Annotated in this window: 55 protein-coding genes, 1 pseudogene and 1 riboswitch (1 of these 57 only partly in view); of the genes and pseudogenes, 20 read left to right on the top strand and 36 right to left on the bottom strand. The window is 61.2% G+C overall.

Translation table 11 applies throughout. The annotated features are described in order from the left end of the window. On the top strand, positions 1-1030 hold the end of the coding sequence (locus BSU04_RS17405) for a hydantoinase B/oxoprolinase family protein (RefSeq protein ID WP_089161775.1). The gene continues 2612 nt to the left of window position 1, outside the view; only the last 1030 of its 3642 coding nucleotides appear in the window; its start codon lies off the left edge, out of view; it ends in the stop codon at positions 1028-1030. Between the two features lie 59 nt (positions 1031-1089). On the opposite strand, the gene BSU04_RS17400 is transcribed toward BSU04_RS17405, so the two are convergent. After that, positions 1090-3021 (bottom strand): potassium transporter Kup, encoded by a 1932-nt coding sequence (locus BSU04_RS17400; protein ID WP_089161774.1) that lies wholly within the window; start codon positions 3019-3021, stop codon positions 1090-1092. A gap of 431 nt (positions 3022-3452) precedes the next feature. Further along, complete coding sequence (locus BSU04_RS49160; protein ID WP_089161773.1) at positions 3453-3803, bottom strand: hypothetical protein; 351 nt, start codon at positions 3801-3803, stop codon at positions 3453-3455. A 31-nt stretch (positions 3804-3834) separates the two neighbouring features. Here BSU04_RS49160 and BSU04_RS17390 point away from each other — a divergent pair, with 31 nt between their 5' ends. From BSU04_RS17390 to BSU04_RS17380, 3 genes are all read left to right on the top strand, one after another. Beyond that, a complete protein-coding gene (locus tag BSU04_RS17390) occupies positions 3835-5214 on the top strand; it encodes a S10 family peptidase (RefSeq protein WP_089161772.1) in 1380 nt (459 codons plus the stop codon). Positions 5215-5441: 227 nt separating this feature from the next. Next, positions 5442-6602, top strand: a complete 1161-nt coding sequence (locus BSU04_RS17385; protein WP_089161771.1) for a DUF1521 domain-containing protein — start codon at positions 5442-5444, stop codon at positions 6600-6602. A gap of 472 nt (positions 6603-7074) precedes the next feature. Next, the gene (locus BSU04_RS17380; protein ID WP_144021262.1) at positions 7075-8562 is read left to right on the top strand and encodes a hypothetical protein; all 1488 of its coding nucleotides are present in this window, start codon (positions 7075-7077) and stop codon (positions 8560-8562) included. Between the two features lie 75 nt (positions 8563-8637). Here BSU04_RS17380 and BSU04_RS17375 read toward each other — a convergent pair whose 3' ends face one another. From BSU04_RS17375 to sctC, 17 genes are read right to left on the bottom strand one after another with little or no spacing between them, the layout of a single operon-like run. Continuing rightward, positions 8638-9090 carry a hypothetical protein gene (locus BSU04_RS17375; RefSeq protein ID WP_256982919.1) on the bottom strand — a complete coding sequence of 151 codons (453 nt, stop codon included), beginning with the start codon at positions 9088-9090 and terminating at the stop codon, positions 8638-8640. Continuing rightward, complete coding sequence (locus BSU04_RS17370; RefSeq protein ID WP_089161768.1) at positions 9066-10406, bottom strand: FliI/YscN family ATPase; 1341 nt, start codon at positions 10404-10406, stop codon at positions 9066-9068. The genes BSU04_RS17375 and BSU04_RS17370 overlap by 25 nt, the downstream gene beginning before the upstream one ends. Then, positions 10403-12481, bottom strand: coding sequence for a flagellar biosynthesis protein FlhA (locus BSU04_RS17365; protein ID WP_089161767.1), 2079 nt, complete (start codon positions 12479-12481; stop codon positions 10403-10405). The genes BSU04_RS17370 and BSU04_RS17365 overlap by 4 nt, the downstream gene beginning before the upstream one ends. 1 nt (position 12482) lies before the next feature. Further along, entirely contained in the window at positions 12483-13223 is a 741-nt protein-coding gene (locus BSU04_RS17360; RefSeq protein ID WP_089161766.1) for an EscU/YscU/HrcU family type III secretion system export apparatus switch protein, read from the bottom strand. Further along, positions 13220-13942 (bottom strand): EscT/YscT/HrcT family type III secretion system export apparatus protein, encoded by a 723-nt coding sequence (locus tag BSU04_RS17355; RefSeq protein ID WP_089161765.1) that lies wholly within the window; start codon positions 13940-13942, stop codon positions 13220-13222. Before BSU04_RS17355 ends, BSU04_RS17360 begins: the two co-directional genes overlap by 4 nt. A gap of 2 nt (positions 13943-13944) precedes the next feature. Then, positions 13945-14220, bottom strand: coding sequence for a type III secretion system export apparatus subunit SctS (gene sctS / locus BSU04_RS17350; protein ID WP_089161764.1), 276 nt, complete (start codon positions 14218-14220; stop codon positions 13945-13947). After that, entirely contained in the window at positions 14217-14861 is a 645-nt protein-coding gene (gene sctR, locus BSU04_RS17345; RefSeq protein ID WP_089161763.1) for a type III secretion system export apparatus subunit SctR, read from the bottom strand. The genes sctS and sctR overlap by 4 nt, the downstream gene beginning before the upstream one ends. After that, on the bottom strand, positions 14858-15829 hold the full coding sequence (locus tag BSU04_RS17340) for a FliM/FliN family flagellar motor switch protein (protein WP_089161762.1): 972 nt from the start codon (positions 15827-15829) through the stop codon (positions 14858-14860). Before BSU04_RS17340 ends, sctR begins: the two co-directional genes overlap by 4 nt. Further along, on the bottom strand, positions 15826-16605 hold the full coding sequence (locus BSU04_RS17335) for a flagellar biosynthesis protein (RefSeq protein ID WP_089161761.1): 780 nt from the start codon (positions 16603-16605) through the stop codon (positions 15826-15828). Before BSU04_RS17335 ends, BSU04_RS17340 begins: the two co-directional genes overlap by 4 nt. Then, positions 16599-17174 carry a hypothetical protein gene (locus BSU04_RS17330; protein ID WP_089161760.1) on the bottom strand — a complete coding sequence of 192 codons (576 nt, stop codon included), beginning with the start codon at positions 17172-17174 and terminating at the stop codon, positions 16599-16601. Before BSU04_RS17330 ends, BSU04_RS17335 begins: the two co-directional genes overlap by 7 nt. Then, positions 17171-18088: a type III secretion system inner membrane ring lipoprotein SctJ gene (gene sctJ, locus BSU04_RS17325; protein WP_089161759.1), complete on the bottom strand. Its 918-nt coding sequence runs from the start codon at positions 18086-18088 to the stop codon at positions 17171-17173. The genes BSU04_RS17330 and sctJ overlap by 4 nt, the downstream gene beginning before the upstream one ends. Next, complete coding sequence (locus BSU04_RS17320) at positions 18088-18411, bottom strand: acyl carrier protein (RefSeq protein WP_089161758.1); 324 nt, start codon at positions 18409-18411, stop codon at positions 18088-18090. The genes sctJ and BSU04_RS17320 overlap by 1 nt, the downstream gene beginning before the upstream one ends. A 1-nt stretch (position 18412) precedes the next feature. After that, positions 18413-18871, bottom strand: a complete 459-nt coding sequence (locus tag BSU04_RS17315) for a tetratricopeptide repeat protein (RefSeq protein WP_089161757.1) — start codon at positions 18869-18871, stop codon at positions 18413-18415. A gap of 54 nt (positions 18872-18925) precedes the next feature. Then, positions 18926-19255, bottom strand: coding sequence for a hypothetical protein (locus BSU04_RS17310; RefSeq protein ID WP_089161756.1), 330 nt, complete (start codon positions 19253-19255; stop codon positions 18926-18928). Between the two features lie 17 nt (positions 19256-19272). Beyond that, complete coding sequence (locus tag BSU04_RS17305; RefSeq protein ID WP_256982913.1) at positions 19273-19530, bottom strand: hypothetical protein; 258 nt, start codon at positions 19528-19530, stop codon at positions 19273-19275. Next, on the bottom strand, positions 19508-20605 hold the full coding sequence (locus BSU04_RS17300; protein WP_089161754.1) for an FHA domain-containing protein: 1098 nt from the start codon (positions 20603-20605) through the stop codon (positions 19508-19510). The genes BSU04_RS17305 and BSU04_RS17300 overlap by 23 nt, the downstream gene beginning before the upstream one ends. After that, the gene (gene sctC / locus BSU04_RS17295; protein WP_089161753.1) at positions 20595-22673 is read right to left on the bottom strand and encodes a type III secretion system outer membrane ring subunit SctC; all 2079 of its coding nucleotides are present in this window, start codon (positions 22671-22673) and stop codon (positions 20595-20597) included. The genes BSU04_RS17300 and sctC overlap by 11 nt, the downstream gene beginning before the upstream one ends. A gap of 435 nt (positions 22674-23108) precedes the next feature. Here sctC and BSU04_RS17290 point away from each other — a divergent pair, with 435 nt between their 5' ends. The 3 genes from BSU04_RS17290 (at position 23109) to BSU04_RS17280 (ending at position 24635) form a co-directional block, all read left to right on the top strand. Then, positions 23109-23429: a ribbon-helix-helix domain-containing protein gene (locus BSU04_RS17290; protein ID WP_089161752.1), complete on the top strand. Its 321-nt coding sequence runs from the start codon at positions 23109-23111 to the stop codon at positions 23427-23429. Between the two features lie 136 nt (positions 23430-23565). Continuing rightward, a complete protein-coding gene (locus BSU04_RS45495; protein ID WP_144021261.1) occupies positions 23566-23922 on the top strand; it encodes a hypothetical protein in 357 nt (118 codons plus the stop codon). 101 nt (positions 23923-24023) lie between these two features. Beyond that, on the top strand, positions 24024-24635 hold the full coding sequence (locus BSU04_RS17280; protein ID WP_144021260.1) for a hypothetical protein: 612 nt from the start codon (positions 24024-24026) through the stop codon (positions 24633-24635). A gap of 218 nt (positions 24636-24853) precedes the next feature. On the opposite strand, the gene BSU04_RS17275 is transcribed toward BSU04_RS17280, so the two are convergent. The 3 genes from BSU04_RS17275 to BSU04_RS17265 all read right to left on the bottom strand — a co-directional run bounded on the left by BSU04_RS17275 (position 24854) and on the right by BSU04_RS17265 (position 28611). Then, on the bottom strand, positions 24854-25306 hold the full coding sequence (locus BSU04_RS17275) for an ester cyclase (protein ID WP_089161749.1): 453 nt from the start codon (positions 25304-25306) through the stop codon (positions 24854-24856). 305 nt (positions 25307-25611) lie between these two features. Further along, a complete protein-coding gene (locus tag BSU04_RS17270; RefSeq protein WP_089161983.1) occupies positions 25612-26439 on the bottom strand; it encodes a DMT family transporter in 828 nt (275 codons plus the stop codon). Between the two features lie 83 nt (positions 26440-26522). Next, a riboswitch (TPP riboswitch) is annotated at positions 26523-26626 on the bottom strand. An 86-nt stretch (positions 26627-26712) separates the two neighbouring features. Then, positions 26713-28611, bottom strand: a complete 1899-nt coding sequence (locus tag BSU04_RS17265; protein WP_089161748.1) for a potassium transporter Kup — start codon at positions 28609-28611, stop codon at positions 26713-26715. 310 nt (positions 28612-28921) lie between these two features. On the opposite strand from BSU04_RS17265, the gene BSU04_RS17260 reads away from it, so the two are divergent. Continuing rightward, positions 28922-29548: a ParB-like protein gene (locus BSU04_RS17260; protein WP_089161747.1), complete on the top strand. Its 627-nt coding sequence runs from the start codon at positions 28922-28924 to the stop codon at positions 29546-29548. 177 nt (positions 29549-29725) lie between these two features. Here the strand turns inward: BSU04_RS17260 and rpoD are convergent, their stop codons facing one another. Then, positions 29726-31618, bottom strand: a complete 1893-nt coding sequence (gene rpoD / locus BSU04_RS17255) for an RNA polymerase sigma factor RpoD (protein ID WP_089161982.1) — start codon at positions 31616-31618, stop codon at positions 29726-29728. 751 nt (positions 31619-32369) lie between these two features. On the opposite strand from rpoD, the gene BSU04_RS17250 reads away from it, so the two are divergent. The 5 genes from BSU04_RS17250 to dapA all read left to right on the top strand — a co-directional run bounded on the left by BSU04_RS17250 (position 32370) and on the right by dapA (position 38911). Continuing rightward, positions 32370-33797, top strand: coding sequence for an FAD-binding oxidoreductase (locus BSU04_RS17250; protein WP_089161981.1), 1428 nt, complete (start codon positions 32370-32372; stop codon positions 33795-33797). Positions 33798-33908: 111 nt separating this feature from the next. Further along, complete coding sequence (locus BSU04_RS17245) at positions 33909-35015, top strand: ABC transporter substrate-binding protein (RefSeq protein WP_089161746.1); 1107 nt, start codon at positions 33909-33911, stop codon at positions 35013-35015. Positions 35016-35069: 54 nt separating this feature from the next. After that, positions 35070-36167: an ABC transporter ATP-binding protein gene (locus BSU04_RS17240; protein WP_089161745.1), complete on the top strand. Its 1098-nt coding sequence runs from the start codon at positions 35070-35072 to the stop codon at positions 36165-36167. Positions 36168-36263: 96 nt separating this feature from the next. Continuing rightward, on the top strand, positions 36264-37979 hold the full coding sequence (locus BSU04_RS17235) for an ABC transporter permease subunit (RefSeq protein ID WP_089161744.1): 1716 nt from the start codon (positions 36264-36266) through the stop codon (positions 37977-37979). 26 nt (positions 37980-38005) lie between these two features. Then, positions 38006-38911, top strand: coding sequence for a 4-hydroxy-tetrahydrodipicolinate synthase (dapA, locus tag BSU04_RS17230; protein ID WP_089161743.1), 906 nt, complete (start codon positions 38006-38008; stop codon positions 38909-38911). Positions 38912-38926: 15 nt separating this feature from the next. On the opposite strand, the gene BSU04_RS17225 is transcribed toward dapA, so the two are convergent. After that, complete coding sequence (locus BSU04_RS17225) at positions 38927-39754, bottom strand: IclR family transcriptional regulator (RefSeq protein WP_089161742.1); 828 nt, start codon at positions 39752-39754, stop codon at positions 38927-38929. Positions 39755-39851: 97 nt separating this feature from the next. Between BSU04_RS17225 and BSU04_RS17220 the strand changes: the two genes are divergently transcribed. Then, on the top strand, positions 39852-41012 hold the full coding sequence (locus tag BSU04_RS17220) for an alpha-hydroxy acid oxidase (protein ID WP_089161741.1): 1161 nt from the start codon (positions 39852-39854) through the stop codon (positions 41010-41012). Between the two features lie 113 nt (positions 41013-41125). Next, positions 41126-41467, top strand: coding sequence for a zinc ribbon domain-containing protein YjdM (locus tag BSU04_RS17215; RefSeq protein WP_089161740.1), 342 nt, complete (start codon positions 41126-41128; stop codon positions 41465-41467). A gap of 75 nt (positions 41468-41542) precedes the next feature. Here BSU04_RS17215 and BSU04_RS17210 read toward each other — a convergent pair whose 3' ends face one another. Beyond that, a complete protein-coding gene (locus BSU04_RS17210) occupies positions 41543-42196 on the bottom strand; it encodes a YukJ family protein (protein ID WP_089161739.1) in 654 nt (217 codons plus the stop codon). Positions 42197-42210: 14 nt separating this feature from the next. After that, the gene (locus BSU04_RS17205; protein WP_089161738.1) at positions 42211-42417 is read right to left on the bottom strand and encodes a hypothetical protein; all 207 of its coding nucleotides are present in this window, start codon (positions 42415-42417) and stop codon (positions 42211-42213) included. A gap of 225 nt (positions 42418-42642) precedes the next feature. On the opposite strand from BSU04_RS17205, the gene BSU04_RS17200 reads away from it, so the two are divergent. Beyond that, entirely contained in the window at positions 42643-42954 is a 312-nt protein-coding gene (locus tag BSU04_RS17200) for a hypothetical protein (protein ID WP_089161737.1), read from the top strand. A 103-nt stretch (positions 42955-43057) separates the two neighbouring features. On the opposite strand, the gene BSU04_RS17195 is transcribed toward BSU04_RS17200, so the two are convergent. The 5 genes from BSU04_RS17195 to BSU04_RS17175 form a co-directional block, all read right to left on the bottom strand. After that, the gene (locus BSU04_RS17195; RefSeq protein WP_179258350.1) at positions 43058-43456 is read right to left on the bottom strand and encodes a 4'-phosphopantetheinyl transferase family protein; all 399 of its coding nucleotides are present in this window, start codon (positions 43454-43456) and stop codon (positions 43058-43060) included. Positions 43457-43463: 7 nt separating this feature from the next. Further along, positions 43464-45107, bottom strand: a complete 1644-nt coding sequence (locus BSU04_RS17190; RefSeq protein WP_089161736.1) for a long-chain-fatty-acid--CoA ligase — start codon at positions 45105-45107, stop codon at positions 43464-43466. Between the two features lie 42 nt (positions 45108-45149). Next, a complete protein-coding gene (locus BSU04_RS17185) occupies positions 45150-46967 on the bottom strand; it encodes an alkyl sulfatase dimerization domain-containing protein (protein WP_089161735.1) in 1818 nt (605 codons plus the stop codon). Between the two features lie 69 nt (positions 46968-47036). Then, a complete protein-coding gene (locus tag BSU04_RS17180; RefSeq protein WP_089161734.1) occupies positions 47037-47720 on the bottom strand; it encodes a TetR/AcrR family transcriptional regulator in 684 nt (227 codons plus the stop codon). 129 nt (positions 47721-47849) lie between these two features. Then, a complete protein-coding gene (locus BSU04_RS17175) occupies positions 47850-48785 on the bottom strand; it encodes a LysR family transcriptional regulator (protein ID WP_089161733.1) in 936 nt (311 codons plus the stop codon). Between the two features lie 256 nt (positions 48786-49041). Here BSU04_RS17175 and BSU04_RS17170 point away from each other — a divergent pair, with 256 nt between their 5' ends. Continuing rightward, positions 49042-50364 (top strand): MFS transporter, encoded by a 1323-nt coding sequence (locus tag BSU04_RS17170; protein ID WP_179258349.1) that lies wholly within the window; start codon positions 49042-49044, stop codon positions 50362-50364. Positions 50365-50471: 107 nt separating this feature from the next. On the opposite strand, the gene BSU04_RS17165 is transcribed toward BSU04_RS17170, so the two are convergent. Beyond that, a complete protein-coding gene (locus BSU04_RS17165; RefSeq protein WP_089161731.1) occupies positions 50472-51587 on the bottom strand; it encodes a porin in 1116 nt (371 codons plus the stop codon). A gap of 420 nt (positions 51588-52007) precedes the next feature. On the opposite strand from BSU04_RS17165, the gene BSU04_RS17160 reads away from it, so the two are divergent. After that, complete coding sequence (locus tag BSU04_RS17160; RefSeq protein WP_089161730.1) at positions 52008-52538, top strand: hypothetical protein; 531 nt, start codon at positions 52008-52010, stop codon at positions 52536-52538. A gap of 324 nt (positions 52539-52862) precedes the next feature. Here BSU04_RS17160 and BSU04_RS17155 read toward each other — a convergent pair whose 3' ends face one another. After that, positions 52863-53282: a winged helix-turn-helix transcriptional regulator gene (locus tag BSU04_RS17155; protein WP_089161729.1), complete on the bottom strand. Its 420-nt coding sequence runs from the start codon at positions 53280-53282 to the stop codon at positions 52863-52865. 437 nt (positions 53283-53719) lie between these two features. On the opposite strand from BSU04_RS17155, the gene BSU04_RS17150 reads away from it, so the two are divergent. Further along, positions 53720-54592 (top strand): NmrA family NAD(P)-binding protein, encoded by an 873-nt coding sequence (locus tag BSU04_RS17150; protein WP_089161728.1) that lies wholly within the window; start codon positions 53720-53722, stop codon positions 54590-54592. A gap of 37 nt (positions 54593-54629) precedes the next feature. Next, on the top strand, positions 54630-55043 hold the full coding sequence (locus BSU04_RS17145) for a DoxX family protein (protein WP_256982907.1): 414 nt from the start codon (positions 54630-54632) through the stop codon (positions 55041-55043). Between the two features lie 91 nt (positions 55044-55134). Here BSU04_RS17145 and BSU04_RS49155 read toward each other — a convergent pair. The 3 genes and pseudogenes from BSU04_RS49155 to BSU04_RS17135 form a co-directional block, all read right to left on the bottom strand. Further along, a pseudogene (locus BSU04_RS49155) lies at positions 55135-55333 on the bottom strand (hypothetical protein); the annotation flags it as partial. Positions 55334-55456: 123 nt separating this feature from the next. Further along, complete coding sequence (locus BSU04_RS17140) at positions 55457-55771, bottom strand: DUF4148 domain-containing protein (protein WP_089161727.1); 315 nt, start codon at positions 55769-55771, stop codon at positions 55457-55459. Positions 55772-56319: 548 nt separating this feature from the next. Further along, a partial coding sequence (locus BSU04_RS17135) for a transposase domain-containing protein (protein WP_144021259.1) occupies positions 56320-56562 on the bottom strand: 243 nt, incomplete at its 5' end.

The following is a 56562-nucleotide window of genomic DNA, read 5'->3' as shown; positions in this document are numbered from 1 at the left end:
GAGCTCCGGCGCGTATCCGGTACGCAACGTCGAGCAGAACCTGGCCGATCTTCGCGCGCAAGTTGCGGCTTGCACGAAGGGCGCGCAGGAGCTTGAACGCATGTGCGGGCAGTTCGGCCTGGATGTCGTGCGTGCCTATATGCAGCACGTGCAGGACAACGCGGAAGAAGTCGTGCGCCGCACGCTTTCCGTGCTGAAGGACGGACGCTTCGAATACGCGCTCGACGACGGCGCGAAGATCATGGTGGCGGTATCGATCAATCGCGAAACGCGGTCGGCCGTGATCGACTTCGAGGGCACGAGCGCGCAGCAACCGAACAACTACAACGCGCCATCGGCGATCTGCAAGGCAGCGGTGCTGTATGTGTTCCGCACGCTGGTCGACGACGACATCCCGCTTAACGCCGGTTGCCTGAAGCCGCTCGAGATCCGCATTCCGGCGGGATCGATGCTCAATCCGCACTATCCCGCAGCGGTGGTAGCGGGCAATGTCGAGACCTCGCAAGTCGTCACCGACGCCCTCTACGGCGCGCTCGGCGTGATGGCCGGGGCACAAGGCACGATGAACAACTTCACCTTCGGCAACGAGCAGTTCCAGTACTACGAGACCATCTGCGGCGGCGCGGGGGCCGGTTCCGCCTTTGCCGGTTGCAGCGCGGTCCAGACGCACATGACGAACTCGCGCCTGACCGATCCGGAAGTGCTCGAGTGGCGCTTTCCGGTACGCCTCGACGACTTCCGCATCCGCCGCGGCAGCGGCGGTGCGGGACTGCATGCAGGTGGCGACGGCACTGAGCGGCGCGTACGTTTCCTCGCGCCGATGACCGCGGTGATCTTGTCCAACCGGCGTCGTGTCGCGCCGTTCGGGCTCGCCGGCGGCAAGCCGGGAGCTGTCGGTGTGAACTGGGTCGAACGAGCAGGCGGAAAGGAACGCGAAACCTTCGGCGCGCGGCATCAGGCGCAGATGAATCCCCACGATGTCTTTGTCATCCAGACGCCCGGCGGTGGCGGCTACGGCGAAGAGCGGTGAAGTCGGCTGGCCGCCTCACATATAGCGAGGCGGCCAGCAAACACCTGCACGTCCAGACCTTAAATTTCCACTTTCGATCCGAATTCGACTACGCGGTTAGTCGGCAACTTGAGATACGCCGACACATTGCCGACGTTGTGCAGCATGACGCCGAACAATCGCTCGCGCCACAGCGCCATGCACCTGTCGCGGTCGCGCTTGGGTATCACGGTCGCGCGGCTCAGGAAGTAGGAGGTCTCCGACTGCTCGAACACAAGGCCGTATGCCTTGCACGCTTCAAGGGCGCGCGGCAAGTTGACCTCGTCCTTGAAGCCGTAAGAGATGGTAACGTGATAGCAGTCGAGGCACAGTGTTTGCACCGCCACACGCTCGCGCTCCTCGACCCACGGAACCTCCTTGTTCGCCACCGTCAGGAACACCACTCGCCGGTGCAGCACCTGGTTATGCATGAGATTGTTCAGCAGTGCGTGCGGCACGCCATTAGCATCGGGGGACAAGAAAATCGCCGTCCCATTCACACGAACCGGCGAACGAGCCAGCAACGATTCCAGGAACGGTTTCAGCGGCGTGGTCCCGGCCCGTACCTTGGCTTCCCCCAGCATGATTTCCCATCCACGTCCCCACGTCGTCATGACGGCGAACATGAGCAGCCCGATAACGAGCGGGAACCAGCCGCCCTGCGTGATCTTGAGCAGATTGGCCGAGAAGAAGGTCGCGTCGATCACAAAGAAAAACGCCGTGGCGCCCACGCACAGCAGCCAGTTGTAATGCCATGCATAACGCACCACGAAGAACGTGAGCACGGTCGTGATGAGCATGGTGCCGGTAACGGCAATGCCGTAGGCCGACCCCAGCGCAGTCGATGAACCGAACCCGATCACTGCCGCCACCACCGCGACCAGCAAGGTCCAGTTGATGCCCGGAACGTAGATCTGTCCTATCTCCTTCGCAGATGTATACACCACGTTCATACGCGGCAGGAAGCCAAGTTGCATCGCCTGCTTGGTCATCGAATAGGTGCCTGAAATCACGGCTTGCGAGGCAATCACCGTGGCGATCGTCGACAGCACGACCATCGGATAAAGCGACCATAACGGGAACAATCGATAGAACGGATTTTGCACAGCAGATGGATCGGCCAGCAATAACGCGCCCTGCCCCAGGTAATTCAATGCGAGTGCGGGGAATACCAGACCGAACCAGGTGAGCCGGATAGGATGCGCACCGAAATGCCCCATGTCAGCATATAACGCCTCCGCGCCCGTCAGGGAGAGCACGACGGCGCCCAGTGCGACAAACGCCAACCACCGGTGATGCAGGCAAAATGCCAGGCCCGCGAGCGGATTGAGCGCGACCAGGATATGCGGCGCGTTCATGATCTTGATGAGCCCCGCCCCAGCCAGCACGATGAACCACACCACCATGATCGGCCCGAACACCGCACCAATCCCGGCCGTCCCGTGCTTTTGCATCATGAACAAAGCGATCAGCGCGGCCAGCGTAATGGGGATGACATAGGGTTTGAGCAGCGGCGTCGCGACCTGCAGCCCTTCAACCGCACTCAGCACCGATATGGCGGGCGTAATCACACCATCGCCGTAGAACAGCGCCGCGCCCATCACACCGACGCCCAGCAGCACGTGGCGTAGCCGCGGCCGACTTGCCACCGACGACGCGGCAAGCGCCAGCAGCGCCATGATTCCGCCCTCGCCGTGATTGTTTGCACGCAGGATGAGCGTCACGTATTTGAGCGAGACGACCACTGTCAGCGACCAGAAGATCAGCGAGACAATGCCGATCACATTGCCGGGATCCAGCTTCAACCCGTTGGCGGGATCGAAGACCGTTTGCAGGGTGTACAACGGACTGGTGCCGATGTCGCCATAAACCACGCCAAGGGCAGCCAGCGCGAGGCCATATAAGGCCGGCCGGTGCGGCTGGGGCTCGCCGGCGTTCTCAGCGCCGGTTGCAGCGGGTGCATCTATTCCCATGTCTCCTCCAGATGGCCGCCGCCGGGAGCCTTTGGCCCCGGGGTACGGATCGCCCTTCTGCTTGTTCTGGTGCGATCCAAAGCCGGCTTAATTGTCAGGTAAAAAACGGTTTGTTATCTCTGGTTGATCCAAGTATAGGAAAGCGTAAGCAGATCGGCGAATCGATCTCGTGTCCGGCGGCATCGAATGAGCGAATGGAGCAGCGTACTTAGGGTTAACTCAAACGTCACTGGCTTCGTGTCGTACTTGTGACCGGCAAGCACCTTGGCTAACACTATGACTTCGAAATACTTACATGCGCGCTTACGGACCTTGCTCAGTCACTCCGATGACAACAACGCTATTGACGCGGCGGGTTGGCTTATCGAGAATCCAGGCAGCACCTAGAGAAAACAAAAATAGCCAGGACTAAGATGCGCGCTCGTTTCTACTCAGCGGTAAGCAGTCTGATGAGCGGTCTGATCGTGCTTGGCCTCGCCGGCAATCCGTCCGTCGTCTTGTCCCAGGAAAGCGGCGCGGCACCGGCGGACACGTCGGGCGCGCCCCCCGGCACGCAGGCCCCCCCCCGACGCGTCCGCTTCAGCGCCTGCTGGAACACTTGTACGCCCGGACGCGGCGAAACCCTCCGACCAGTCCGACGCTCGCGCCGCATCGAAAGCAAACGTCAATCCCGCTCGCCGCAGCCGCGCAAGCGCTGCGCCCACGGCGGCAGCCAGCGACGCCGCCAGCGAAACGAAAGCCGACACCCTGATACCGGTCCCGCCGGAAACCACCTCGGTCACGCAACATTCAATCAGGCTCGACGGCCGGAAGATGGATTACACGGCAACGGCCGGCAATCTGCTTCTGCGCAACAACGCGGGACAAGCCGAGGCCAGCGTCTTTTATGTTGCCTACACCGCGAATACGAAAAGCACCGCCACGCGTCCGATCACGTTTCTTTTTAACGGCGGCCCGGGCGCGGGCAGCGTCTTTCTCCTGATGGGATCGTTCGGACCGAAGCGTGCACATACGTCGAGTCCGGCGATCACAGCACCGGCGCCCTATGTGCTCTCGGACAATCCCGACAGTCTTCTCGACACCACCGATCTGGTCTTCATCGATGCGCCCGGTGCGGGATTCTCAAGGATCGTCGGCCACGCAACCGGGAAACGCTTCTGGGGCGTCGATGAAGACCTGGATGCGTTCGAACACTTTATCGAGCGCTACCTGAGCGTCAACCAGCGCTGGAATTCACCGAAGTACCTGCTTGGCGAATCGTATGGAACGGCGCGTGCGGCCATGCTTGCGTACCGTTTGAGCCAAGGCAACATTGCGTTGAACGGGGTCGTGTTGATGTCTTCGGTCCTTAACTCGGGCGCGCATATGGCAGGAACGGATCTGGAGAGCGAAAGCTACTTGCCGACCTATGCGGCCATTGCCTGGTATCACGACAAGATCGTGCCCAAGCCGCCAAGCTTGCCCGCGTTCCTCGACGAGGTCCGTGCGTTCGCTTCCGGCCCCTACGCGCAAGCGTTAGCCGCGGGTGACTCGCTGCCCGATTCGGAACGCGACGCAATCGCCGCACGCGTCTCCCATTACACGGGAATCGATGTGAATTACGTCAAGCAGGCACGGCTGCAAATCTGGCCGTCGCGGTTCCGCAAGCAATTGCTGATACGCGAATCGCGCACAGTGGGGCGCTACGATGCGCGATTCGAAGGCATGGACTATGACGACGCGTCCGAGCATCCGGATTACGACCCGTCGGTGACCAGCGTGTCGAGCGCCTTCGACGCGGCGCTGCACGAGCATCTCGCACAAGACCTGCACTTCGAGGCGAAAGATGCGTATCGCGTATTCAACGACGCAGCGTTGACGCAATGGAACTGGAAACATCGCGCGTGGTGGGGGGAACAGCTTGCGCTGCCCTATGCGGCCGCCGACCTCGCTGAAGCGATGCGGCAAAATCCGCAGTTGCGCGTGCTGTCGCTCAATGGCTACTTCGATCTGGCAACGCCGTTCTTCCAGACCGAATACGATCTGGCGCATATGGGGCTGGACCCGACGCTACGATCGAATGTGCAGCGCACGTATTATCCGACGGGCCACATGATCTATCTCGACGACGCAGCCCTGCATTCGCTCAAGGGCGACCTCGTGCGTTTCTATAACGCCGGCGCGGGTGAAGTGTCAAAGGGTGGATCGCAGTGAACAAGGAGTAAGTCGCGTATCGCGACGGACGCCCCCGCGTGGGCGCCGCCCGTTCGCATGCAACCAACCAGTCAATCTGCCGGGCGGTGTGCAGCTCTATACATAAGTATGGCCCGTCCCTGCCGCTGCACCCCTACCATTCATACGCGGGACCCATCTCATACCGTCGGCAACGCGGTTCCGGCTGTACAGCGTAGGCCGGCCTTTTTTACTTCAGGAATATCGACATGCAAGCAGCGACGCAAAGCAATTATTCACAAATCAGCAATCCTTATCTCTCGCTTCAGGGCAACCTGAACACCGTGTTTGGCGGCGGCGCGCAGTCGCAGCTCGCGCAGGACGCAAGATCGTTGTCGAATATGCTGAGTGGCTTCTCGAAGACCTCGTTCTCCGTCTTCAGCCAAACTGCGGGGAATGGCCAAAGCAGCATATTCATCGCTCAGGGAAGCATCAGCAGTCGCGGTCAGCCCGCGACCCAGCAACCGCCAAGCGCGGGGCGCAATGACAATCTTGGCGGCCAAACCAATTCAACGGGTGGCAATCGCTGCAACGACAACTCGCGCGCCGACAACTGCACGCCGCCGCGCAACGACTGCGGTAGCAAAGACTCAGGCAAGAGCGCCCAGACGCCGCCGCGCAACGACTGCGGTAGCAAGGATTCAGGCAAGAGCGGCCAGACGCCGCCGCGCAACGACTGCGGTAGCAAGGACTCAGGCAAGAGCGGCCAGACGCCGCCGGGCAACGACTGCGGTAGCAAAGACTCAGGCAAGAGCGGCCAGACGCCGCCGCGCAACGACTGCGGCAGCAAAGACTCAGGCAAGAGCGGCCAGACGCCGCCGCGCAGCGACTGCGGCAGCAAAGACTCAGGCAAGAGCGGCCAGACTCAATGGAGCGACACCGCGGTTTGCAACAACAAGGCGAGTATCGACCTGGGCAACTACAAGCTTGACTTCAACAAGGCTGATTCGTCGATGGTCATGACCAATACGAAATCCGGCGATACAACAAAGATCTTTGGAGATCCGCATCTCACCCAACACGCCAACTCAGCCAACTCGTCGACGGCGATGTTCAACGGCCCGATGACGTTCGTGCTGCCTGACAAGACCAAGGTCACCATCGGCACCCAGACGGCTGCGAACAACAAGAATGTCTCGTTCGCGGATCAGGTGACGATCACCCACGGCAAGCAGGCCTATCAAGTCACGGGGCTGAGCGAGCAGAACCAGGCGGGCCTCAGCGTACAGAAGAGCAACAACGGCCGCGCGCTCGACGCCGCCGCGCCGGACGGCTACACCGTCACGGCCGCCCGCGGCGGCGCCGGCTGGATCGATCCGACCACTGGCAAAGAGCCGACGCCTGACAATATCAAGAAGGCCAACACGTAAGCGTACCGCGCGGTGAGGGGGCAACTGCGTCGGCCGTTGCCCCGCCGGATGCCGCACGCACGACCGCCGAATGAGTGCGGCATCCACCAGCTTCCCGTGAATTTCCCGCTCCCGTCCTCCATTCCCGCGAGACATCTGCTTGCACGCCCATGCAGCGGCATGGCTTGCCCGTCCGACCGTGATCGCTGAAAAAATAGTTAGGCAAGCTATTCAACTTCTTCGATCGACCCGACGCAGCGATCACTGCCGCCATGCACCGCGGACATCTCCCATTCATTTCCTATCCTTATTGATTACAGGATAGAAACGCTACGATACCGCCTGGCATTTCGGTTACATGCAGAGAAAAATAGGTAGCGGTAAATACGACCTTGAAAGGAAGCTTAGGCATTCAAATGGATCCGCACCTTTTCCATTGGAGATGTGTTCGGCAAAGCCGATTTCGATGTGCAACTTCAGCAAGGATCGCAAAATGCAAGTCGATTCATCCAATGGTCGACAGAACGTAGTCACTCCTGTCACAGCGGACCAAAACGTTGCTCAAATTACCCAGGGTGGCCAACCACAGGCACAGCCTGCGGTGTACGACACATCAGCTGCCGGCAACACGCAACAGACAGCCTCGGGTAGCGCAGGGTCCACCGAGGTTCAACAAGGGCCGCCCCCGGCCGGTCTCAATGTCAAAACCTACTTTCATCTGGGCCCTGACGGCGAACACGTGTATGACGGATACTCTCCGGCACCGAACCCTCACCCCGCAAATAAAGAGGCCGAGACGCCGTGGGATGTCTTTAAGCGCGGCGCCGAAGACGGCGCAACACATCCGGCAACAACTATAGGCAAGGTGGTGGATATAGCAAACGGCGACAAATCGAAGAGCGGCGAGAAAGCCGGCAAGAAGGTCGATGCTACGTTGGAACAGTTGCCCGTCGTCGGCGACGCAATGAGAGGGACTCAGGTTCTCGCAGGCCAGAAGAACCCGGACGGCAGCCCGAAAGAGCCGCCAGCTCCGAACGTTCAGCCAGACGCGGGCGAACACATATCGCCTGGATCGAACGGCAAGGCTCCGGCACCCGCATCCGAAAAGGCTATTGCGACTCCCACGCCCGAAAAGGCTTCGACGCCAAAGACAGGCGAGCAGCCCGCGGGTTCGCTGACTTCCACGCCTTCACCAACGACAGATGAAACGCAGGGCAATACGCCAAAAGAAGGTGAACCCCATGCGAGTACCTCGTCTGAGAGCAGCTCGAAGTTTGCCGCGCCAGAGCAATACTCTTTCAAGCCGAAAGGCAACCTGGAAGCGGACCGGAGCAGTCCCGGCGTTTTCAAGAACGAGAAAGGCCAGTCCTACATCCAGGCAGATGGCAAGGACTGGCCAGTCAAGTACGACAAGGACAACGGCACATGGCGAGCCTACGATACCGCCGACACGTCGAAGCCTCAGTATCCTGTCCAACTCGACGACAAAGGCAACTGGCAAATCCACAACAATGTCGGCCTCAAAGGCGGCAACCCCGGCGATACTGCGGCCGGCGGCAGCAATGCAAGCAACCGGGACCGGCTCAACACGGAAATGCAGAAATCGCCAAACGGCAATGAGCCGGGCTCCTATCCCAGCTCCGTCAAAACGGTCAACAGTCTGCTGCAGCGACTCGGTATCAATCTTTCGGACCAGTCTGCGGAAACGATCATCAACAATGTGCACCGGGTGGATTCCGGGGAACTGGCCCACGCGGCTGCGTCAGCACGCGAAGTCTGGACCTTCGCCCGCGATGTCGCGGACCCCAATCTATCGATGAGAGAGCGCTCGGCCGCAGCGCTCGGCATGGTCGTAAACGGCATTGTGGCGCCGGCTTACATGGCCCAGTTCGATCTGCAGAACTACCACTTCGGGCGCGATCAATCAGCCGACCTGCGCCGCGCGATGCAAATGTTCATTCAGAATGACCCTCACTCCTAACCGGTACTAAAGGTAAGGGCGGTGGAGGGGTGCCCCTCCACCGCCGCTCAGCGCACCTTGCTCCGCGCGGCGGTACTAGGCACGCTCGCGGCCATCACGCGCCGCGCGTGCGAGAGCCGCCCGCCAACGCTGCCTGGCGTCGTCATGCCGGATGCGCTCGACATTCCAGTCCCGCAACGCTTCTCCCGCTTCGTGGCGCGCCTGCGCGTGCGAATGCTGCGCGTCGCTCAGTTGCTGCTGCAGCACAGGCGTTTGTGCGTCATGCGCACGGCGCGTTGCGTGCCACTGCCCGCCGGCCCTCTGATCGCGTCGGCAGAACGCGAGCACGCGCTGCCGCTCGGCTGCGTGCCATTCCAGCGCCGCGGCCTGTTCAGCCACCGCAGCGGCTGCCCGCCGCTCTCGCCGGCGCGCGTCGGCCAGCGCGCGGAGCCTGCGGCGCACCCGCAAACCGCGCACCCTCGTGAGCAGCCGCCAAAGATCAGCCTCCTGCGCCGCGCTGCGCATCACACCGGGGGCACGCCAGTGCACAACCCGTGCAACAGCGCGCGCGTTTCGGCCCACGAACTGCAGCGGTCGTATGGCTGACACAGAAAGCGCTGGATGTCCGGGCGCAAGTCGATCGCCCGGTCCGTCTCGGCGTCGTTACCCCGGTCGTATTCGCCGATCTGCAGCAGCATCTCGACCTCCTCATAGCGCGCCAGCCAGTCACGCACGCGGTTGGCGTCGGCGCGCTGCGCGACATCCGCGACGCGATTCATCAAGCGGCTGCGGCTGCGCAGAATGTCGATCGCCGGATAATGCCCGGCCGCCCCAAGTTTCGACGACAGTTGAATGTGCCCGTCCAGCAGCGAGCGCGCCTCTTCCGCGACCGGATCGGACAGATCGGCCTCGTCGGCGAGCACGGTATAGAAAGCCGTGATGCTGCCCTGCGCCGTCACGCCGGCCGATTCGATCAGCCGCGGCAACTGCGCGAAGACGCTCGGCGGAAAACCGCCGCGCAACGGCGGCTCGCCGACCGCCAAGCCGAGCTCGCGCAACGCGCGCGCATAGCGCGTCAGCGAATCGAACAGCAAGAGCACATTGCGCCCGGTCGCGCGCAAGCCTACCGCGACGTTGGCCGCGAGTTCCGCCGCCTTGATCCGCTCCGCGGCGGGACGCTCGGACGTCGCGGCGATCACGATCGTCGAGGCACGCCGGTGCTCAAGATGGTCTTGAATGAATTCGGCCACCTCGCGGCCCCGCTCGCCAATCAGGGCCACCACGACCGCATCAGTCGATGCGCCGTTCGCGATCATGCCCATGATCGTGCTCTTGCCCCCGCCCGCCGGTGCGAAGATGCCCGTGCGCTGGCCAACGCCGCAGGTGAGCAGGCCGTCAATCGCGCGCACGCCGGTGGCAAACGGTGTGGCGATGACGGGTCGTTCGAGCGGATTCAGCGTCGCCCCGGCATTGACGTGCACCACCGCGCCAGTCGCGAGCGGCAGGGGCGCGGCCCCCCCGTCGAGCGGGTTGCCGAGACCGTCCACCACCCGTCCGAGCAACCCTGCGGCGTCGAACGTGCCCCATGTCGAGCCACAGCCTTGCACCTCGGTGATGTCTGAGAGGCCCGCCAAACCAGCGAGCGGCATGATGAGCGCGCCGTCGTGCGCAAAGCCGACCACTTCGCCGTATTGCGCCTCGAAGGTATCCGGGCGCACCAGCCGCACCTTCTCGCCGATGCGCAACGACACCCCCACCACCCGCGCAACCACGCCGCGCGCTTCGACCACCCGGCCGCGCAGCGCCGGCGCCGAGGTCAACACCGGCACGCTATTTCCGGACGATCGCGTGATGTTCCCGCTCATGCCGCACCCAGCGTCGCGACCGTCTGGATACGGTAGACGTCAAGTGGAATTTCTTCGATCGCCAGCACCTCGACGCGCCAGCCGAAGTCGCTCAACACCCGCGCAAGGTGCGGACGCAAGACAGCATTCGTGACGATCAGGCGGATCCCGGACAGGTCTGCGGCAAGAATCTGCTGCACGTGCGTCAGTTGCTCAGCGGACAGCACGCACTGCGGCTCGCCGTCGACACCGCTTCTGATCTGCGCTTCGAGACTGGCCTCCCATGCCGGGTCCAGCACGGCCGCCGCGATGGTCCATGTCTCCAGGTCGGCATAACCGCGTGTCAGTTGCCGGCCAAGCTGGATGCGTGCTTCCCGCACCATCCGGTCGATCGTGCGCTCCCCCGCCGGCACGCGCACGACCGCTTCGAGAATCGCACGCAGGTTGCGGATCGGCACACGCTGTTGCAGCAGTTGCCGCAGCACGCTGGCAAGTTGCACCGTGCTCGCGGCTTGCGCTGCCTGCGCGACCAGCTCGCGAAATTCGATCGCCAGTTGATCGAGCAGGAAGCGCGTTTCCTGCGTGCCGAGAAAATCGGGTGCCGACCGTTCGCAGACTTCGGCGAGGTGGTCGCTTAAGGCTTCGTCGACGCTCGACTTGTGAATCCCCGGATCGCTGATCGACGCCGCCTTCGCGGCCGGCACCCAGACCGATTTCGCCGCGCGCGGCCGGTAGCCCTCCACACCTTCGAACGCAATCAGGCTCTCAGTGCCGCTTACCAGGGTGTGGGCGGCAATCAGCGTGCCGCTCGCAAACGGTACGTCCTCGATATCGACGATGTAGCGATCCGGGTCGAGCCGTGCGTCGCGGAGCAACGCGAGGCCGGGAAACGGCACGCCCAGTTCAACCATCAGGTGGCGGCGCAACTCGCCGAGTTGCCGGTTCAGCGCCTCGGGCCGCAATGCATCGAAGGCCTTCAGGCCGAGCCGCAGCCGCAACGTCGCACTGGTGCCGAGTTCGACATCGTCAAGGATGCGCGGCACATAGTTGCCGCCGTCGCGTGTCATCTGAGGCATCAGCGCGCGCTGCGAGTTCGTCGCGAGCGCGGCGTTGCGCATCAGCGTAATCGCCAGCGCAAGCAGCAGTGCACCGGCAACCAGAAACTGAATGTGCGGAAAACCGGGAATCGCCCCCAATGAGAGACACGCAACACCGGCCATCCCGAGTGCTTTCGGATGCTGCGCCAGTTGCCGGTAAATGTCGGCGCCCAGATGCGAATCAGCGTTATCGGTCGAAGCGACGCGGGTCACGAGGATGCCCGCCGCCACCGACACGATCAGCGACGGAATCTGCGACACCAGACCGTCGCCGACCGTGAGAATCGTGTAGGCATGCAGAGCATCTCCAAACGACATGCCGCGCTGCGCGATACCGACCGCCAACCCACCCACGATATTCACCAGCGCGACGACGAGCCCCGCCACCGCGTCACCCTTGACGAATTTCATCGCGCCGTCGAGCGAGCCGTAGAAGTAAGTCTCACGTTCAAGCGCCCCGCGCATCCGGCTTGCCTGCGCGGCCGTGATCACCCCATTGCGCATGTCGGCGTCGATACTCATCTGGCGTCCCGGAATGCCATCCAGCGTGAAGCGCGCGGCCACTTCGGCCACCCGGTCAGCCCCCTTCGCGACCACGATGAACTGGATCGCCGCGAGCACAATGAACACCACCAGCCCGACCGCGACGTTGCCGCCCACCACCATTTCGCCGAATGCGCCAATGATCTGTCCGGCGTGCGCATGCAACAAGATCATCTTGGTCGACGCGATGGCCAACGCGAGGCGCAAAAGCGTGGTGAGCAATAGCAGCGACGGAAAACTGGCGAGATCCGCGGCCTTCGAGACATACAGGGTGGCGCTTAGCATCGTCAAGCTGGCAGCGAAGCTCAAACAGATGAACAGATCGAGCACGAACGGCGGCACGGGCACGATCAGCAGCGCGAGCACCGCCAGGATGCCAATGCCGACCGCGAGGTCGGCGTGACGCGCAAAGAGGGCTGAGAGATCGTAACGGCTGAGAATGGAACGATTCGACATTTTATTGACCAAGCTCCCGATGAAGCGTACGGCGACGGTTCTTTACGTAGGGGTCGCCTTCGTCGTCGCGGAATTCCCGTTTGATTTCGCTCTTGTCCATGCGCAAACCGCGCAGCCACAGAAAGCGCTGGATGAAATAGTCGGCGGCGGCGGGCACGATCTGCGATGCCGCCATCCAGGCCAGCAGATGCGAGTGCGACATCGCCGTATAGCCAAGGTGAACCGGCAACGAGAAGGCCCAGATCGGCGTGAGCTGCCGCAGCCATGCGGCGAGCGCCTGCGCGAACAGAAATAGCAGGATCGCGAACTGCACCAGCGTGAGCACGATGTCCCACAGCAGGCGCAAGCTGAACATCTGCTTGAGGCCGTTGACCGGGTTCAGACGCTTCACGTCGGGTATCACGCGCTTGAACGCGAGCAGGCCGCGCGTCTGCATCAATTCCGGCACCAGAACGGCAAGCGCGCCGATGCCGAGCGGAGTCAGGATTGCCGGCATGAACGCGCTCAGCGCGGCGAACGTCGACACAAGCCGATCGCCGAACGCAACGGTGGCGTCGAGCGTTGTCATATGCACCATCAGCCTCGCGCCCAACGCATACAGCCGCGGGGCCTCGATGAACAGATAGAGCCACCAGCACAGACCGCTGAACGCGACCGTCAGATGCGTGCTCTTCGCGATCTCGCCGTCCTTGCGTGCACGGCGGATCCGCTTGGAGGTCGGGGCTTCGGTCTTGTTACTCATCGCAGATGGATCACATGATCGAACGCGATGCGTAACTGCGCAAAAAGCGGCGGTACGCTGAGCATCGCGGCAAACGACAGGATCATTGCCTTGACGGTGCGCGCGGTGGCAAACGGATTGAGCCGCCTTGCGTGCCGCGACATCAACCCGAAGGCGATATCGATCAGCAGCACGAGACCGAGCAACGGACTGGCGAGCCGTACGCCTTCAGTCAGCGCGCCGGGCAGGTCACGCAACGCAATCTCCCGGAACACGTCACTCAGATCTATGTGCAAGCGGCCCGGTGGCCATAACACCCACGCATCCGTGAAAAAGCCAAACAGAAGCGGCATGCCTGGCCCTGTAAAGAGCGTCAGTGCCGCAAATTGCGAAAACATCGTTTCGAATAGCGCCGCGTCGTGCTGGAAGTGCGGATCGTAAATCGACGCGCTGGAGTAGCCGCCCTGCTGGTCCAGTATTGCGCCGGCCGCCGCCGCCGCATGAAAGATCGTGCCGAGCAGCATGCCGAGCACAACACCGGTCGCCGCTTCAACGCACATTGCCGGCAGCAGTGGCGCCGGCCAGCCGATCTGCTGAGGCAGCATGGCCAACGCAAGCAGCATCGGCAGCCGTAGCAGGATGCCGAGTGAACCACTCTGACCAAACGGTATCAGGACCAGCGCCACGGCGGGTCTGATCGCACAGAACGCAAAACCCTCGACATAGCCAATGTAGTTCATGTTCAATGCAGGCGCCCCGCAGCGATAAAGGTAAACACATGGGTGAGAAAGCGCGTGAGCTCGCGGCTCGCCCAAGGACCAGTAACGATCAGCACCGCACCGACGCAAATGATCTTCGCGCCGTAAGGCAGGCTCTGATCCTGTATCTGCGTGACCGACTGCAACAGCCCGATCAGCAAACCAACGACAGTCGCCACGGCGAGAGCCGGCAGCGACAACCAGAACACCAGCATGAGTGCATCGCTGGACAACGTGGCAAGGGACGGGGCACTGTTCATTTGGCATAGCCCAAGATAAGGCCGTGCATCAGCTTTGAGATACCTGACACCGACACGAATAGAAAAAGCTTCAGTGGGATCGATACCGTGCTTGGCGACAGCATCATCATGCCCATGGCGGTCAGCACGTTGGCGACTACCAGATCGACCACCAGAAAAGCGATATAGAGTAGGAAACCCGCCTCGAACCCGCTCGATATTTCGCTGATCAGAAACGCGGGAACCAGCAGTTGGAAATCGGCCTCGCTGGCGTCGCGCGCGGGATCGATCCGCTTCGCGGCGCCGACGAGAAACGCCCGCTCGTCGGGCCGCGAATGCTTCAGCATGAATTCGCCGAGCGGCCCGCGCACCGCCTGCCACAGCTCGGTGGGACGAGGCATCGCAACTTCACCGCTGTCGCCGGCCGGTAGCGCGGCTTCGATCTTCGCGATAGTGGGCGACATCACGACCAGCGTCGCCGCTAGTGCGATCCCCGAGATCACCAGGTTGCTCGGCGCCTGCTGCACGCCGAGTGCCGAGCGCAGGAGCGTGAGCACGATGCTGAACTTCGTGAACGAAGTCGTCATCACGACCGCAAGCGGTAGCAGACCGAGCATGAAAAACATGCCGACTGTCTGCACCTGATCGAGTTGAGGAATCATGTCGGCAGATCCTCATGGGTTAGCCGGGTTACGCGCACGCCTAACGAACCCTCGATGTCGATCAGCTCGCCACGCGCGAACGGAATGCCCTGGCACAGTAGCGTGACCTTTCGCTCATTCGCGGGCAGCCGGAATGCGACGATCGATCCCTGGCGCAGATGCGCCAGTTCAGCGACCGACAACGACAGCGTGGCGAGCATCGCGTCGAACGCGAACGTCAGGGAGTCGATAGGCAACAGCTCACTGGTCACTTCAGCGGGCGGAATTTCATCATTCAGTACATGGTCGATCAAGGTGTGCTCCTCAGTGAACTTCAACAAAATCCGGCACGCGCCCAACCGCAAAGGCACGCGCAGGTAACACGAACTACGGTCGAACAGCAGGGCGTCGCCCACCGCGATCTTGCGCAAACGCGGCAGCGACATTGACGGGCCAGGCATACAGATCGGCAACCGCACGTACAGGCGGCGCAGCAGCGCATCGCTGGACAGCGGCACAGGCATGCGTCGTTGCAGCCAGGCATCGACCGCGGGGCTGCAACACGAGAAGTGAGCAGCACGACCGCTCGCAGCGTGCGTGACGGCAATGCCGTACGCGCCCGGTGGTGTGGATGCATTGAAAGCGACCGTGGTGACGTCGATCGTGAAGCCGAACAGCCCTTCGAGCGCGCACAACCAGTCACTCAGCGCGTCAACGACATGCATCAGGGCGGTGTCACCGCGCTCGACGATCACCGACTGCGCCAGTTCGGGCAGCAGTGCGCCGGCATCGCACGCGGCGCTAAACGGCGCTTGCCCCGCCGTGCCGGACACCAGCAGTGGATAGCGCGCACGGCAAGGCTCGAACTCCAGCGTGAAGCGGCGCGCGCCGACACGCACCGCCTGTGGCCGGCCGAAGTGCCGGATCGCCAGGTTGTGGCGCTCTGCGTCGGCCCGCGCAAGGGTTTCCATATCCGGCCAGAGACTCATGCTGCCTCCCGCGCGAACCGGCGTTGAACGACGCGAGCCGGATCCGGCGAGGTGGGCCGTGGCGGCGGTGGCGCCTGTGGCGTGACCAGCAGGGCCAGCGTTTGCCGCACGCCACGCTCGATGGTGTCGAGCGCTGTACGCCCCGACCCGTCAGCCAGGTCATAGGTACGCAACACTTCTGCCACGCCGTCTCGAATGCCGCGCTCCAGCGCCCGAAGTTGCATCTTCAGGCCGCCATCGATCACGCCAGCTTCAGTTTCGATGACGCACGAATGGGCAGGCAATCCCGCATCGGCCAGAACCGTGCAAAACGGCGTGCCGAGTTCCTGCTCGATCGCTGCGATCAGTTGGGTGGCTTCCTTGAACACCGGTGTGGCAACGCGCACAGACACGAGTCGTTGCGACTGCGACACGGCGACCGCGCGGCGCAACTGATTGGTCAACGTGGCCGACGGCGGCAGTCCACCGACAATGTCACACACCGCGCTCAGCACGATCTGCGTCAGGCGGTCCTGCAGGCGATGCGCGGCAAAGGCGGCCGCCGCCGCGTGTCGAACATGCTCACGCAACGCAGCGGCCTTGCCGGCCGATTGACCGCGACGCCACGCACGGCGTTTGAGTTCGCGCACCTGCATGGCGAGGTGAGTGCGTTCTTGTGCCGCTTCGGCTGCGCGCTCAGCTTCGACTGCACGAATGCCTTCGAGCGACGCCAGTTCGATCGCGCTCAAATGGCCGTCTGATTCGATTCGCCACGCGCCCATTCGACAGATCAGCATAGGTGCGCCTCCATCAGACGCCGCGCGTCGGCAACCAGCTCCTGCGCGGCGAGCGCCGACAATCCTTGCACGCGGTAGTGCATAGCGGCCTCCGATATATCGCGCGGCAGGCGCAGGCTCCACCAGAACGCATAGCGGGAGTCCGCAGCAGCCTGCATCGCCAACGCCAGTCCGAGCGCCGTCATGTCGCTCCGACGGGATAGCGATGGTGGCGGCTCGACTCTCAGGTCGGCCGCGTCGGCACGCGGGTGCCGTTGAATCGCAATAAGCACGCGGGGCGCGACGCTGACCGCCAGCGCGGCACGGGCCCGGACAGCGACTACGCGGCGCAACGAACGGGCGAACGCGAGCGCTGCAACGATCCGGCATAACCGCGCGCACGCTGGCCGCGGCCAGAGCGGCAGAACTGGAGGCACGTCGGCAAGCGCCACCTGAACAAGTTGCGGGTAACGGCTGTACAGAAAGGCATGGGCAGCTCGCGCGCCGCGCTCCTGTCGAATCGGCTGTCCGGCTTCGAGCCAGCTGTGATGCGCCCAATGGGCGGGTGCGCAGGTATAGGCGTGCTTCATGTGTCGCTTCCAATACGGGTTGTGGATTTCGACGGAGGCGTTCCGGCGTCCGCGGTGTCGTCGGTGTTCGCGTCAGACGCGTCGTGTTGCCCGTTATGCACAGGCGGCCGGGAGTCTTCAGGCGGTAGTCCGCGCGTCTTCCGTTTGAACCACGTACGCTTTTCCGAGTGCCACAACCACATGAACCCGGCCACCAGCAGCACGACCACGGCCGACACGTACAGCATTGCCGTCGCGCGCATTGACGCTTTGCTGCTGTCGCGCTCGCAAGCCGTCGCATCGACCGCGCCCGCGGCACTGGCGACATCGGCACCGTCCGCGCAGTTGCTTGGAAAGCTGAGCACCGGCGTCACCGCCAGCAACGTCAGCGACACGCGCTCGGGCGTCAGCCCTTCCACACTGCCCGCTACCAGCGCGCGAATCCGGTCGCGCATCAGTTCGAGGTTGTAGTCACTGCGGTAGCGCATCATCACGGACGCCGACGGCAGCGTGTCCTTCGCGGGATCCATCGGATCCTTTTCGGGCAACACGATGTGCACGCGGGCGAGCAGTACGCCGTCGATCTTTTCGAGCGTTTCGGACATTTCCTGCGACAGCCCATACACGTAGCGGATACGATCCTCCTCTGGGCTCGAGATCAACCCCTGGCGGCTAAACAGGTCGCCGAGATTCGCGTGGCCACCGCGCGGCAGTGCATACGCGCTAGCCAGCTCGGTGGCGACCACCGCATCGGTGTCGTCGACCGAGATGTTCCAGGTCCGGTCCGCGTTGCGTTCCTTGTAGCCGCTGATGCCGTGATGGCTCAGCGCGGCGATGATGCGGTTCGCCTGGTCCTCGTCCAGGCCTTCAAAAAGCGAGGTTCTGCAGCCGACGAGGAAGAGCACGACCGGCAGCAGGATCAGGGCGCGGCGCATCAGCTTCGCTGCGTCAGCGTCTGGATTGCGCGGCCGATCTCGTCGGCCACGCGCACCGTCATCTGCACCTTCACCGCGAAGGCGCCCATGTCGGCCTGGAGACGCAGCATGTCGGACGTCGAGATGCGGCCAGAGTCGAGTTGCTCGAGGTGCTGCGTCAGTTGCTGCTGCGACGCATCCTGCGCGTTCTGCGCGTGCGCCAGCAGACGCTCGACCAGCGAAGCGCTGTCGCCCGTACCGGCGGCGGACAGGCCCGCGGCCGGAGTCACAGGGGACAATGGGCCGGCTTGCGTCGGCATGGTGGTGACCGGGGGTTGCAACATATCAATGCCCGCCTAGATTAGTCAGTCGTTCTATGGTTGAAAGGGGAGCCGCAGCGGGCGCGGCCTGCGCGGCGCGAGCGGCGCGGGTATAAGGTGCGCATTCGGGCAGATTCAGAAATGCCGCCGCCATCGAACTCGCACCAGGTTCGTCGCTGTCCCCCACCGCCGTCAGCGTGCGCGCGCCGAGCGCGTAGTGGCCTTCGAAAATCTGGCACACGCCGAGCCAGGCGCGTGCCAGCGCGCTGTCCGGCACAACGTCGAGCGCTATGCTGAACAGCAGCGATGCGCCGCGGTAATTCGCAAGATCGAGTTCGACAAGACCCTTCCCGAGGTACGGAAAGGCCCGCTGCGGATACAGCAAGACCAGCCGGTCGAACAGGTAGCGCGCCTCGTCGAAGCGTCTGTGAACGCGAGCGTAGTGACCGATCGAAATCAGTAATTCGAGTGTGTCGTCCTGCATCTGCAATGCTCCCGAAGACGCCGCTAGGACGTCTCCGTCCTGGTTAAAAAAACGTTATCTGCTAGCGCGCGCCGTTTCCTTCTGCGCGTCAGTCAGGCCCTGAATACAAGCCGTTGCAGCACTTTGGGTCGTGTTGACCGCGCCCATCGCCTGCTGGACCTTCAGCATTTCGACGTTCTGCTGCTTGTTGTCGGCGGCTTCGGCCGCCTTCAATTTGGTATCGAAGTCCTTGTTCTGCTTTGTGAGAATCTTCGCCAGCACTTCGACAACCTTCTGGGCCGATACACCTCCTCCGCTGCCGACCACCGAATCGCCGCCACTGCCGCCGCTGCTTGAACTGCTGGCCCCCGAATTCGGGGACATCGTCGTATTGACTTCACTCATTTTCGGTACTCCTAAATTTAATCCCGAGCGTTTATGAAGCTCGCGCCTCGTTCAACCACCTGTCGAGCCGCTCGCAAACACTCGACAAGCAGAGTCAGTTCATGTTTCACAGTCGGCGATGCCGTCACAAGCGCACCGCTCATGCGGCCGATCTCAGCGCTCAGCCGTGTCGCGATGATCTCGCGCCCGGCGCCGCCGGTTTCGGCAAGTTGAGCCTCTAGCGGTAAATCGGCGCACGCGCCAAACGTGCTTTTACTGGCATTTCTTGGGGGCATGGGCAGCATCCATAAAAAATTCGTAGGTTGAACCATCGTCGTCGCGCACGACATAAGCGGAGCAGGTCGAGATTTGCGTGACCCGTCCGATGGGCAGTCGTGCACCTGGGAAGTAGCGCACGCCCTGTGCATCCGTGAGCCAGACTGCATGACGGCTGGCGAGCAGATTCAGGCCGAGTGCTTCGAGCGGCACACGCACCCGTTCGCCTTCCTGCGCGTGGCCGGGAAAAGTGACACCACCCAGCCCGCTGATCTCGGCACGCGCCAGGCGGGCAACGCGTGCGTAATCCCATGATTCGGGCGACAGAAACCCCTGGGTCGCGGGCAGCATCGCAGTGAACGTACCGGGCTCCGCGGGGCGTACCTCGGCGCCACGGTAGTAGCGCGCGAGAAACTCTCCAACCTGCTCCTGCAACTGCATGAGCACGATCACGTGCATCACCGGCGAGCGCTTCTGCGACCACGCACTAGCGGTCAGTGCAGACAGATCGGCGGGCGACTGTACATAACCTTCGTAGACGAGCGCGCCGGACTTGGGGTCGATATGCGTCGTCACCAGACTGAACGCTTCGTTGGGACGCGTCACGCGCGTTACGCCGGACCACTGGCTCGACGCGATCCACGTCAGCAGCACGACTGCGAACGGCGTCCCGAGGACGATTGCTTTTGTCACGGGCGACGCATCCGACCAGCGTCTGGAGAGATACACAAGGGGCGCATGGCGCAGCAGATAAGCGCGCTCGGCATTACGCACAATCGTTGCGCCCGGCGCACGGTGGCCACTGAACTGGAAGGTCACGACACCCGCCGAAAACCGCGCGCCGCGCGCAAGTGTCACGCGCCGCCCCGGCGGCAAGGGCCGGCCGAACACCGCGACCTTCGGCTGGTGAGCAACCAGTGCGAGCGCCGTACCGCGCAATTCGACGGTGAGATGCAGTGGTTCGACGCCTTCGTCTATCACCATCAGGTCGGCATCGGCGCCGCTGCCTATGCGCAGCGGCCGGCCGGCCGGCACCGCCACTTTCGCGCCGGCGTGCACGCCGCCCATCACGACGATCAGCGCATCAGCGGTCATAGCGGTTCTCCCACGGCATCCTGGTCGCCGTCGGCAAGACTGGCGATGACAAATGCGATGGCGACGATAACTGCGGCGTCCCGCTTGCCGCGGCCTGCGCCGGCGTCCGCGATCCAGCCTCGACATCGGGTGCAACAGCGACCCTCGTTTGGACCGGGTCCGCGGAACCTGCCGCGGCACTGCCCGACAAAGGTACCGGCGCGCGCAACAACGTCGCTACAGCAACCCTTTGCGCCAGGATGGCATCCGGACCCGAACTTGCGGCGCCCATCGTCGTTCCCGCGACGACCGGTACCACGTTCGGCTCCGCGTCACCCGAGACGCGTTTGAGGCGCGGCGTGATCAGGATCAGCCGTTCGAGGCGCTCGTGCGTGGTCTGGGTATCGCGGAACAGCGCGCCAAGATACGGCACGTCGCCGAGCACCGGCACCTTCGATGTGGTGTTCTCGCTGCGCTCGTATTGATAACCGCCTATCAGCAGGCTCTCGCCGTCGCGCACGATCGCCTGAGTGACGACCGAATGGTTGTCGACCCTTGGAATTCCGTCCACCGCCATCGTCGTATTGAATGTGCCGTCTTCGATCTGGATGTTGAGCCGTATATTGCGGCGCGGTTCGCCGCTCGATTCGATGCTTGGCGTTACCTTGAGCGTCATCCCCGTGTCGATGTTGAAGAGGTCGACGGCCTGGTTGCCCGCCACGCGCACATACACCGAACTGCGCGAAGTCAGGGCAGCTTCCGTGTTGTTCAGCGTGAGCACCTGCGGGCGCGACAGCACGCGCGCCTTGCCGGCCTCTTCCAAGGCCTGGATCTGTGCAAACAGGTACTGCGCCGAATTGCCGACCAGCGTCGCGAGATTCAGTCCGGCCATCGCGCTGGCTGGCGTCGTCAGGCCGGGGGCGCCGAAGCGCAGCGGCGCGCTCTCGGTCCCGACGGCGCCGTTGATCCGGCCATTCGCGCCGCCCCATCGCACCCCGAGCGAACGCGCCGCAATCGACGACACGTCGATCACCACCGCGTCGATCTCAACCAGTTCCTGCGGCTGGTCGAGCATCGCGATGGCACGCTCGTAGTTCGGCATCATCGACACAAGGTCGCTGACCACCACCGAGTTGGTGCGCTGGTCAGCGACGATGTTGCGGCGCGCGGGGGTCGCAGCGGGCTGCGCGGTGTCAGAGTCAGCGCCAGGTAGTGGCACCCGCTCACCGTCGCCTTCGGACGATACGCTGCCAAGGCCGAGGCCGAGCACGCTTGGCAGCGGCGGCGGGCCGCCGCGTGCGCGTCGTTCGCTGGCGCGCGCATCGGTGCGCTCACGCGTTGTGCGCGGCGCAGTAGCCTGCCAGGTGTCCGACATCAACCGGCGCAGCAGTGACGCGATGCCCAGCACCACCTGCTCTTGCGCCCCGACCGTGTAACGGACGTCCTGCGCCTGCGCGTAGCGCAGCGGGAAAACGCGGATGACGGTCTCGTCGAATGACGGCTCGACCTTCGTTTGCTGCTGCGCCTTGTCGATCGCCTCCGCCACCGCGTCGACGAATTTCGATGGGCCCGCAACCTTGACCGTGGTCGCCGAGTATTTGATCGGCAGGCGGGGGTCGTCGAGATCGAGGTTGCGAAGCAACGACGCCACCGCTTCGCGGGTCATCGGCGCAAACGGGATAACCCGGCTGCGCACGTCCGAAGCCGTCGAGACATGCATCGCCTTGCCGTCGAAATACCAGACGAGGCCGTAAGCCTCTACCAGTTGGATGAAGACATTGCCCGGCGTGTCGTCGAAGCGGCCGTTGACCGCTCCTTTTACCTCGCGGCCGATGTCGGCGCTCAGGCCCTCGACGGCAAGCACGTCGCGCAACACATCGGGCAGTGGCGCGCCGTTCACTGCGTAGTGAATCGGTGCACCCTGCCAAACGGGCGTCGCGGCGTCGGCCGCCGGCATCAGCAGTACGGGACAAGCGACGCCGAGCAGCCACGCAATGTGGCGCACGGCTTCCCGGATCGCGCACTGCGGTAAGGACGGAGCTCCGCCCCCCTTCTCGATGATCGAATCATTGCGCCACATCATTAGCATTAAAAATCCCCAGCTGCGTTTATTGATTACGTCAGGGAGAAATTTAATGTTGTTTCAATACCCCCTGGTCATACACATATACGACGCCCGCCGAGGATCAAAATGGGCGCATTGCCTCTGATTAAAATAATTCAAAAGCACAAAAATTCACACACTCCTAAAATTCATCCAGATGAATTTTTCTATCTTAAAAATAAGTCGGAATAACAGATCGTTGCAAGTCGTATATCTGTATGACCTGCCGGGTTAGCAGAGAGAGAGGATAGACGAACTTGCCAACCTGATTAATCCGATCATGACAAACGAACCATTCAATCCAAGCCGCAATTTTCAGAATTCTTCGAACGCGTGTGGGCCATCAATGGGCTCTGAGGCCTTAACAGGCAGTTTGCATCTACGGATTTCGCACCTGCCGACTCGTGCAGGCCCACCGACATGCGAATGACCCAGTATTGCAACTTCAGCCCTCAGCTTGCGAAGCCAAGACTGCGCTCCATCAGAATCAACGGATTTGCGACATGCCTGCGACTCGAGGAGATTTATTGGCGAATCATCGAAGAAATCGCGCGCCAAGAATCCCTGACGGTCGGCAAACTAATCTCAAAATGGGCTATTGATATTGATATGACACAAGAAACCGTCTGCAACTTCACCGGGCTTATCAGAATAATTTGTGTTACCCAAATAATGGAACAAAAGCACCTGATCAATATGAAGACCATCGACCCGGACGCGCCAGCCAATGCGCTTCAATAACTTGCAAGGAGGTTCATCGGAATAGACACATTCATTTATCCCCTATGCGGCGGTGTGATAACCGCAGAACACGACGCGTAATTACTCACGCGAAACAAAAATTGACTGGCTTGAATTTTAATCAAAGGATTTGATTATGACGAATGCAATCAGCAACACGGACAACAGCAAGTCGTTCCACACGAGCAGCACGTCCGCGACGACGCAAGGCGGCACGCAGACCGACGCGCATTTGTCCGTGCACATGCACAACACCGACAAAACGGGGAGCGGTGACAGCCAAGCCGCACAGAGCGCCGACTCATCGGCACAGGGGAGCGGGAGTGGCGCTGGCGAAATAATGGGCCAGATCATGGACCTCATCAAAACCGCCATTTCCGCGGCGGCGTCAGCGGTTTCGCCAATTATGAGCATGCTCACGTCAATGATGGGCCAAGCGGGTTCGTCGGGTTCATCTGGCTCATCTGGCTCATCGGGAACAAGCGCCTCTTGACAGCGCCTTAAACAGCCGGCCGTCGCGTAGCCTCGGCCGGTTTCGGGGCGGCATCCGGTTTGCCGCCCCGCTTCGAATCCCGCCCTCCCCCTCAGGACGAAATGAATAATTCCCCCGTGCCAGGTCCTCTCGATCTCCGGCGAATCGACAGACTCGTACGGCGCTCCAATGCGGAGTTGCACACTGCCATTACTGATTTTGTCGACGGCGGCCATCGCCATGTCGGCGCGATGCTGCGCAGCGCCGTAGCGCCGGACGCGATCGTGCAGCGTTTCCTCGACGAATTGCAGTTGATGCAGGATTACGTGGGCACCTCGTACCGGGTGTCGCAGGTCTCTTGCGCCGGACTCGCCGCGCTACAACGCGGCCGAGGCCGGCATTTTGCCGACCTCGGCGTCCAGTGCGCCTTTGTCCTGCCGCGTAACGCCGCCGCATGGGCGATTAACGCGGTGCAAGCGCAACCGCGCGACGGGGCCTACCAGCTATTCTCGATCTTTGACGAATCGGTCCCACAGAAGAATCTGTCGACAGCGCTGCTCGCCGATCATGTCATCGTGCCCCCCAGGACCCCGCTGCGTCTGACGGGTCTGCGCATCATGGGCGGCCGAGCTGCGCTGGGTCCTGGCCGCCCTCGCATCATCGCGCATTTCGCCAGCGCCGACCCCGCATGCGGCATACCCTATGACCTCTACAACGATGAACGAGGCGCCTGATACAAGTAGCCGGCATGTGCGCTTTTGCCAACCTCTCCGGTAACCCGGCATGCTGATGCGCATTCTTATCCGGAGCTTCGACTTAAATCGTTATCCCGGTTTCCCATTACCGCGATGCCGTTGGCCGGCGGCAACATCGGAATCGGTAAATCGATCGTCCAACTCGTCCCCGTGCGGTGGCCGCTCCTGTGGGTGTCCACCGCGCCCTTCCTGACTTCCTAAGCCGGACGGTTCGTCAAGCCCGGTGGCAACTCGCCAATTTGCCGGAACAAACCCAGCCAATCTTCAAGGTGCCATGTCTTGGCAATGCGGTCATCGCGAAGTTCATGGAAAGAATGAATCGCGAAATCAACCACCTTGGAAGTGGCCGGAATGCCCATAAGCGGTCCCGACTGCGTGCCCGTGACTTTTGCACGCACGCCGACCATGGCATCGTGGATCAGGACATCGAGCAGGATGATTTTCATATCGGGCAGCGCATGCAACAGATCTGCCAGCATGGGAGCAAGCTGCTCCGCCCCGATCGGTTGTCCCGATGCACTCGGAAGATACTGCCAGTCGGAAGTGACGGCCGTGCGCAGAAGCGGTATATCCGCAAGCTCGATGGCGCGATAAAAGCGCGTGATGACGCCCCTCCTGGCGACGTGCCCGGTTTCGTTCGATGCAGTCATGTTCCGTCCTCTCCGGCGCGGGTGAGACGCGCATAGGCAAGCAGTCGGCCCCGCTTCCTTGTGCTGTATTCCATCAGCACATTTGCACTGGAGAGGGTTTTAGCCATGATAAGCCACTTGGCGGACTACGCCTGACCGCTCAGCACCACACCTCAACGCTTAGGGCATTGATAGATGTATTGAAGCCGACGCGTTCAATCCGAGGCTAAGCACGGGCATGAATTTTTGCGTGGCGGCTTGCTAGCCGCAATGTGGTTAAAGCGCGATGCGGCCACCGGCCCTTCGCGCCTTTTATATCGTTAAAATCAACTAAGACAAGACGCGCCCAGCGCAACCACGGCGCAAGCCGTGACGCGGCGAATCGTCAGCGCTTCGCCGAGGAAAATCCGGCCAATCAATGCTGCGAAAACCACGCTGGTTTCACGTAACGCCGAAATCGGACCCACCGGGCCAAGCGCCAGCGCCGATATCACCGCGCCATAGGCCATGAGAGAAATGACTCCGCCCGCCAGCGCCTTCAACGTTTCCGGCGAGCGGATGTCCAGCGACAGCGTCCCTCGCACCGCGATAAAAGCCGCAGGCATCAGCGCGCCGTAGATGAGGAAAATCCAGGCGGCATAAGCGCGCGCATTACCGGCATGCCGGACCCCGATTGCGTCAGTCGTCGTGTAGCCAGCAATAAACAAGGCTGTAACGAGCGCCAGCACGATCGACTCCTTCGACGCCCTGTGCCGCCCCAAAGCCAGACTCATGATTCCAAGCGCCACCAGGACAACGCCGGTTAGCGCAACCGGGGACAAGCGCTGGCCTGTCGTCAGGAAACCGCCTAGCGTGACCAGCAAGGGCACGCTGCCTCGAATGATGGGGTACACCTGTCCCAACGCGCCGTATCGATAGGCATGGACCAGGAAGACGCTATAGCCGACCTGCATGCACGACGACAGGACGAGATAAGGCCACGCCGCCGCGAACGGCAAGGGCAGCACAATAGCGAACGGAATGGCCACGAGCGTGGTTGCGAAGCTCATGACGGTCATCGACCAGAGTCGGTCGGACCCCGTGCGGAGAACGGCATTCCACGTTGCGTGCAAGACGGCCGCGAAGAGCGCAAGCCCAATCACGACTGGCGTCATTGCAGCAACGCAGTCAGGACCAACAGAGGGATGAAAAGCGATGGACGGCAAACGCAGTGCAATGCCGTCATACAGTGGCTTTGAAACATCGAATTCTCCATTCCTACGCCGGCATTATCCGGATCAGGTATAGGGGTCGTTCCGTTGCCGGAACCTCTCAGCCGAGCAGGCTCCCCCTGGTGAAACGTCAGTATGCTAAGCGTTCTCCAATACGGCAATCATGGCTTGGCGGTCGAAAAGGCAGCAGAACCAGAACGCCTTCAACACCCAACCTTACATGTTGATCTGTCCGCCCAGTTCGACCACGCGATTAGGCGGCAAGCTGTAGTACTCCGCCGCTTGCGCCGCATTACGACCGAGGAACGCAAACAGCTTTTCGCGCCAAAGCGCCATCGTCTTGCTTTCACCGGTCGCACGAATCGTGTCGCGGGCGAGGAAAAACGAGGTATCGGCGGCGTCGTAGGTCCAGCCGGGAATCTGCTTCTGGATCAGCGTCAGAAGCACCGGCACGTCGGGAATCTCCATGAAGCCGTGACGCACCCTGACCGCGTAACAACCATCGCCAAGATCCTCCACTACTGCCTTGTCAGCGTCCCTGACGTGAGGCACGTTGTCGGTCGTGCCGGCAAGGAAGATGTTCGTCTTGTGCAGTACGCGGTTGTGCTTGAGGTTGTGCATGAACGCCGTTGGGGTCATGCCGGCCACGCCGCCCGGGAACACGGCCGTCCCGTCCACGCGGGACGGCGGATGGCTGCCCCGGCATAACGAATGAATGATGTCCTTGAGCGGCAAGTTCTCCGCTTTCATCCGGTCGACCAGCGTTTCACGTCCCTTGTGCCACGTTGTCATGACCGTGAACAACGTAGCACCTGCCAGCAGCGGAAACCAGCCACCATCGAGCACCTTGCTGACGTTACTCGACACAAACACCGCATCGACCACCGCAAAAGGCCCGATGACAAGCGCCGTTGCCAGCGGTTTCCAGTGCCAGAGGCAATGCGTGATGAAGTACATCAGCAAAGTGGTGAGCAACATGGTGGAAGCGACCGCAATACCGTAGGCAGACGCGAGGTTATCGGATGATTTGAAGAACACCACCAGGAACACGACAGCCGCGAACAACGAGAGATTGATGAACGGCACGTAGACCTGGCCGATCTCATGCGTCGACGTATGAACGATTGGAATGCGCGGCAGGAAACCCAACTGCACCGCTTGCTTCGTCATGGAGAACGCGCCCGAGATCACTGCTTGCGACGCGATGATGGTTGCCGCCGTCGCCAGAATGACGAGCGGGACAAGCCCCCAGGAGGGAGCCGACTCGAAGAACGGTTGCTTGAGCGTTTCCGGATGCATCATGACAAGCGCGCCCTGGCCGAAATAGTTCATGACCAGGCTCGGCCAGACGAGGAACATCCACGCAAGACGGATCGGCCTTTTACCGAAATGCCCCATGTCCGCATACAAGGCTTCACCGCCGGTCAGCGCGAGGAAAACCGAACCCAGCACGATGAAAGCCGTGCCCGGACTATGCGCCAGGAACGATATGGCGAAGGTTGGCGAAGCCGCTTCAAGAATGACCGGATGCTGGACAATATGCAGCAGGCCCAACGCGGCCAAGGTCACGAACCAGACCACCATGACCGGCCCGAAGACCTTCCCCACCGCACTGGTCCCGTGTTTCTGGATGGCGAACAAACCCGTCAGGATAACCAATGAAATGGGCACGATCCAGGCGGTGAGCTGGGCATCGATCAGCGTCACGCCCTCTACCGCCGATATGACGGAAATAGCCGGTGTAATCATGGAGTCGCCATAGAACATGGCCGCGCCGAACACGCCCAGCGTCAGCAGGACATTACGCAAGCGCTCGGGAGCAACGCCCGATGCCAGCGCGGTCAGCGCGAGAATGCCGCCTTCGCCGTCATTGCCTGCCCGCATGACAAAGCTGACGTACTTCAGCGTGACGACAATCAGGATCGACCACAGGATCAGCGACACGATGCCGAACACATTGGCCTGACTGACTCCGCCCGCGGCCTTGAGGCATTCCCTGAGGGTGTAAAGCGGACTTGTCCCGATGTCTCCAAAAACGACGCCTACCGCGCCAAGCATCAAAACGGGTGCACCTTGGACAACTTTGGTCGAAGAATTTGCGACGGATGCTGACATATGCCTTTCGCTCGATTTGTTAATCATCGCCGCTATCCGGGATCGCCCACAGACTAACCGGTTTCATCGGCACGGACCTCAGCATTTACACCAAGCGCACTTCAACGTTCCCATAACATCCCCATAACAATAACCGCGAAAAATGACGGTGAGTCATGTAAAACAAAATGCGAAGCGCGCACGTTTGAATAATGTGACCAGGACCCAGACCCGCACGCAAGCACGCGCCGCACCTGCTGCCGCGCGAACTTGTTGGCTGGCACTGCGTCGGTTACGCTTGCCGCTGGTTCTCTGATCCCGCGTGCACACTATGAAAAAACTGGTCAGGCTGGAATTGCAGCAGATCCATCCCACGCAGATAACCGCCGGAATGCTGGAGGTCGATGAGAAACGCAAACACTTCGCCTCCCTGCCCGCGGAAGAATTGAAGCGCGCCCTCAAGGACTTGCCTATTCCCGCCGTGTTGGGCCGGGATGGAATTCACTTCGCAACCGATCATCATCACCTTGCGCGGGCGTTATTCGACGCCCAGATCAATTATGCTTACGTTGAGGTCATGGCCGACCTGTCGAAGCTGAAAGGCGATGCCTTCTGGCTGGAGATGGCAAACCGGCGCTGGGTCCACCCCTATGACGAGCACGGCATCCTGCACGGCGTTGCCGCGATTCCGTCCAATGTCTCGGGGCTGATCGACGATCCGTACCGCAGCCTGGCAGCGTTTGTGCGCAACGCGGGCGGCTATATAAAAACACCTGAACCGTTTGCCGAATTCCAGTGGGCGGACTTCTTCCGGACTCGCATCCGCTTGTGGAGCACGTCGTTTCAGTTCAGCGCCGCCGTGCAGCAGGGGGTGCATCTTGCCAGAAGTCCGGACGCGTTGGTACTCCCGGGGTTCTACAAGAGCCAGGCTGCCAGTCGAGCAAACCCAGGCCCTTGAAGTTCGGGCTTGGTACGCACCGGAGTGGCAGGCTGGGATCTTCCAACGGTCAGCGATAGAACACCAGACGGTAGACACCAAACAAAAACGCCGTTGGACCCTCTTCGAGTCCAACGGCGTCAACCTACCTTCCAACCTACCTAGCAACCTACCTTCCAGCAAGCCTTGCGGCGATCCTCAATGTGCCAGGAACGACCGCAGCTTCTCCGACCGGCTCGGATGCACGAGCTTGCGCATTGCCTTGCTCTCAATCTGGCGAATCCGCTCACGCGTCACATCGAACTGCTTGCCGACTTCTTCCAGCGTATGGTCGGACACGGTGTCGATACCAAAACGCATACGCAGCACCTTTGCTTCACGCGGTGACAAGGAATCCAGCGCATCCTTGATCGCGAGACGCATGTCGGCGTGCATGGCGGCATCGGCCGGCGATTCGGTGTTCGAATCTTCCACCATGTCGCCCAGCGTCGTGTCGCCGTCTTCGCCCAAAGGCGTTTCGAGCGAAACCGGCTGCCGCGCAATCTTGAGAATGCTGCGAACCTTTTCTTCCGACAAATCGAGGCGAACCGCCAGCACCGACGGATGCGCTTCCTGTCCAGTCTGCTGCAGGATTTCGCGCGATACGCGGTTCAGCTTGTTGATCGTCTCGATCATGTGCACCGGCACGCGGATGGTCCGGCCCTGATCGGCGAGCGAACGCGTCACAGCCTGACGGACCCACCACGTGGCGTACGTCGAAAACTTCCAGCCACGCCGGTATTCGAACTTGTCCACGGCCTTCATCAAGCCGATGTTGCCTTCCTGGATCAGATCCAGGAAATGCATGCCGCGGTTCACGTACTTCTTCGCAATCGAGATCACCAGACGCAGGTTCGCTTCCGTCATTTCGCGCTTCGCCTGACGCATCTTGTGCTCGGCGGACGTCATCTGCTTGTTCAGCGCCTTCAGCTGCAACAGGGGCAACATCAGGTTCGACTCGATCTGGATCAGCTTCTGCTGTTCCGCCTGAATGGCCGGCAGGCTGCGTTCCAGCGCCTTGCCATAGGCGCTCGAGGTTGCCGCATGACGCGTTGTCCACTCGAGATCCGTCTCGTGGCCGGGGAACACTTCCACGAACTTCTCACGCGGCATGCCAGCCAGATCGACGGCGATCTTCAGGATGCGACGCTCGATAGCGCGGACCTGTTCGACCTGCTCGTGAACCTCGGCGCACAACCGGTCGATGGTACGAGCGGTAAAGCGGATGGTCGCCAGCTCGCGCTGGATGTGTTCCTGCACGCTCGGCCAGTCACCGGTGCGTGCGTCGTCGGCCATATAAGCCGCATGGAACGCGTCGAAATGGTCCCGAACGTTCGCGAACATAGGCAAGCAGTCGCGCAGCAAATGCTTGAGGCGCGTTGCGTTCGCACGCGTTGCTTGCTCGTCTTCGGTCTCGCCGTCTTCGTCGTCGCTTTCCGACGCGAGTTCAGCTTCGTCGAGCTCAGCGTCGGCGTCGGCGTCCGCCGCCCCCGCGTCTTCGTCGAGGGTGGTGTCCTTGAAGCCATCGACCAGTTCGTCGATGCGCAGTTCGCCAGCGACAATCTTGTCCACGGTCGTGAGCAGCGTGATCACGGTCGACGGGCACGTGAACGCCGCCTTGATCATCTCGCCGAGGCCGTCTTCAATGCGCTTCGCGATCTCGATCTCGCCCGCACGGGTCAGCAGTTCGGTGCTGCCCATTTCGCGCATATACATACGCACGGGATCGGTCGTGCGGCCGAATTCCGAGTCGACGGTCGCCAGCGTGACTTCCGCTTCTTCGTCCGATTGCTCGTCCGACACCGCCGTGGGGGCGGAATCGTTCAGCAGCAGCGTTTCCGAATCAGGCGCTTCTTCATAGACGGCCACACCCATGTCGCGGAAGGTGCTGACAATGGTTTCGATAGCCGACGTCTGAGCAAAGTTGCCCGGCAGGTGATCGTTGATCTCTGCGTGGGTCAGGAAACCTTGCTGTTTTCCCAGTTGAATCAACGCCCGCATCTGGCGTTGACGTTCATCGGCCTGCTCAGGAGAGCAAACGCTTTCGTCCATTGGCCGCGACAGCTTGTCGGCGGACCCACGGCGGGCTTTCGATTTTTTTACAGGCGCGCCGTTGCCGGCGGTAGATTCGGTTGGATCAAAACTTGTCATACATTTCCTCGACAGCTTTGCTCTGTAATGACAAACCAGTGCACAAGCGGTTAGACACGAGCACTACCGTGACGACCGACGGGATCATCACCTCGGGTTCAGCTATTCAGCTACTTCGATGCGTTGATTCGAGCAAAACTGAATCAGTTTGGAGGCGGGACGCGCTAACGAGCGCAGGATTCGCGCGGGTCGTACAGTTTATAGCAACTTGGTTGCGGCTAGTGCGGTAAACGCCAATATCGGGCGTATCTAGTAGCCGAGCGCAGCAAAACTACAACATTTAGCTCGGACAAGCACTCATTTGCGGACGAATCAGCCCGAATCAAGACCATGCGAGTCACATGAAGTTCGCTGGTCGAACCTGAAAAGTGTGGCTTCATTCCGACCCCGATTTATGCATTTGCTCGGTGACGGACGATTCTCGTCGACTTTGCTTCGGCTGAGTCAGTTTTTTCCGTTAGCAGCTTTTCTCCGGCTCCGCTCGCTCAACCCTTGTCGACTACCTGACTGGCAAAAACGCCTATTTTAATCGCATAGCGATCACACACATTTCAATGCGATTTTTTTCTGCCTACTCTCTTTTCCATGCGCGGCGCTTTCGCTGACCCTTTCCTGATCCAGGAGGCCGCCGGTGCTTATCGAGGAACTCGACATGAAAACCGTCACGGCGTTGATCGCTTCCCTGGAAGCAGAACTCGGCGCCAATGCGGTGCTCACCGCCGAATCCGACCTCGCGCCTTTCACGGAAGACTGGCGAGGCCGCTACAAGGGGCCGGCAGCAGCGGTCGTCCAGCCCTCGAACACCTCGCAGGTGTCGGCCGTCGTGCGCCTGTGCGCGGCGCACGGTGTCCCGGTCCTGCCGCAAGGCGGCAACACCAGCTTGTGCGCGGGTGCGGTGCCGGCGAACGTGGGCCTGCCGCCGGTCATCGTCAATTTGACGCGCATGCGGCGCATTCGTCATATAGATGCCGCCAACGGCTCGATGGAAGTCGAAGCCGGTTGCGTGCTGAAAACCATCCAGGACGCAGCCGCAGCCGAAGATCGCCTGTACGCGGTGAGTCTGGGCGCCGAGGGTTCGTGCCAGATCGGCGGGAATTTATCGACGAATGCGGGCGGCACCGCCGTCCTGCGCTACGGCAACACGCGCGACAACGTGCTGGGGCTCGAAGTCGTACTCGCCGACGGCACCGTCTGGAATGGCCTGCGCGCATTGCGCAAGGACAACACGGGGCTCGACCTGAAGCACTTGTTCATCGGCACGGAAGGCACGCTCGGCATCATCACGGCGGCGACGCTGAAACTGCATCCGCTGCCGGTGCAACACGCGCTCGCGTGGTTCGCGCCCGTCGATCCCGCCGCCGCGCTGCACATCCTCGGGATGTTCCAGGCCGCGTGCGGATCGCGGTTGAGCGCCTTCGAGATGATCAACCGCCGCCAGCTCGAACTCGTGATCGAACATGTTCCAGGCCGCCGCAATCCGCTCTCGGAACTGCATGAATGGCACGTGCTGGTGGAACTAGGAGACACCCACGGCGGCGAGGAAATGGCCGCGCTGATGCAGCAAACGCTCGAACACGCAGCTGAATCCGGCCTGATCCATGACGCCGTCCTCGCCACCAACGAGACACAACGCGCCACGTTCTGGGAAATTCGCCATAGCGTGTCGGAAGCCAACAAGAAAGGGGGCGTGGGCCTGACGACCGACTGTGCGGTACCGGTGTCCGCCGTGCCGCTGTTCATCGAGCGTGCCACGCAAGCGGTGCATGCCATTGTTCCCGGGCTCGACATCATCGTGGTCGCGCATCTTGGCGACGGCAACGCGCATTTCATCCCCTTTTTCACCTTCGACGCCTGGCGCCAACTCGCCGATCGCTCCTCGATGGCCAACACCCTGCGCCGCTGCGTGAACGACGTCGCGCATGAATTGCGCGGCACGTTCAGCGCTGAGCATGGCGTCGGGCAAACCGGGCTGCCGGAAATGGCGCACTACAAATCCGCAGCTGAACTCCGCCTGATGCGGGCCGTGAAGAACGCGCTCGATCCGCACAACCTGTTCAATCCGGGACGTTTGCTGCCCTGAATTTCCGGGTCCCCCCGGACCGCGTTCGGATCCCCCGATCCAGGCCAGGAGAAGAAGCCTGGACGTTCGCATCACAGCGTTTCTGTTTCTATCCACACCCTTGGAGCCGACATGAAAAAGCAGCCCGCACGCGATGAAATTCAACAGCTTCAACAACCCGGCCGCCGCACGGTCATCAAAACGGCTGTCGCCGGCGCTGCCGCGGTGGCGTTCCCGTTCGTCTGGACGCCATCGCGCGCCGCGAACAAACGGATCGTCATTCGCGACGATGGCGGCATCTATACCAAGGCGTACGGCGCGGTGTTCTACAAGCCGTTCACGGAGAAGACGGGCATTGAGGTGATCGGTGTGCAAGCGAACGCCGAACCGACCGCGCAGATCAAGAGCATGGTCGAGACTGGCAGCTACACGTGGGACATGGCCAAGATCAGTCAGCCGGCCATCCTCCTGTTGACGGGCGGCGGCAAGGAATACCTGGAGAAGCACGGGCTTGAGGCCGACCCGATGATCGCAAAGATTCCGGCGCAATACATGTCCCCGTATGGTGTTGGCACCAACATTTATACGACCGTCCTCGCTTATCGCACCGATGCCTTCAAGGGTCGCAAGGCCCCCAATTCATGGGCCGATATGTGGAACGTCAAGGACTACCCGGGCCGTCGCGGCCTGCGCAAGTATCCGTTCGATACCTTCGAAGAAGCGATGATGGCAGACGGCACGTCGCCCTCGCAGGTCTATCCGGTCAATTTCGACAAGGGCATCGCAAGCCTCGACAAGATTTCCAAGCACGTCGATGTCTGGTGGACCACGGGCTCGCAAGTCGAACAGATGCTGGGCTCCGGTGAAGTGGACATGATCAGCACGTGGGTATCGCGGGCGCAATCGGCCATTGCAAACGGCGCGCCGGTCGCGATCGTCTGGAACCAGAACATTTGGGGCGTCGATAACTGGTCGATCCTCAAAGGCACGCCGAACGCGAGCGCGTGCCGTGAGTTCATCAAGTTTGCGTCCGATCCAAAACGGCAGGCCGCGCTGGTCGAGTATTTCCCGGCCGGTGTTACGCAGCCCGAAGCGTTTAACTACATCAAGCCCGAGATCGCGAAGAACTGCCCGACGTTCCCGGAGAACATGAAGAACGGCCTGCATATCGATGCGAAGTTCTGGCAGGAAAAACAAAGCGTCGCGCTCGAGCGTTTCAATAGCTGGATCCTGACCTGAGCGCTGTTTTCATCGCGGTCCTTTTGTGTTTTCACCGTCACGGATGCCGATTCCATGCCTGCTTCGAACCTTCAAATCACGGGACTGTGCAAGCGTTATGGCGACTTCGTCGCGCTCGCGCCAATCGATCTCGATGTCGCCCAGGGCGAGTTCCTGATCCTGCTCGGACCCAGCGGCTCGGGCAAGACGACGCTGCTCAGCCTGATCGCGGGGCTCGCACAACCGGACGATGGCCAGGTGCGGATCAATGGTGTTGACGTGACATACGGCGCACCGTATGAGCGGGACATCGGCATGGTGTTTCAGAACTATGCGCTGTTCCCGCACATGACGGTAGCGGAGAACATCTCGTTCCCTTTGCAGATGCGCAGGACCGATGCCAAAAAAACGCGTGAGAAAGTCATGCAAGCGCTTGAGATGGTGCATCTTCCGCATGTGGCGGAACGTTATCCGCGTGAATTGTCGGGCGGTCAGCAGCAACGGATTGCACTCGCGCGCTGCATGGTCTACCGGCCGTCGATCATCCTGATGGACGAACCGCTCGGCGCGCTGGACAAGAAATTGCGCGATCAGATGCAACTGGAGATCAAGCGGATTCATCGCGACCTGGGTACGACGATTGTCTACGTCACCCACGATCAGGAAGAAGCGATGACCATGTCCGACCGCATCTGCCTGATGAACGCCGGTTCGATTGCGCAACTCGGCACGCCCGCCGATTTGTATTTCCGGCCGAAAAGCGTGTTTGTCGCGGACTTCCTCGGCGAATCGAACCTGCTCGATGCGGTGGTGACGGGACGCAGCGGCGACCAGGTGCAGATCAGCGTGCAGGGTGGCGCGAACGTCAACGCGATGGCGTACGACCCGGTGATCCGCGATGGCCGTCCGGTGAAGCTGATGCTGCGTCCGCAGAACCTGCAGATCCACGATGGACCGCCGGCTGCGTCGATCAACGGCGGCACCTTGTCGGCGAAGCTCACCGACATCATGGTCACCGGCAGCATGACGAAGCTCTATCTGCAGTCGCATATCAGCGACGCCGCGCCGCTCGTCGCGGCGTTTCCCACCAACCGGCTCGGCCGCCAGTACGAAATCGGGCAGACGCTCGGGCTTTCGTGGCTGACTGCGGACGCTGTTGCGATTGCGGGGTAAGAAATGAATCGATCCGCCCTGACTGCTGAGCAAACGCGTCCGGGAGCGCCGCCGCCACGGCCTGCCCGATGGCGCGCATGGTTGCGACCCGGTGCGATGAGCGCGCCGATCATCGTATTGCTGCTCGTGATGCTCGTGTACCCCGTCGGCCAGTTGCTGCTGCTGAGCGTGCATAACGACAGCGGCTTCACGCTCGTCGAATACAAGCGGCTCTTCGCATCGTCGGTCTATGTGGATGTATTGCTGATCACGCTGAAGATCTCGTTGTGGACCACCTTCTTCTCGGTGCTCACCGGCTATCCGATTGCGTACCTGATTTCCTCGCTGACGCGGGAGCGGAAGAACCGGTTGCTGTTCTGGGTCCTGCTCTCCTTCTGGACGAGCTTTCTCGTGCGCACATTTGCATGGGTCGTGCTGCTCGGACGCAACGGCGTGCTCAACCAGGTGTTGCTTGGACTTGGCATCATCGACCGGCCGTTGAGCCTGCTCTATAACTTTTCCGCCGTGATCGTGGGCATGGTTCACGCGCTGATGCCGCTCGCGGTGCTGACCATGCTCTCGGTCATGGAGAACATCGACCGCCGCTTGCCGAGCGCTGCAGCCACACTCGGCGCGCGTCCGGGCACGGTGTTCTGGAAGGTGTATTTTCCGCTGTCGCTGCCGGGCGTTGCAGCGGGTGCGTTGATGGTATTTGTCACGGCCATCGGCTTCTTCATCACACCCACGCTGCTTGGCGGACGCCATCAGACCATGATCACGCAACTGATCATCGACCAGGTGATGCAGGCATTGAACTGGGGTTTCGCGGGCGCTATCTCCGTGCTGTTGCTGGCGGTCGTGCTGATCGTGTTCCTGGTCTACGACCGCATGGTCGGCCTTTCCACGATGGCCGGCGGCAACTCGGCCGCTCGTGGTCCAAAGCACGGCAAGGGCTGGGCCGCCAAGCTCGGCGATGTCATCCTGACCGCCCTGGGCAACGCGACCGATGCCGTGCTCGCCCTCTTCCCCAAACGTCGCAAACGCCGCGCCGTCGCCGGCGAAAGCCTGACGTTGCGCGTAGTGGTCATCCTGCTGCTTGTATTCCTGAGCGCGCCAGCGTTCCTGATGATTCCGCTCTCGTTCGATTCCGCGTCCGGTCTCGCATGGCCGCCGCATGGTTTCTCGCTGCAGTGGTATCGGCAGATCACTGATTCGCCGTTGTGGATGCAGGCCATCACGCGCTCGATGCTCGTGGGGATCGGCACCGGCATTCTTTCGATGCTGATCGGCACGCCCGCCGCGTTCCTGTTGGTGCGCGGCGGCATGAAGGGCAAGGCGGCCATGCTCGCTTTCATACTCGCGCCGATCGTGGTGCCGCGCATGATCATCGCGGTAGGGGTGTTCTATTTCTTCGCGAAGATCGGCTTGATCGGATCGTCTTTCGGCCTCGTGCTGGGACACACCGTGGTGGCCGTGCCTTACGTGGTGATCACCATGATGGCCGTGCTGCGCAACTACGACACGCGCCTGGATCTGGCCGCGCACAGCATGGGCGCACGCCCGTGGGCCACGCTGCGCCGCGTCACGTTCCCGATTCTCGGCGCGGGGTTGATGTCGTCGTTCCTGTTCGCCTTCGCTACCTCCTTCGATGAACTGACCATCGCGCTGTTCTCGTCGGGAGGCTTGAGCACGACCTTGCCCAAGCAGTTCTGGGATGAAATCACGATGCAGATCTCACCGGTCATTGCGGCTGTTTCCACGTGCCTGTTCGTCTTTGTTGCAGCCCTGATCTGGGTGGCGGACCGGTTGCGCCGCCGCAGCCTCGCTTCTTGAATAACCTTGTTTTCCAGGACTAACCCATGCTTTCAGCACAACAATTACGTGGCGTCTTGCCGGCCATCCCGACTCCCGTCAATCCCGACGACACCATCAACGCCGACGCCGCTCGCGCGCTCATGCGCTATCTGTTGAAACAAAGCGTGGACGGTGTGGTGCCGCTTGGCGGCACTGGCGAATATGGCGCGCTCTCGCGTGCCGAGCGCATACGCATGGCCGAGATCACGGCGGAGCAGGCCGCGGGCAAGATCCCCGTTGTCGCGGGCGTGCTCGACCCCGGTTATCACGATGCGATGCAAGCGGGAAAGGACTTCGCTGCGGCCGGCGTCGATGGTCTGCTCGTGCTGACGCCCTACTACACCAACCCGACGCAAGCCGGTATTCGCGATTACTTCATGCGTTACGCCGATGAATCGCCGCTGCCGATTCTTATCTATGAAATCCCGTATCGCACGCGGATTGCGATCGCGCCTGAGGTGCTGCATGAGTTGTCGAAGCATGAGCGGATCATCGGCATGAAGGCGTGCAACACGGACATGTGGCATTTCCTGCGCACTGTTGCGGGCGTGGATGAATCGTTCGCCGTGTTGAGCGGCGAGGATACGTTGTTCCCGTTGCACGTGGCAGCCGGTGCGCGGGGTGGGATCGTGGTCACGGCGACGTTGCTGCCGACTGCGTGGCGACAGATTTATCAGTTGGCGTCAGAGGGGAAGACGCAGGAAGCGCTGACGTTGCATCGCTCGCTGATTCCGCTGATGAATATGGCGTTCGCCGAGACCAATCCCGGCCCGATGAAGTCCGTGATGGACCTGATCGATGTCCACGCGCCCGCGATGCTTGCGCCGCTGGTTCAGGCGGAAGCAGGGTTGTCGGCGCGCTTGCGCATCGAACTCGAGAAGCAGCTCGACCTATACGAGCGCGGGCTTTGAAGCGTCGCTAAAGGCTCAACGCTTGTAGCTCGACAGCCGCGCTTTCGAGATCGAGGTCGCGGCGACTTGCACGTGCTGCGCGAGTTCGGCTTCCACGCGTTCGATCGACCACCGCGAGGTGGGCACCGAGATATTGATTGCGGCAACAGCCATACCGCCGTGATCCGTGACCGGCGCGGCGACGGAAATATCGCCGAGCACGGTCTCGTTCTCGATCACCGCGTAACCGCGTCGCGCGACCTTGCGCACGCGTTCGAGCAGTTTGTCGGGATGGGTTTCGGTGTAGTGCGTGAGCGGATCAAGCGGCGTCTGCGCCAGGATTTCGCGCACGCGCTCGTCCGACAGACGCGACAGGATTGCTATGCCCGCAGCGGTAAACATGGCCGGCAAACGAGCACCAACCACAATGTCGATGTTCACCAGATGCTGCCCCGGAAAACGCGCGACAAACACGATCTCGTGGCCGTCGAGTTCCAGCAAGTTGGTGGTTTCGCCAAGCCGCCGACTGATATCGAGCAGATAAGGCGATGCTTTGTCGATGAGTTCGTTGGCCCGCACATAGTTGTACGAGAACTGCAGCACCTTCGTCGTCAGGCCGTAGTTGCGGGTTTCGGGCACGCGGTAGAGGTAGCCGAGCGCTTCGAGCGTATGAACCAGGCGCTGGGTCGCGCTGCGGTCGAGCCCGGACGTGCGGGCGATATCGACGAGAGTCATGTGACGGCTCGGGCCGTCGAAGGCGTGCAGGACCTGGAAGGCTTTTTCAGTCGATCCGACAAACAACGACGAGCGCTGAGTCGCTTTTTCATCAGGCTTTTCCGGCGTGCCAGCGGCGCTTTTGGACATGCTTGTGGGGGCTTTGAGAGTATCGCATTGTGATTGTCCCAATTGTAGTGCAATCGAATCTCACGTTTATGATCGATTGCAATTTCGTGGAGCCTGGATGCTTGCCTCTGTCGCTGAATACCGTATCGCTGCACAGCGGCGTCTGCCGCGGCTTGCGTTTGATTACCTGGATGGCGGCGCCGAAGACGGCGACGCGTTGCGGCGCAATACTGATGCGTACGGGCGGTGGCTATTCAAACCACGCGTGCTCAAGGACGTGTCGCGCTGTTCGAGCACAACGGACTTTTTCGGACGCGAAGCGGCGGCGCCGCTGATCGTGGGACCAACGGGCTTGAACGGACTCTTTTGGCCACGCGCCGACGAACTGCTCGCACAGGCCGCGAGCCGCGCGAACTTGCCGTTCGTGTTGTCGACCGCGTCGACATCGTTGCTGGAAGATGTACGCGCCGCCGCGCCGCAAGGTGACCTGTGGATGCAGCTCTATGTGCAACAGGATCGCGGCATTGCCGAAGACTTGATGCGACGCGCCGGCGCTGCTGGTTATTCAACATTGGTTCTCACCGTCGATGTCCCGGTGCACGGCAAGCGCGATCACGACACGCGCAATGGTTTCCGGTTGCCGTTGCGAATGTCACCCAAGCTTCTCGCCGATTGCCTGACGCATCCGCATTGGTGCTGGCAAATGGCACGCGCGGGTTCGCCGCAATTGATGAACATTGCGAAGAGCGTGGGCGAGCATGCGGATTTATCGCGTCACGCAGCCATGCTGAGCCGGCAGATGGACTTGTCGCTGAGCTGGACGGATCTGGAGTGGGTGCGTAGGCACTGGAGCGGCAAGGTGATCGTCAAGGGCATCATGGGCTTGGAAGACGCACTGCTGGCGCTCGCGCATGGCGCCGATGGCGTGGTGATATCGAATCATGGAGGCCGGCAGTTGGGGAGCACGTTCGCGCCATTGGAGCTGCTGCCGGAGATCGTTGAGGCGGTTAGCGGAAAGACGGAGATTTTTATCGATGGCGGAGTGCGGCGCGGCAGCGATGCCTTGAAGGCGGTCGCATTAGGCGCGCGCGGCGTATTGCTAGGGCGAGCGCCGTTGTATGGCCTCGCTTCGCGCGGAGCAGCCGGGGCGAGCGAAGTGCTCGCACTGATGATGGACGAGATGTTGATTTCGCTGCGCTTGTTGGGGTGCCAGGGAATGGGCGATCTCGGTCCCGCGTTTGTCGGCCGCGATGGTCCGCGTGGCGCAAGCCTGGTTTAAACGACGCACTCAGTCAGATCCTCAGTCAGCCCCTCAGTCAGCCAGCCCCTTATAATCCCGGCCGCCGGAGCGCGTTCGCGCCTCCTCGACTGTTACGATTATGTGAAGGAACTATGTCACCACTCCCAGCCTGCCCACTCTGCTCGATGGAAAATACCTACGCGGACGCCGATCGCATCGTTTGCGCAGACTGCGGCCATGAATGGTCCGCATCAGAAACCGCGCCTGCCGATGACGACGCGAAAGCAGTGGTGAAGGACGCCAATGGCAACGTGCTGGCCAACGGCGACTCCGTGGTGCTCATCAAGGACCTGAAAGTGAAGGGCTCGTCGATCACGCTGAAGGTAGGTTCGAAGGTGAAGAGCATCCGGCTGGTAGGCGGCGACCACGAGGTCGACTGCAAGATGGACGCCGGCAGCTTCATGCTGAAAGCCTGCTATTTGAAGAAGGTTTAAGCGTTAGCTGGAGGTCGAAAGCCATCGGACGGCGATGGCTTTCGAGGCACCTAAGCAACGCCCCGTGCAGCGCGTTCACCCTCCTGCTATCGGATTGCCCTGGTCGTCGGTATCGAAGGTCTGCGACTGGAACGCAAAGAAAAACGCCCGCCACGTATTGTCCGCATACGCGATCATCAGTGCCCCGTCCTGATACACGCCGTTGTCCTGTTCGTACTGGCCGCCGTTGCCCTGGTTCATATGGATGTCGTGCACGCCATTGCCGGGCACGAATTTGAAATACTGGTCCGGTATGTTTTCTTCAGGACCCCATCTCGATCCAAATGCGTAGATGATCGACCCTTCCATGGCCATCGCCGCAACCACCGCGCTTTCCAGTTTGTCTTTCAGATCATTCGTCGAGCCGGGCGCATCGGCGGGAACGGGCGTCATTGCCTTGATATCGACCAGGCCGCCGCGCACATAGTCAATGGCGAGACCGCCGGGTGTAGACGGCAGTTTGGTGAAACCGGGCGTCAACGCACCCAGACCGCTTGTCAATGTTTCGGGCAATGTATCCAGCTCTTCAAACAGAACCGTTGAAGGCGCGTGCGGTGCTGACGACTTTACGTTCGATGCAATCCGGAAAACCGTCGGTCCGGCGTGGACCAGGATTTGATAGTGGTCGTCATCGGCATTGCGAAGATGACCGGTCACGGTGCCCTTGAGCACCCCGTAGTTCACTGCCATGCATCCTCCTCGTGTCAACCTGGTATTGAAACCGGCAGCAGCCGCTGCTCCTGCCCCTGCGAAAGCCGGCTTCCCTCATCCCTCACCTTACTCCTGCGATCGACCGTGACATAGCCGCCGGGCGAATTCGCGCAACGCCCGTCCAACGAGGCGATGCACGCGTTGCGCCCGTTGCGCTCCTCGCCGGCCGGTTCGACACACAGGTTGACAAGAAGTGCCATGGAAACCGCGAACACCCGGAAACATCCACACAATGTGCGGTTGCCATCAAACCGTCATTAAAAAATGCACGCGCGCGGCTATCGTCACTGCCGCCTTTCGTCTTATGTACGCTCGCAAACACATCGGCTTTTGGGAGCGGTATGTAATGTCACCAACGCGACTCTTTCGTCACGTACAGTACCCCGTTCGACCACCGCACACGTCTATCAGGTCTTGCGACATTCATGAACGCTCCTTTCCTTTCCGACCACCACGTCAGCGACGCCCCTGATAACCCACGGGTGGGCCGCGCGTTCGCTGCGCGGCTCGACATGACCATAAAGCGTTCCGGGCTTTCGTCTGGGCGCGTGGCGAAATCGCTGGGTGTCACGGAAGGGGATGTCACGCTGTGGCGAGCGGGTATCACGCTGCCGCGAGCCGCCGACTGCCGCCGCTTGTCGGAACTCCTGCACGTGGAAATGGCGTGGCTGAGCGGTGGATCGAAGCCGGCCGGCGAAGGCGAGCGCAGGTTCGGCAAGGTGAATGCCATTGTCTAGCGGCTATGCGACTCATCGACGATGTACGGCGTTTGCTTAGTGCGCCGGTCAATTGCCCGGCAAAAGAGGCGTTGAGCGAGATCGCGATCGATCGCGCACGCTTTTAGACGGCGGCAGAATCCCAGACGATAAGCGTCAGGAGTTTGTCGTCGAAGGCGCGATAGGTCCCGCAGAATTGCCTCCCAGCGAATAAATGCGGTGCCAAACTCCGTGTGAGTTGCCTAAAAACGTGTTCTTCGCTATTGAAGCCGGTTAAACGAGCAGCGTCAAAGTCGAACCAGTCTCCCACCTGGTAAAACAGCGCTTTGAACAAGCTTTCTTTCGCCGAAAATAGTAGTGTGCCTCCCTCAACGAAACTCAGCGTCTTGCTGCAAAGCAGCAGATCGGCTTCTCTTTCATCCATAATGGAATACTTGATTTTATGTAACAACTGAAGATCGAGTATCGCTCGAAGGTCCGCGCCCGGCTGAGTCAGATCCGATTCAAACTCAGCCGATGACACCCGCGTCCTAGCTTTCCCTCTCGCGAAGCTTGCGCCTCAAGATCTTTCCTACATTGCTCTTGGGCAGTTCATCGCAAAATTCGACGGCCTTCGGTCTCTTATAGCCAGTCAGCCGCTCCCGGCAAAACGCCAGGATGTCGACCTCAGTGAGCCCGGGGTCACGACGCACGATGAAAAGCTTCAGGGCCTCACCGGAGTGTTCGTCGCGCACCCCAATCGCCGCGACCTCGAACACGCCAGGATGCAAGGCGACCACGTCCTCGATTTCGTTCGGATACACATTGAAGCCGGACACAATGACCATGTCCTTCTTGCGGTCGACAATCCTCACGAAGCCGCGTTCATCCATGATGCCGATGTCGCCCGATTTGAAGTAACCGTCCGGCGTCATGGCGCTGGCGGTTTCATCGGGCCGGTTCCAATAGCCTGCCATCACCTGCGGCCCGAAAATGCAGATTTCTCCCGGCTCACCCTGGGCAACGTCACGCCCATCGTCGTCGCGAATCGCGATGAATGTCGAAGGCAACGGCACACCGACCGTACCGCTGAAAGCAGTGCTTCCGGACGGGTTGCTGGTCGCGCACGGTGAAGTCTCGGACAGCCCGTAGCCTTCAATGATCGGCTTGCCCGTCCTCTCAAACCAGCGCGCCGCCACGCCTTGCTGGATTGCCATGCCACCGCCGTTCGCAAGCATCAGGCTGGACAGATCGAGCGTGGCGAAACCCGGGTCGTTCAACAGCGCGTTATAGAGCGTGTTGACGGCCGGGAACGAGGTGATCGCGTAACCGTGCAACGCCTTGATCATGCCGGGAATATCGCGCGGATTGGGAATGAGGATACCGAGCCCGCCGGCCCGCATGGTCAGGAACGCGCATACCGTCAGCCCGAAGATGTGATACAGCGGCAAGGCAACCACGGTGACAATCGGATCGGCATCGGGACGCTCCCGGGTCAACGGCTCGCGCCACGCTTCGCTCTGAAGCACATTGGCGATCAGGTTCCTATGAAGCAACATCGCCCCTTTGGAAACGCCGGTCGTGCCGCCGGTGTATTGCAGCACTGCAAGGTCATCGGGCTCTACATCGGCACGCGCAAACGGGGTGAGGGCGCCGTGCTCCAAGGCCTGGCTGAAGGTAGTGCGCGGGGTAGGCGCCTGTTCATCAAACGCTTGGCGGGCCGACACGCCCATCATCTCGCCAATCGACGTCACCACGACATGCAACACCCGCGTGTTGCGTTGAACTGCCTGCAGGACCGCATCGAATGGTTCGAGCAGGACAATCGCCTCGGCGCCGCTGTCGACCAGTTGATGTTCGAGTTCGCGCGGCGTATAGAGCGGATTGACGTTCACGATCACATAGCCGGCGCGCAGGATAGCCGCCATTGCCACCGGATACTGCAGCACATTCGGCATCATGATCGCGACCCGCGCGCCTCGGGCGAGCCCCTTCGATTGCAGCCACGCGCCGAGATTTCGCGACTGCACGTCGAGTTCCGCATACGTCAGTGTCCGGCCCATGCAGGCAAACGCTTGCCGCGACGCAAACGCCTCAAAGCTCTCGTCAAGCAGGTCCGCCAGCGAACGGTATCGCGTCGGGTCGATATCCGCGGGAACGCCGGGCGGATAAGCTTTCAACCAGATTCTTTCCATGCTGCTTTTTGTCGTACTACTCATCGTCCTTCTCCTCGATGTCTACCGTGCCGCAAGTGCGGGCAATCGTCGCGAGGGCCGATCAAAGCAGGCTACAAACGCACGCAGTTGATCGATGGTTCCGCGCTCGAGCATGATGGTTCCTGCTTGAAGCAGCTCTGGCGCCTTGCCCGCGATGTCGCGCAGCATCGTGTACAAAGTGGCGGTGTCGAGTGCAAGCTGGAGGTGAGCATTTGGCCACGGGCGCTCGTGAACCTGAAGTACCCCCTTGCGCAATTCCAGCGCGAACGTGGTGTCCCGATCCGTCAGCCACAGGGCGAGGATCATGTGTACATCGGAAGACAGCACAGGATCGACAGAAACACAGAGGCGCTGCAAAACGTTGCCAAGCGGTTGCGCGCGCATCACGTCCATTGACGCCAGTCCGCCGCCCGCGAACGGCATTTCGTCATATGCATGCTCCAGCTCGCGCGCCGCACTCAAGTACCAGTTGCGCCAATTCGTGTTCTCAGTGCGATACCCCAGCTCGCGCAACGCCTCTGCCTTGATCGTGCGTGCGTCGGTATCCGTAATATCGAGTCGCACGAGCAACGTGGCAAGCTCGGCAGCCCAGCGCCAGTCGCTGTCCCCGAGAGCCGCCCGGGCGGCCGCGCGCACGGCTTCGGGACCGTTCATCATGTCGACCGTGCGACGCACCCGCTCCATACGTGGCAATGGATCGAGAGAAGCGGGATCGCCGTCGAACCACCCCAGTTGCCCGGTGTACACCTGTCGCACGGAATGCTTGACCGTGCCGTAGTACTCGCCCAGCCACGCGTGCTGGGCCAGATGCGGCGGCAGCGACGGAATGGCGTCGGCGAGTTCGTCCTGCGTGAGGCCGCGATTCATATGGCGGATCGCCTGGTCGTGGATGAACTGGATCGCATCGCGATACACGGACAATACGTCCGCCACAGCCGCTTCGCCCGACACCGGACGGCCATGCGCCGGCACCATGTGCGCCGCACGGAAGTCGCGCATCATGTCGATCGTGCGATACCAGCGCACCGGATCGCGATAGCGCGTGCCACGCAGCGTATGCACGTTCGCAAGACACTCGCCCTGGATCACTTCCGCCGACAGCAGGACGCCAAGGTCGGGCAGCCACATCACGATCTCGTCGTCCGCTTCCGATGGCGCATAGCGAAACTCGAAACGCACGCCGGCGAGCACGATGTCGAGGGTGTCGTCGAACACGCGCGTGGGCGCGAGAAAGCTGGCGGGTTCGGCAATCAGCACCGGCCCGATTCCGGCATTGACCTTGCCGGTCGGGCCTGCGGGCAGCAGCGCGCCGAAGCTGTACGCCGAGCGCGCGGCGAGGATGGGCGCGACCAGGTTCGCGTTGTTGATGACCGTTTCCATCAACGAACTGTGCGCGATGATCTCTACACTTCCCGCCGCGAGTTGCGCCTCATCGGCGAATGCACGCACGCCGCCCGTGTGGTCCGTGTGGTTGTGGGTGTACACCACCGCCTTCACCGGCAATTGTGCGTGGCGCGAATCGATTGCGCAGAAGTCCTCATAGATGCGTTTCGCTGCCGACACCGCTTCGGTTGTATCGATTACCACGATGCCGTCGTCGCCGACCACGAAGATGATGTTCGCGATCGCATAGCCGACAGCGCAGTACACCCGCTCCGCCACGCGGTAGATGCGCTGCGCCATGCGCTGCGAATGCTCCGTCAAACGAGGCGCAACGGTAGGTGCCGCAATCGCGAAGGCGAGGTTCACGCCGGCGTCGAACGCGACGTCGAGCGGCTCGCCAAGGTGTGGCGCGTCAAAAGCGGTTTGGCGTGATAAGCCGGCGCAACATGGGGTCATGGACGTCTCCTTGCGGCAATCGACAATAAAATCGGAACCAGAATTTTGATTCCGTTTTTGATGAAAAAATCAGGGAATGGCCAAAATCAGGCAACGGCGAAACTGTGTCTTGAGCCAAGGGGCGAGACGACGGCTCGCCAGCGACAACGGGCCGGGATCGTTCAGGACGATGTTGACCAGCATGCCCAGGATCAGTTGCAGCGCGGCTTGTACCTCGAACTCAATCGATTCTGCATCCGCTTTTTGCGCATTGCGTTCTTTGACGATCGCGGCGACGAGCGGCGGCACGATCAACGCAAGCACGTCGCGGTTCGCTTCCTTGACGATGTCCCACGTTGCTCTCGGTCGCGACACGCGTAGCAGCGAGGCATGGAACAGTCCACGGTTGCGGCGAAACGACTGCACATACATCTCGACGATCGCGTCCGCGATCACCCGTGCGTCGCCCGAGCGCCATTCGGACTCGCTTGCCAACATGTCGCGAACGCGGTCGCGACCTCCGGTCATGGCGCGCTCGAGCACCACGTCGAAAAACATGTCTTTGCTGTCGAAGCGCCGATAGAACGCGCCAATAGAGGTGCCCGAGCGTTCAACGATATCCGTGATGGATAGATCGTCCAGATTGCCGCTCGCCTCAATCAGTTCGCGGCCAGCCCGCAGCATTTTTTCCAGCCCGATCTGGCTGCGCGCCTGCCGCGGGACCGCGAGGGCGGATTCAACTGCTGAGCGGCTGGCTGTCTGGGGTCTGGGCATGGGGGCTTGTGAGCGGTGTTGCGTAAAAACGGAATCCAGATTCCGGATCCTCGGCGAACACCCGCACTTTGTCAACCCGGCCAAGGGAAAGCCCTATGCCTGGCGAATGGCGTCTGGCTGTTGCCTCAATCACATCAATCCCCGCGCGGCCGTGTTGGCGTTGTCCATGACTTCCTCGGCCAACGCCAGCGCCGCGCTGGCGGCGGGCGAATGGGTTCGCTCAGCCAGGGAAACGAGTGCGAACTCAAGACTCAGTTTCGGCGGATGCGTGAGTGGAATGCGCGCGAGACGCTGACCCTCCAGGTCGCGCCGGACTGCCGAGGCGGTTGCGAACAACACCGCATCCGTTCTGGCCACGACCTCCTTGAGCACAGCGACGTCATTGCATTCGACCTGCAACGGAATTTCCTCATGCGCGCGATACTTGAGCAGGCGATGCAGCGCATCTTTCATGAATCCAGGCAGCGACACGGAAACGAGCGGAAACTCCCGCAACGCGGAAAGCGGCACCAGGCCGCGCGCCAGCAGCGGATGATCCGGCCGCGCAAACCAGCCGCCTTCATGACGCGGCAAGCGGTGCAACGCCAGGTCCGGCGCGACGGGCGGCACACGCCGATCCGTCACCACGAAATCGACACGTTCCTCGCGAAGTTTCTGAATAAGTTCGTCGCCTTCGCTCAGTTGGATCAGCACCTTGATCTTGGGAAAGCGCAGGGAAAACTCGACCAGCAGGTCTGGCAGCAGCACGACAGCCGCGTAGGGCCCCAGGCCAATCTTCACCTCGCCGAGTTCGTGCGCCTTGAGCAACTCGACGTCACGGAACATGCACCGTGTTTCGAACAGGACCCGCCGCGCGCGCTCGACCAGGAGGCGGCCGGCAGCGGTCAGCGCGACGCCTCGCGCGGCACGATCAAAGAGCTTCATGCCCAACTCGTCCTCGAGCGCCTGGATGCTGCGGCTCAGGGCGGGCTGGCTCAAATGGACTCGGCCAGCTGCGCGGGCAAAACTTCCTTCCTCAGCCAGCGCAACCACATGAGAGAGCCGGCGCGAATTGATTTCATGCATTGTTTGCAACGTTCCGATAAAGATAATGCACTTGAACTATTGCGTTATACCACCTCAAATGGGCGCAAACGTGCAGCCAGGACCGCCTCGATAAGCTCAACAGAGCCGCACACAGGAGACGTTATTGAAAACCCCTTCATCGCGCACCGCTCCAAAACCCGCCTTGTTTGCCACCGCGTCCACGTGCTGCCATCGGTAACACATTGGGGCTATGGGTTCACTGACCCCACTGCCAGGGCATTCTCAGGAGCATTTGATGTTTGAAGCAAAAGATTCCGGATTCGTGCTGGACCGCTCTGTACCCATCGCGACAGCGAGCCGTCGGCGCTGGGTGATCGTAGCGTCGCTCTTTCTTTTCATGGCAATCAATTTCGCCGACAAGGCCGTGCTGGGCCTCGTCGCGCTACCACTCATGCGCGACATGCAACTGACGCATGCGCAGTTTGGAATCGTCGGGAGCGCGTTTTTCCTGCTTTTCGCGTTATCGGGGATCGGCCTCGGGCTGGTCGCCGATCGACTCAACGTGAAATGGCTGATGGCGGGTCTTGCCCTGGTATGGGCGGTCGCGCAATTGCCGCTTGCGTGGCCTACCAGCTTCGCCGTGCTGCTGGCCTGTCGCATCCTGCTCGGCGCGGGAGAAGGGCCGGCGTCGCCGCTCGCGCTTCACGTTGTGTACACCTGGTTCGAGGATCATGAACGCAGCCTGCCGACCACCATCGTCCAGCAAGGCGCCACGACCGGCATCATCCTGGCGGGGCCGGTGCTCACCTTCATCGCTCAACGCTGGTACTGGCACGCGGCGTTTCTATCGCTGGGCGTGGTCGGCGTCATGTGGACGATTCTTTGGCTGGGCGTTGGGAAAAGCGGCGACGCGCACCGCCACCGCCCGCTCGGGAATGCGCTGCGCGCCGACTGGGCTCCGGTCCGCTCGAATGTGCGGTACCGGCGCCTCCTCACCGACCGGACTGTGATCGGCGTGTTGCTGCAGGGACTTGTGGGCTATTCGGTAATAGCGATCGGCGTGACCTGGGTACCCAGCTATTTTCGGGTAGCGCTCGGGTTCAGCGCCACCGAGGCCGGTTGGCTCTTCGCACTGCAAGTGGCGGCGCAAATTCCCATAGGGCTCGCACTGGCCATGCTGTCGCATCGAATGCTTGCTCGCGGGGTATCGTCGCGGCTGGCGCGTGGCGCACTGGTTAGCAGCGCGTGCGTCGTGAGTGGGATCGCCTATTGCATGCTTTATGTCGAGGCCCCGCCGTTCGCAAAAGTGGCGCTGATGGCGCTGGCGAGCGCGCTAGCCCTTCAGGCGTTCACCTTCGGCCCGCTGCTGGTAGCCGAAGTCACGCCGGACGCACGGCGCGCCGCCATGCTGGCGATCACGAACTCAATTGCAACGTTGGCGGGATTGATTGCTCCTGCCGCAATGGGCAAGGTGCTCGGCGTGGTGGCGAACAATCGAGGATATGAGTTGGGCTTTATCGCCACGGGCGTGCTGCTGATCGTGGTGGGCGCAGCGGGATTCCTGCTGCTCGATCCGCAACGCTCGCATAAGCGTTTGGAACAATCGTCCCAAGGCTGAAAACGCGTTCAACTCCAGGCGCGAAGGTTCCGAATTGCCGGATCAAAAACTGCGGCGCCCGGCTACATGCCGGGCGCCGCAGTATTTTAATCCGGCCAGCAACAACGTCAGAACTGGTGACGCAAGCCTGCCATCGCGCCCAATTGCGTACCCTTCTGAGCCAGTCCAATACCGTTGACGCCTTGCAATTGCGCGCCGATCAGGTCTCCCCGGTATTGCGAGTAATCCGCTTCAAGGTACACGTCCGTACGCTTGGACAGGTTGTAGTCACCCACAAGCTGATACTGCCACGCCGAGCCATCCTTCGATTGGGTCTTGCCATCCTGCAGCGTACGCCAGACGTTCGCCGCAAAGTGCCACGCATTGCCCACCTGCTGCGTAACGCCGCCCATGATCATGCGACGTTTTGAGAAGTCGGTGTACTTGAGCGCCGTCAGCGCGGCCGCCGTGAACGGTCCGTTAGCGAAATTGGAGAAACCGGCAGCGTTCTGGTCGACGATATACCCCAGCGCAAATCGCGTCTTATCCCACGTATACGATCCTCCGAAGGTCCATGACTTCGAATCGCTGCCGTTGACCGAGTCTTTCGATTCCTTATAGGCGCCGCCCAACGAGACCGGGCCGTTCGCAGGTGCGTACGCGGCGGCCAAGCCGATCTCGCTGCCATACGACGTGTGACCGGCAACGCCACCAAACGCATAGGCCGCCGAGGCCATGAGGTCGTGGGCGTGAAACTGGTACTGAACCTGATTGCTCGTCCAGATCCCGCCGCTCATTGTCACCTCGGGCTGGAAACTGAAGTCGTACGGGACCCATGGATTGCTGCCGTACCCGCCAATCGTGATCCCTTCAATCATCACGTTATATTGACGACCTATGATGACCTGACCATACGTACTCGAACGTATTCCGACCTGTGCCTCGTTGAAATACGGCAGAGTGGGGTCGCTTTGACCGTTGTTGATGTCGAACCGATTTTCGAGTTTGAAGAAGGTCGACCAACCGCCACCCAGATCCTCGACGCCCTTCAGGCCCCATCGGCTTTGTGTCATGCCGCCATTACCAAGCGCTACGCTTGAATCACCCGCTTTGTTGGCGTTCGTCATGTAGCGGACGCTTTCGTCGACAACACCATACAACGTGACGCTCGATTGCGCATGCGCTTGCTGACAAGCCAGCACGACCGGCAGCAAGGCGTAACGCCACTTGCTCGACTTCCTCATATTGTCTCCCCTTTTTTGAGTTTCGCTTTCTGCGAATGGGTGGCTTTGCGCCGGAATCAACAGCCCTCTGAATCTCCACGCAAAGGCTTGCCGATTCGTTCTGCTGATTTACAAGACAGTGCTTGCGACTTCAATTTGACGGTAAGCCCGCGATAATTCCAGTGCATTGTTGTTATTGTCTAAATGCAGTCGCTGCATGGAATGCGCGGGTGCGCCGGAAGGCCGGTAGAGGCCTCAGGCCGGGATGGGCCGCCGCCAGCCGCCCAGGGCTCTTTTGCAAAAAGGCTGGGGGCGCAGATCACGAGCGCGTTAGGACGAAGCGCGAGCCCGCAATAAGTAATCTCAAAGTTGGCGACCGTTGCACAGGCGCTGCAGGCCTGTCTTCGAGGCATGCGGAATGGGCGACAGGAGCCTACACGTGTGCGTAGTTTGCTAATCGTCGTGGACGATCCTCTGTTCGGTGAAGCGTCGCGCAAGCGTGACGGTAACCACTTTGCGAATTCGCTTGGCAGCACGCTGGGGGCTAACGCAGGTTCGATCCCGGTAACGCTGTTGCAGATCGACTCTGAGGCAGATGCACGCGCTTTGCCCAAGACGATTCTGTCGTCTCATGCGACGCAAATCATGCTTGTCAAGGCCACACGCGTGACGACAACCTCGCGCGGTGACGCCGAGGCCGTCTGGCAGCTCGCAATCTCCGACGTCAATGCGTCAATCGTTCCCAACGAGCACGACCCTTCGCGGCCCAACACGCGCGTAGAGATGAAAACGTTCTATCGGGAACAGATCAGCGCCGACGTTATCGCGGGCTTGGACATCTTTGTCGGCGGCATCGACAAGAACGCAGAGAAAATGGGTTTGGCGATCGCCGCGCGCCTGCGCGAGGAACACGTGCTAACGCCCGATCCATCAGTAGGCGCGACGCCGGTCGTGACGCCGGAACACTCCTGATCGGAGGCCCAGCGCGATGAGGAAGTCAGCGCGATCACTCTGAGCGACGGTGCCCGGGCAACGCGGCTGAGCGCTGGACAGTTGGACGCCCGCCGATCCGTCGATAACGGACATTAACCGGGCGACGTGACGCCGTTAGCGCCACCACAGCCAACAGCAAATTCAGATTTCACGGCGGACTTTTTTTGATTGGTAAGTGGGTCCTCTTTCAGCGGAGGCGTCGAGCACGAAACGCGTGATACGTCCTTGCGCGCCATCTGCAAAGCCCGGACATATGAACTGCCCGCTTCAGGCTTGCGCCCCCCCTCACATCGAACCGGGCATCTAGCTCGGGACATCGCCGGGTGCGCCGTCAAAGCGGACGCGCGCGGCATGAATCTCGGAATAACGACGATCGGCCCAATCGATGAGCGCCGCCATCGGGTCCAACAGGGACTGGCCTAGCGGGGCCAGACGATATTCGACGGTCGGCGGCCGGGTGGGAAAAACATGGCGGGTGACGAGTCCGTCGCGCTCCAGATCGCGGAGTGTCTGGGTAAGCATGCGCTTGGAAATGTCAGGGATGGCTCGGTGCAGCTCGCTGAAGCGCTGCGATCCCATCGCGAGCTCCATGATCATGAGCATGCTCCATTTGTCGCCGATGCGGTCGAGCACGTCACGAACCGCGCAGTGTGCGGACTGGGCGTCGCGTAATTCACGCTGATATTGGCTGAATCTCTCGATCGCATTCTGTGCGGTGCTCATTCGGGTTCCCTTTAACTCTTCTGGTAACAAAAAACTGCCTCCTTACGGCGCGAAGCATAGGTCTCTATGATAGACCTGCTCTCAAACAGAGACCTTTCGAAAAGGAGCTTTCATGTCCAGACCCAGTTCCCGGCTGCCTTTCATACCGAACTCCGGCGGGCTTCTGGGCGGTCGTGTGGTGAAGTTGCCAGTGAAAGTGGGAAATTCCAATGTCACCGCATCCAGCCGCAGCTGCAGACTTGAGCTGCGTCGCCGGGAAGGTTAAAGCAGATATCAACGATCCAATCACGCTCGCCGCGGCTCTTTGCCGAAGTCGAGCGCTTGCTGATCTTCTCCCTCGTTGGATTGGTCACATTAATCTTTCTGACAACAGCGATTTGGATAAATCTCCAGATCGCGAGTTGATTTAAAGGCAGTACTATTTTTAGGAGAAACGCATGTTTTTGGTAATGGGAATGACGGGACAAGTAGGTGGCGCGACGGCCAAACATTTGTTGGCGCAAGGCAAGAAAGTTCGCGCGATGGTCCGCAATCGCGAGAAGGCGACGACTTGGGCGGATCAGGGTGTGGAACTGGTCGACGGCGACTGGAATGATGCGGCCGCCGTCGAGCGGGCGCTCGAAGGGGTCGAAGGTGCGTTTGTCATGCTGCCCGCTGTCTGGGCACCCTCGCCTGATTTCAAAGAAGCAAAGGGCCTGATCGCGAACTATGTCCAGGCCCTGACCAAGGCAACGCCGCCGAGGATGGTTGTGCTCTCGTCGATGGGTGCAAACAGAACCAGCGGCCTGGGAATGATCACGGCCCTGTCGCTTCTCGAGCAAGGACTTCGCCACCTGACATTGCCGAGCGCGTATGTGCGCGCCGGCGGGTTTTTCGAAAACTTCCTTTACGGCTTGCACGTCGCCCAGGGCGGCACGCTGCCCGTCTACTACAATCCGACGAGCCGGAAATCGACCATGGTCGCGACCGACGATATCGGCGCCGAGGTGGCAACGCTGCTGACCGGGCCGGCGTGGTCCGGGCATCGCGTCGTCGAGCTCGGCTCGATGGTCAGCGCCGATGAAGTCGCGGCCCAACTGGGCGAAGTCATGCAGCGCGACGTCAAGGCCTTTGCCATCCCGCGGGGCGGGTGGCCGGCAGCGTTCGAACAGCTCGGCATCCCGAAGGGCCAGACCGGACCGGCCGAAGCGATGTTCGATGCCGTCAACGCGGGCTGGATGGACCTCGGCGTCGAGGGTACGGAACACGTCGCGGGCACCACGTCCCCGCGCGACGTCTTTGCGGCGGCCCACAAGGCCGCTACGGCATGAACTGCGGCATTCACACCCAGAAAGATCGAGGTCCGACATGAAGGCTTTTGTTTTGAATGCAACGGGCGGAACCGGACGGCTGTCCAGGATTTCCTGGCGCCAAGTATTACCTTTGGTGCTTGCCGCTTTTTTTGTCGTGGGATCGCTCAGCAACATCCTCGCCCCGCGATCCATCTTTGAGGAATACCTGAAGTGGGGATATCCGCACTGGTTCCATTTCGTGACCGGTTCGCTGGAACTCATGACCGCCATTCTGCTTGCGCGGGCACGGACGCGGCTGTGGGGCTCGGCGCTCGGCTGCACCGTGATGTTGGCTGCGCTCGCGACCGTCACCCTCCACGGCGAATACGGGCATGGGGTGGCGCCACTTGTCGTGGTGACACTGTCGATTGTTGTCGGCTGGATCGCTTGGCGCAATCGGCTCGCCGCCGGTTCCATGGCACGGGCCTAAACTTTACGCGGCCTCCAAGAACTTAAAAGCCTGCCGGAGCTGCTATTACCAATCCGTTGTCGGTTTCAATCCCGGATGCAACAGGGTTGAGTTATTGAATTGAGCGCGGCGGCTGCTGGGACAAGGCGAGCATTCGAGCAAAGACTTCGAGAGGGGAATGGACGGCGTGCGCGAGCGTTGGGGCTGTCGGCCATTGCATCGAGATCGTCCTGGGTGAAGGTGTTCAGGTCGGTGCCCTTGGGCAGGTACTGGCGCAGTAGCGCCGAGGCGGTAGTGGCGTCTTCCATGCGGAACCCTGCATATCGGTCCAATCAATGACTTGACCCGTGAACCCGGATGCGTGTTTTTATGACTGTCAAAGGCGACCTGAGCATGAATAAACCTGGGGCTCACACGCGTGAGCCAGTATTTACTCAACCGGGCTTTGTTTGTGGGCACTCGGTCTCGTACCAGATATCGACCTGACGCTGTGCGGCCTCAAGATCGGCCGGGTAGTCAGGATCATCATTAAACGCTCCGGGATGGTAGCCCGCTTTTTCCAAGGCTGCCACTTCACTCATATTGCGCTCGTGGGTAACCGGTGCCTTGTCCTTGATCTCGGTCAGGTCGCGGCATTCCACGGCGCTAAGGTGGCCCCCTGTGCCTGCCTGCATGCCCCCTGTGGCACATGCAGCGAGCAGGAGCACTAACGCGGTAAGCATCGGCCAGGCCTTGTTTGCGTTCTTCATTTTGCGTTTCCCTCCATTGAAGCAATACTGACCAAGCATGGCTCATTCCCGGCCGCAGGCTCGGGTATCGAGCCGAGGCCTTTCCGCCCCTCGGCCTTCGCAAGCTTATGATGACAGGCGGTCAACTACGGGCCAAGATTGCTATGGTCTCCCGGCCCGGCAGTTTGCACGAGGCCCGCGAGCTCTCGCCTCTTTGGGACGGGACCTGAAACTGCAACGCCGTCATCGGTGTGATCGCCCGACTCCGTGGTGACGCCTGCAGCGCGGGCAACTATTGCTAGCCAAGCTCACAATGAGCTCGCGTTCTCCAACGACCAAGTCGGGATAAGCAAACGCCCGACAAGCCCTGAGATTTACGCACTGAATCATTCGTACATTTTGAGCACCTCCGCCAGCGCTCCTTCGATTATCTTGTTCGACAGACTCGGGTCCTTCACTGCGCGGGCGAGTGCTATTGAACCCACGCAGGTGCTGAAGATCATGACCGCTTTATCCGTAAGCGGTCAACGAACCCGCCCGTTGCGGTGTTAGGTCAGATAGGTTAGCGATTAAACGGTCGGCTTACGAGCGGGCGTGCCAAGCTTCCACGGCAGCAATGCTTCGTAGTCGTCGGCGACTTTTGCGTACGGCAACGCCTTGAACAGATCGACCAGATACCGATATATATCAATGTCGTTGGCCTTGCAGGTTTCGATCAGCGAGTACAGGTTGAGACTTGCCTTGGCGCCCGCCACCGTGTCACTAAAGAGCCAATTTTTTCTTCCGACGACAAACGGTCTGATTGAATTTTC

The sequence above is a fragment of the Caballeronia sordidicola genome, from assembly GCF_002220365.1.
Lineage (GTDB): Bacteria > Pseudomonadota > Gammaproteobacteria > Burkholderiales > Burkholderiaceae > Caballeronia > Caballeronia sordidicola_C.
Note: the sequence above shows the minus strand (reverse complement) of the source record. Positions and strands in the feature narration are given on the sequence as shown.

What these genes read in the sequence shown, in the direction of transcription:
- BSU04_RS17365 (WP_089161767.1), bottom strand. Translation starts at nt 12,481, where the DNA reads ATGTCGAATCGTTCCATTCTCAGCCGTTACGATCTCTCAGCCCTCTTT.
- BSU04_RS17270 (WP_089161983.1), bottom strand. Translation starts at nt 26,439, where the DNA reads ATGACGCCAGTCGTGATTGGGCTTGCGCTCTTCGCGGCCGTCTTGCAC.
- BSU04_RS17165 (WP_089161731.1), bottom strand. Translation starts at nt 51,587, where the DNA reads ATGAGGAAGTCGAGCAAGTGGCGTTACGCCTTGCTGCCGGTCGTGCTG.
- BSU04_RS17315 (WP_089161757.1), bottom strand. Translation starts at nt 18,871, where the DNA reads ATGCAGGACGACACACTCGAATTACTGATTTCGATCGGTCACTACGCT.
- BSU04_RS17220 (WP_089161741.1), top strand. Translation starts at nt 39,852, where the DNA reads ATGCTTGCCTCTGTCGCTGAATACCGTATCGCTGCACAGCGGCGTCTG.
- rpoD (WP_089161982.1), bottom strand. Translation starts at nt 31,618, where the DNA reads ATGGACGAAAGCGTTTGCTCTCCTGAGCAGGCCGATGAACGTCAACGC.
- BSU04_RS17300 (WP_089161754.1), bottom strand. Translation starts at nt 20,605, where the DNA reads ATGACCGCTGATGCGCTGATCGTCGTGATGGGCGGCGTGCACGCCGGC.
- BSU04_RS17340 (WP_089161762.1), bottom strand. Translation starts at nt 15,829, where the DNA reads ATGAGTCTCTGGCCGGATATGGAAACCCTTGCGCGGGCCGACGCAGAG.
- BSU04_RS17290 (WP_089161752.1), top strand. Translation starts at nt 23,109, where the DNA reads ATGCGAATGACCCAGTATTGCAACTTCAGCCCTCAGCTTGCGAAGCCA.
- BSU04_RS17200 (WP_089161737.1), top strand. Translation starts at nt 42,643, where the DNA reads ATGAACGCTCCTTTCCTTTCCGACCACCACGTCAGCGACGCCCCTGAT.
- BSU04_RS17335 (WP_089161761.1), bottom strand. Translation starts at nt 16,605, where the DNA reads ATGCTGATCTGTCGAATGGGCGCGTGGCGAATCGAATCAGACGGCCAT.
- BSU04_RS17370 (WP_089161768.1), bottom strand. Translation starts at nt 10,406, where the DNA reads ATGAGCGGGAACATCACGCGATCGTCCGGAAATAGCGTGCCGGTGTTG.
- sctR (WP_089161763.1), bottom strand. Translation starts at nt 14,861, where the DNA reads ATGATTCCTCAACTCGATCAGGTGCAGACAGTCGGCATGTTTTTCATG.
- BSU04_RS17180 (WP_089161734.1), bottom strand. Translation starts at nt 47,720, where the DNA reads ATGCCCAGACCCCAGACAGCCAGCCGCTCAGCAGTTGAATCCGCCCTC.
- BSU04_RS17265 (WP_089161748.1), bottom strand. Translation starts at nt 28,611, where the DNA reads ATGTCAGCATCCGTCGCAAATTCTTCGACCAAAGTTGTCCAAGGTGCA.
- BSU04_RS17390 (WP_089161772.1), top strand. Translation starts at nt 3,835, where the DNA reads ATGGATTACACGGCAACGGCCGGCAATCTGCTTCTGCGCAACAACGCG.
- sctJ (WP_089161759.1), bottom strand. Translation starts at nt 18,088, where the DNA reads ATGCGCCGCGCCCTGATCCTGCTGCCGGTCGTGCTCTTCCTCGTCGGC.
- BSU04_RS17175 (WP_089161733.1), bottom strand. Translation starts at nt 48,785, where the DNA reads ATGCATGAAATCAATTCGCGCCGGCTCTCTCATGTGGTTGCGCTGGCT.
- BSU04_RS17280 (WP_144021260.1), top strand. Translation starts at nt 24,024, where the DNA reads ATGAATAATTCCCCCGTGCCAGGTCCTCTCGATCTCCGGCGAATCGAC.
- BSU04_RS17310 (WP_089161756.1), bottom strand. Translation starts at nt 19,255, where the DNA reads ATGAGTGAAGTCAATACGACGATGTCCCCGAATTCGGGGGCCAGCAGT.
- BSU04_RS17400 (WP_089161774.1), bottom strand. Translation starts at nt 3,021, where the DNA reads ATGGGAATAGATGCACCCGCTGCAACCGGCGCTGAGAACGCCGGCGAG.
- BSU04_RS45495 (WP_144021261.1), top strand. Translation starts at nt 23,566, where the DNA reads ATGACGAATGCAATCAGCAACACGGACAACAGCAAGTCGTTCCACACG.
- BSU04_RS17155 (WP_089161729.1), bottom strand. Translation starts at nt 53,282, where the DNA reads ATGAGCACCGCACAGAATGCGATCGAGAGATTCAGCCAATATCAGCGT.
- BSU04_RS17245 (WP_089161746.1), top strand. Translation starts at nt 33,909, where the DNA reads ATGAAAAAGCAGCCCGCACGCGATGAAATTCAACAGCTTCAACAACCC.
- BSU04_RS17170 (WP_179258349.1), top strand. Translation starts at nt 49,042, where the DNA reads ATGTTTGAAGCAAAAGATTCCGGATTCGTGCTGGACCGCTCTGTACCC.
- BSU04_RS17205 (WP_089161738.1), bottom strand. Translation starts at nt 42,417, where the DNA reads ATGGCACTTCTTGTCAACCTGTGTGTCGAACCGGCCGGCGAGGAGCGC.
- BSU04_RS17320 (WP_089161758.1), bottom strand. Translation starts at nt 18,411, where the DNA reads ATGTTGCAACCCCCGGTCACCACCATGCCGACGCAAGCCGGCCCATTG.
- BSU04_RS17190 (WP_089161736.1), bottom strand. Translation starts at nt 45,107, where the DNA reads ATGGAAAGAATCTGGTTGAAAGCTTATCCGCCCGGCGTTCCCGCGGAT.
- BSU04_RS17305 (WP_256982913.1), bottom strand. Translation starts at nt 19,530, where the DNA reads ATGCCCCCAAGAAATGCCAGTAAAAGCACGTTTGGCGCGTGCGCCGAT.
- BSU04_RS17330 (WP_089161760.1), bottom strand. Translation starts at nt 17,174, where the DNA reads ATGAAGCACGCCTATACCTGCGCACCCGCCCATTGGGCGCATCACAGC.
- BSU04_RS17215 (WP_089161740.1), top strand. Translation starts at nt 41,126, where the DNA reads ATGTCACCACTCCCAGCCTGCCCACTCTGCTCGATGGAAAATACCTAC.
- BSU04_RS17355 (WP_089161765.1), bottom strand. Translation starts at nt 13,942, where the DNA reads ATGAACTACATTGGCTATGTCGAGGGTTTTGCGTTCTGTGCGATCAGA.
- BSU04_RS17240 (WP_089161745.1), top strand. Translation starts at nt 35,070, where the DNA reads ATGCCTGCTTCGAACCTTCAAATCACGGGACTGTGCAAGCGTTATGGC.
- BSU04_RS17145 (WP_256982907.1), top strand. Translation starts at nt 54,630, where the DNA reads ATGAAGGCTTTTGTTTTGAATGCAACGGGCGGAACCGGACGGCTGTCC.
- BSU04_RS17150 (WP_089161728.1), top strand. Translation starts at nt 53,720, where the DNA reads ATGTTTTTGGTAATGGGAATGACGGGACAAGTAGGTGGCGCGACGGCC.
- BSU04_RS17260 (WP_089161747.1), top strand. Translation starts at nt 28,922, where the DNA reads ATGAAAAAACTGGTCAGGCTGGAATTGCAGCAGATCCATCCCACGCAG.
- BSU04_RS17185 (WP_089161735.1), bottom strand. Translation starts at nt 46,967, where the DNA reads ATGACCCCATGTTGCGCCGGCTTATCACGCCAAACCGCTTTTGACGCG.
- BSU04_RS17380 (WP_144021262.1), top strand. Translation starts at nt 7,075, where the DNA reads ATGCAAGTCGATTCATCCAATGGTCGACAGAACGTAGTCACTCCTGTC.
- sctC (WP_089161753.1), bottom strand. Translation starts at nt 22,673, where the DNA reads ATGCTAATGATGTGGCGCAATGATTCGATCATCGAGAAGGGGGGCGGA.
- BSU04_RS17250 (WP_089161981.1), top strand. Translation starts at nt 32,370, where the DNA reads ATGAAAACCGTCACGGCGTTGATCGCTTCCCTGGAAGCAGAACTCGGC.
- BSU04_RS17235 (WP_089161744.1), top strand. Translation starts at nt 36,264, where the DNA reads ATGAGCGCGCCGATCATCGTATTGCTGCTCGTGATGCTCGTGTACCCC.
- BSU04_RS17275 (WP_089161749.1), bottom strand. Translation starts at nt 25,306, where the DNA reads ATGACTGCATCGAACGAAACCGGGCACGTCGCCAGGAGGGGCGTCATC.
- BSU04_RS17385 (WP_089161771.1), top strand. Translation starts at nt 5,442, where the DNA reads ATGCAAGCAGCGACGCAAAGCAATTATTCACAAATCAGCAATCCTTAT.
- sctS (WP_089161764.1), bottom strand. Translation starts at nt 14,220, where the DNA reads ATGAACAGTGCCCCGTCCCTTGCCACGTTGTCCAGCGATGCACTCATG.
- dapA (WP_089161743.1), top strand. Translation starts at nt 38,006, where the DNA reads ATGCTTTCAGCACAACAATTACGTGGCGTCTTGCCGGCCATCCCGACT.
- BSU04_RS17225 (WP_089161742.1), bottom strand. Translation starts at nt 39,754, where the DNA reads ATGTCCAAAAGCGCCGCTGGCACGCCGGAAAAGCCTGATGAAAAAGCG.
- BSU04_RS17360 (WP_089161766.1), bottom strand. Translation starts at nt 13,223, where the DNA reads ATGAGTAACAAGACCGAAGCCCCGACCTCCAAGCGGATCCGCCGTGCA.
- BSU04_RS17140 (WP_089161727.1), bottom strand. Translation starts at nt 55,771, where the DNA reads ATGAAGAACGCAAACAAGGCCTGGCCGATGCTTACCGCGTTAGTGCTC.
- BSU04_RS17210 (WP_089161739.1), bottom strand. Translation starts at nt 42,196, where the DNA reads ATGGCAGTGAACTACGGGGTGCTCAAGGGCACCGTGACCGGTCATCTT.